The sequence below is a fragment of the Streptomyces sp. KM273126 genome (assembly GCF_004337435.2).
GTDB classification, from domain to species: domain Bacteria; phylum Actinomycetota; class Actinomycetes; order Streptomycetales; family Streptomycetaceae; genus Streptomyces; species Streptomyces acidicola.
The window spans coordinates 4,245,206-4,302,876 of record NZ_SJXB02000001.1 but is presented as its reverse complement, the minus strand read 5'-3'; the positions used below and the strand labels follow the sequence as shown (position 1 = coordinate 4,302,876).

General features: G+C 71.4%; 40 protein-coding genes and 3 pseudogenes (2 of these 43 running past the window's edge). 15 read left to right on the top strand and 28 right to left on the bottom strand.

Features of this window, described 5'->3' with window-relative positions; genetic code table 11:
* The 4 genes from E0500_RS18525 to E0500_RS18510 all read right to left on the bottom strand — a co-directional run.
* A protein-coding gene (locus E0500_RS18525) for a beta-galactosidase (RefSeq protein ID WP_131568628.1) crosses the window boundary here: on the bottom strand, window positions 1–435 show its beginning. The gene continues 1,581 nt to the left of window position 1, outside the view; 435 of the gene's 2,016 nt are visible here — the first part of the coding sequence; it begins with the start codon at window positions 433–435; its stop codon lies beyond the left edge, outside the window.
* Window positions 436–789: 354 nt separating this feature from the next.
* Complete coding sequence (locus E0500_RS18520) at window positions 790–1,752, bottom strand: carbohydrate ABC transporter permease (RefSeq protein ID WP_131568626.1); 963 nt, start codon at window positions 1,750–1,752, stop codon at window positions 790–792.
* Window positions 1,749–2,840 (bottom strand): sugar ABC transporter permease, encoded by a 1,092-nt coding sequence (locus E0500_RS18515; RefSeq protein ID WP_131568624.1) that lies wholly within the window; start codon window positions 2,838–2,840, stop codon window positions 1,749–1,751. The genes E0500_RS18520 and E0500_RS18515 overlap by 4 nt, the downstream gene beginning before the upstream one ends.
* Before the next feature lie 26 nt (window positions 2,841–2,866).
* Window positions 2,867–4,549 (bottom strand): Tat pathway signal sequence domain protein, encoded by a 1,683-nt coding sequence (locus tag E0500_RS18510; protein WP_131568622.1) that lies wholly within the window; start codon window positions 4,547–4,549, stop codon window positions 2,867–2,869.
* A gap of 375 nt (window positions 4,550–4,924) precedes the next feature.
* Between E0500_RS18510 and E0500_RS18505 the strand changes: the two genes are divergently transcribed.
* On the top strand, window positions 4,925–7,771 hold the full coding sequence (locus E0500_RS18505; protein WP_131568620.1) for a glycoside hydrolase family 3 C-terminal domain-containing protein: 2,847 nt from the start codon (window positions 4,925–4,927) through the stop codon (window positions 7,769–7,771).
* Between the two features lie 133 nt (window positions 7,772–7,904).
* On the opposite strand, the gene E0500_RS18500 is transcribed toward E0500_RS18505, so the two are convergent.
* The 7 genes and pseudogenes from E0500_RS18500 to E0500_RS18470 all read right to left on the bottom strand — a co-directional run bounded on the left by E0500_RS18500 (window position 7,905) and on the right by E0500_RS18470 (window position 18,321).
* Window positions 7,905–9,350, bottom strand: coding sequence for an aldehyde dehydrogenase family protein (locus E0500_RS18500; RefSeq protein WP_131568619.1), 1,446 nt, complete (start codon window positions 9,348–9,350; stop codon window positions 7,905–7,907).
* A gap of 727 nt (window positions 9,351–10,077) precedes the next feature.
* Window positions 10,078–11,733, bottom strand: a pseudogene (locus E0500_RS18495) (PucR family transcriptional regulator).
* A gap of 141 nt (window positions 11,734–11,874) precedes the next feature.
* Window positions 11,875–14,006, bottom strand: a pseudogene (locus E0500_RS18490) (ATP-binding protein).
* A 147-nt stretch (window positions 14,007–14,153) separates the two neighbouring features.
* Window positions 14,154–14,798: an aspartate/glutamate racemase family protein gene (locus E0500_RS18485; RefSeq protein WP_181587043.1), complete on the bottom strand. Its 645-nt coding sequence runs from the start codon at window positions 14,796–14,798 to the stop codon at window positions 14,154–14,156.
* Window positions 14,795–15,550 (bottom strand): AroM family protein, encoded by a 756-nt coding sequence (locus tag E0500_RS18480; protein WP_131569818.1) that lies wholly within the window; start codon window positions 15,548–15,550, stop codon window positions 14,795–14,797. Before E0500_RS18480 ends, E0500_RS18485 begins: the two co-directional genes overlap by 4 nt.
* Before the next feature lie 109 nt (window positions 15,551–15,659).
* Complete coding sequence (locus tag E0500_RS18475; protein WP_131569816.1) at window positions 15,660–17,336, bottom strand: OPT family oligopeptide transporter; 1,677 nt, start codon at window positions 17,334–17,336, stop codon at window positions 15,660–15,662.
* A 22-nt stretch (window positions 17,337–17,358) separates the two neighbouring features.
* The gene (locus tag E0500_RS18470) at window positions 17,359–18,321 is read right to left on the bottom strand and encodes a DUF1177 domain-containing protein (RefSeq protein WP_131569814.1); all 963 of its coding nucleotides are present in this window, start codon (window positions 18,319–18,321) and stop codon (window positions 17,359–17,361) included.
* 263 nt (window positions 18,322–18,584) lie between these two features.
* On the opposite strand from E0500_RS18470, the gene E0500_RS18465 reads away from it, so the two are divergent.
* The 4 genes from E0500_RS18465 (at window position 18,585) to E0500_RS18450 (ending at window position 22,977) form a co-directional block, all read left to right on the top strand.
* Complete coding sequence (locus tag E0500_RS18465) at window positions 18,585–19,400, top strand: IclR family transcriptional regulator (RefSeq protein ID WP_131569812.1); 816 nt, start codon at window positions 18,585–18,587, stop codon at window positions 19,398–19,400.
* A gap of 113 nt (window positions 19,401–19,513) precedes the next feature.
* Window positions 19,514–20,242: a dipeptidase PepE gene (pepE, locus tag E0500_RS18460; RefSeq protein ID WP_131569810.1), complete on the top strand. Its 729-nt coding sequence runs from the start codon at window positions 19,514–19,516 to the stop codon at window positions 20,240–20,242.
* Between the two features lie 283 nt (window positions 20,243–20,525).
* Complete coding sequence (gene gabT / locus E0500_RS18455; protein WP_131569808.1) at window positions 20,526–21,860, top strand: 4-aminobutyrate--2-oxoglutarate transaminase; 1,335 nt, start codon at window positions 20,526–20,528, stop codon at window positions 21,858–21,860.
* A gap of 280 nt (window positions 21,861–22,140) precedes the next feature.
* Window positions 22,141–22,977: a phosphatase PAP2 family protein gene (locus E0500_RS18450; protein ID WP_399119425.1), complete on the top strand. Its 837-nt coding sequence runs from the start codon at window positions 22,141–22,143 to the stop codon at window positions 22,975–22,977.
* Window positions 22,978–22,980: 3 nt separating this feature from the next.
* Here the strand turns inward: E0500_RS18450 and E0500_RS18445 are convergent, their stop codons facing one another.
* The 7 genes from E0500_RS18445 to E0500_RS18415 form a co-directional block, all read right to left on the bottom strand.
* Window positions 22,981–23,433 (bottom strand): hypothetical protein, encoded by a 453-nt coding sequence (locus tag E0500_RS18445; RefSeq protein WP_131569805.1) that lies wholly within the window; start codon window positions 23,431–23,433, stop codon window positions 22,981–22,983.
* Window positions 23,434–23,645: 212 nt separating this feature from the next.
* Window positions 23,646–25,073, bottom strand: a complete 1,428-nt coding sequence (locus E0500_RS18440) for an FAD-binding oxidoreductase (RefSeq protein ID WP_131569803.1) — start codon at window positions 25,071–25,073, stop codon at window positions 23,646–23,648.
* Between the two features lie 44 nt (window positions 25,074–25,117).
* On the bottom strand, window positions 25,118–25,918 hold the full coding sequence (locus E0500_RS18435) for an ABC transporter permease (RefSeq protein ID WP_131569801.1): 801 nt from the start codon (window positions 25,916–25,918) through the stop codon (window positions 25,118–25,120).
* A complete protein-coding gene (locus E0500_RS18430) occupies window positions 25,919–26,866 on the bottom strand; it encodes an ABC transporter permease (protein ID WP_131569800.1) in 948 nt (315 codons plus the stop codon).
* The gene (locus E0500_RS18425; protein ID WP_131569798.1) at window positions 26,866–28,038 is read right to left on the bottom strand and encodes an ABC transporter ATP-binding protein; all 1,173 of its coding nucleotides are present in this window, start codon (window positions 28,036–28,038) and stop codon (window positions 26,866–26,868) included. The genes E0500_RS18430 and E0500_RS18425 overlap by 1 nt, the downstream gene beginning before the upstream one ends.
* A 219-nt stretch (window positions 28,039–28,257) precedes the next feature.
* Window positions 28,258–29,505, bottom strand: coding sequence for a spermidine/putrescine ABC transporter substrate-binding protein (locus E0500_RS18420; RefSeq protein ID WP_131572158.1), 1,248 nt, complete (start codon window positions 29,503–29,505; stop codon window positions 28,258–28,260).
* Between the two features lie 55 nt (window positions 29,506–29,560).
* Entirely contained in the window at window positions 29,561–31,099 is a 1,539-nt protein-coding gene (locus E0500_RS18415; protein WP_131572159.1) for a gamma-aminobutyraldehyde dehydrogenase, read from the bottom strand.
* Between the two features lie 201 nt (window positions 31,100–31,300).
* Between E0500_RS18415 and E0500_RS18410 the strand changes: the two genes are divergently transcribed.
* Complete coding sequence (locus E0500_RS18410) at window positions 31,301–31,852, top strand: NADAR family protein (RefSeq protein WP_131572160.1); 552 nt, start codon at window positions 31,301–31,303, stop codon at window positions 31,850–31,852.
* A 32-nt stretch (window positions 31,853–31,884) separates the two neighbouring features.
* On the opposite strand, the gene E0500_RS18405 is transcribed toward E0500_RS18410, so the two are convergent.
* Complete coding sequence (locus tag E0500_RS18405) at window positions 31,885–32,337, bottom strand: DUF4190 domain-containing protein (protein ID WP_181587041.1); 453 nt, start codon at window positions 32,335–32,337, stop codon at window positions 31,885–31,887.
* A gap of 726 nt (window positions 32,338–33,063) precedes the next feature.
* Here E0500_RS18405 and E0500_RS18400 point away from each other — a divergent pair.
* The 3 genes and pseudogenes from E0500_RS18400 (at window position 33,064) to E0500_RS18390 (ending at window position 36,218) form a co-directional block, all read left to right on the top strand.
* Window positions 33,064–34,201: pseudogene (locus E0500_RS18400) on the top strand (adenosine deaminase).
* Window positions 34,202–34,256: 55 nt separating this feature from the next.
* A complete protein-coding gene (locus E0500_RS18395; RefSeq protein WP_131559697.1) occupies window positions 34,257–34,940 on the top strand; it encodes a glycerophosphodiester phosphodiesterase in 684 nt (227 codons plus the stop codon).
* 129 nt (window positions 34,941–35,069) lie between these two features.
* Window positions 35,070–36,218 carry a serine hydrolase gene (locus tag E0500_RS18390; RefSeq protein WP_131559699.1) on the top strand — a complete coding sequence of 383 codons (1,149 nt, stop codon included), beginning with the start codon at window positions 35,070–35,072 and terminating at the stop codon, window positions 36,216–36,218.
* 63 nt (window positions 36,219–36,281) lie between these two features.
* Here E0500_RS18390 and E0500_RS18385 read toward each other — a convergent pair whose 3' ends face one another.
* Window positions 36,282–42,227 carry a TIR domain-containing protein gene (locus tag E0500_RS18385; protein ID WP_131559701.1) on the bottom strand — a complete coding sequence of 1,982 codons (5,946 nt, stop codon included), beginning with the start codon at window positions 42,225–42,227 and terminating at the stop codon, window positions 36,282–36,284.
* Between the two features lie 161 nt (window positions 42,228–42,388).
* On the opposite strand from E0500_RS18385, the gene E0500_RS18380 reads away from it, so the two are divergent.
* Window positions 42,389–43,723, top strand: coding sequence for an SLC13 family permease (locus tag E0500_RS18380; protein WP_309505093.1), 1,335 nt, complete (start codon window positions 42,389–42,391; stop codon window positions 43,721–43,723).
* A gap of 6 nt (window positions 43,724–43,729) precedes the next feature.
* Here E0500_RS18380 and E0500_RS18375 read toward each other — a convergent pair whose 3' ends face one another.
* The 7 genes from E0500_RS18375 to E0500_RS18345 form a co-directional block, all read right to left on the bottom strand.
* The gene (locus tag E0500_RS18375; RefSeq protein ID WP_131559705.1) at window positions 43,730–44,644 is read right to left on the bottom strand and encodes an inositol monophosphatase; all 915 of its coding nucleotides are present in this window, start codon (window positions 44,642–44,644) and stop codon (window positions 43,730–43,732) included.
* Window positions 44,616–45,281: a hypothetical protein gene (locus tag E0500_RS18370; RefSeq protein WP_131559707.1), complete on the bottom strand. Its 666-nt coding sequence runs from the start codon at window positions 45,279–45,281 to the stop codon at window positions 44,616–44,618. Before E0500_RS18370 ends, E0500_RS18375 begins: the two co-directional genes overlap by 29 nt.
* A gap of 28 nt (window positions 45,282–45,309) precedes the next feature.
* Window positions 45,310–46,275, bottom strand: coding sequence for a hypothetical protein (locus E0500_RS18365; protein ID WP_309505092.1), 966 nt, complete (start codon window positions 46,273–46,275; stop codon window positions 45,310–45,312).
* A 155-nt stretch (window positions 46,276–46,430) separates the two neighbouring features.
* On the bottom strand, window positions 46,431–47,366 hold the full coding sequence (locus E0500_RS18360) for a carbohydrate ABC transporter permease (protein WP_131559711.1): 936 nt from the start codon (window positions 47,364–47,366) through the stop codon (window positions 46,431–46,433).
* Window positions 47,363–48,349, bottom strand: a complete 987-nt coding sequence (locus tag E0500_RS18355) for a carbohydrate ABC transporter permease (RefSeq protein ID WP_131559788.1) — start codon at window positions 48,347–48,349, stop codon at window positions 47,363–47,365. The genes E0500_RS18360 and E0500_RS18355 overlap by 4 nt, the downstream gene beginning before the upstream one ends.
* 201 nt (window positions 48,350–48,550) lie before the next feature.
* A complete protein-coding gene (locus E0500_RS18350) occupies window positions 48,551–49,795 on the bottom strand; it encodes an extracellular solute-binding protein (protein WP_131559713.1) in 1,245 nt (414 codons plus the stop codon).
* Between the two features lie 148 nt (window positions 49,796–49,943).
* Window positions 49,944–51,002, bottom strand: a complete 1,059-nt coding sequence (locus E0500_RS18345; RefSeq protein WP_131559715.1) for a LacI family DNA-binding transcriptional regulator — start codon at window positions 51,000–51,002, stop codon at window positions 49,944–49,946.
* Between the two features lie 122 nt (window positions 51,003–51,124).
* On the opposite strand from E0500_RS18345, the gene E0500_RS18340 reads away from it, so the two are divergent.
* The 3 genes from E0500_RS18340 to E0500_RS18330 all read left to right on the top strand — a co-directional run bounded on the left by E0500_RS18340 (window position 51,125) and on the right by E0500_RS18330 (window position 55,069).
* Complete coding sequence (locus tag E0500_RS18340) at window positions 51,125–53,251, top strand: glycogen debranching N-terminal domain-containing protein (RefSeq protein WP_131559717.1); 2,127 nt, start codon at window positions 51,125–51,127, stop codon at window positions 53,249–53,251.
* A gap of 310 nt (window positions 53,252–53,561) precedes the next feature.
* Complete coding sequence (locus E0500_RS18335) at window positions 53,562–54,500, top strand: phosphotransferase (protein WP_131559719.1); 939 nt, start codon at window positions 53,562–53,564, stop codon at window positions 54,498–54,500.
* Window positions 54,501–54,574: 74 nt separating this feature from the next.
* Window positions 54,575–55,069, top strand: coding sequence for an HIT family protein (locus tag E0500_RS18330; RefSeq protein ID WP_131559721.1), 495 nt, complete (start codon window positions 54,575–54,577; stop codon window positions 55,067–55,069).
* Between the two features lie 90 nt (window positions 55,070–55,159).
* On the opposite strand, the gene E0500_RS18325 is transcribed toward E0500_RS18330, so the two are convergent.
* Window positions 55,160–56,596: a gamma-aminobutyraldehyde dehydrogenase gene (locus E0500_RS18325; RefSeq protein WP_131559723.1), complete on the bottom strand. Its 1,437-nt coding sequence runs from the start codon at window positions 56,594–56,596 to the stop codon at window positions 55,160–55,162.
* A gap of 198 nt (window positions 56,597–56,794) precedes the next feature.
* Here E0500_RS18325 and E0500_RS18320 point away from each other — a divergent pair, with 198 nt between their 5' ends.
* Together E0500_RS18320 and E0500_RS18315 are read left to right on the top strand one after the other, a co-directional pair.
* Window positions 56,795–57,319 (top strand): Lrp/AsnC family transcriptional regulator, encoded by a 525-nt coding sequence (locus tag E0500_RS18320; RefSeq protein WP_131559725.1) that lies wholly within the window; start codon window positions 56,795–56,797, stop codon window positions 57,317–57,319.
* Window positions 57,320–57,338: 19 nt separating this feature from the next.
* Window positions 57,339–57,671: the beginning of an aspartate aminotransferase family protein gene (locus E0500_RS18315; protein WP_131559727.1), read on the top strand. The gene runs 1,041 nt beyond the window's last position; 333 of the gene's 1,374 nt are visible here — the first part of the coding sequence; it begins with the start codon at window positions 57,339–57,341; the stop codon falls past the right edge of the window.

Below are 57,671 nucleotides of genomic sequence, written 5' to 3'. Positions count from 1 at the left end.
GGCGGCGCAACGGCGGTAGGTGGCGCTGGAGTGGGAGAAGTGCTGGCGGGAGCCCCACCACTCGGTCTGCCCGTTCTCGTCGCGCGGGAGCGTCTCGGGGTGGAGGCGGCCCATCCACGGTGGGGGCGAGGAGGTCGGGGTGGCGAGGACGACGCCGATGCCGCCCGCGTGCATCAGGTCCATGACCGTGTCCAGCCAGCCGAACTCGCGTGCGCCCGGGCGTGGTTCGAGCTTCGCCCAGGAGAAGACGCCGAGCGTGACGGAGTTGACGCCGGCCTCCTTCATGAGGCGTACGTCCTCGTGCCAGATCTCCTCGGGCCACTGTTCGGGGTTGTAGTCGCCGCCGAAGAGGATGCGGCCGCGGGTGGCGGCGGAGAGTCCCGGCCTCGGGGTCCGCGCTCGGGCCGCGTCCTGCGCATTGCTGCCGGGGGTCATGGGGCGAGCTCCCCGTACGCGATGCCGCGGCTCGGCCGGGTGGGGCGCATGACATACCTCGTTCCACGGGGAGGGAGCGGCGGGGCGGGCCGCGGCGCTCCGGCGGGCGATGCTGTGTGTGCGGCTTGAACTGCTCGCGAGCAGCTCGGTTCGGTGCGGTGAATCGTGCGGTTGCGGCTCGTGTGGCTGGTCGCTCCCACACGGCGGAGCCGTATACCGGCACGGCCCGCGTCCCGGACGGGGCAGCCACATCCGGAGTGCACCCAGCGGAGCGTCCCCGTTGGGTTCCGCCGTGTCCGGCCGGGTGACGGGCACGGCCGGACACAGCGGAGTTCCGGGGGCGCGGCCGGGGTGTCAGCCCTTGACCCCGCCGGTGAGCATGCCCTTCTTGAAGTGCTTCTGGACGAAGGGCGAGAGGACGGCGACGGGGAGCAGGGCCATCACCATGACCGCCATTTGGATGGCGAGCGGGGAGAGCTGTCCGGTGTTGATCTGGGCGGTCAGGCCCACCGGGCGTTCCTGCTTCTGGACGAGCTGGATCATGACGTTCTGCAGCGGCATCATGTCCTGGTCGGTGAGGTAGATCGACGCGTTGAACCAGGCGCTCCAGTAGCCCACCGCGTAGAAGAGGGCGATCACCGCGAGGACGGCGCGCGAGAGCGGCATGACGATCTTCCACAGGATGCGCCAGTCGCCGGCGCCGTCGATGCGGGCGCTGTCGATCAGCTCCTGGGAGATGCCCATGAAGAACGAGCGCAGGACCAGGATGTTGAAGACGCTCACTGCGCTCGGGAGGATCAGCGCCAGGTAGGTGTCGGTGAGACCCAGGGCCTGCACCAGCAGATAGGTCGGGATCAGGCCCGCGCCGAAGAACATGGTCGCGAGCAGCGTCATCAGGATCCAGCGGTGGCCGAGCGAGCCGCTGCGGGAGAGGCCGTACGCGCTCAGCACCGACACGGCCATGCTGAACAGCGTGCCGACGACCGTCACGCCGATGCTGACAAGAGCGGCCCTCTGCACCTGGCCGCCGCTGAGGAGTTCCTGGTAGGCGACGAAGGTGATGCCCTTGGGGACGACCACCAGACCGCCGGCCTCGTCGATGGTCTTCTTCGACTGGAGGCTGGTGACGATGACGACCCACAGGGGGAAGAGGATCGCCAGGCAGGCGATGCCGAGGACGAGGCCCTTGCTCGCCAGGCCGGCCCTGGACGGCTCCTCCTCCCAGACGGGGCGGGGCGGTGCGGCCCAAGGGCTCGGCTTCTTCGGAGCGGACTGTGCCGGCTGCTCGCCGGCCGGCTGGTCGAGGACGGCGGTCACTTCTTGTACACCCCCTGCTCACCCATGAGATGGGCGACCTTGTTGGCGGTCAGCACCAGTGCCAGGCCGACCACGCCCTTGATGAGGCCCGCGGCGGCCGCGTAACTGAAGTCCTGGTTGCGGATGCCGTTCCACCACACATAGGTGTCGAGGACGTCGGAGGCGTCGACGCCCACGGCCTGCCGTTGCAGCAGCAGTTGCTCGAACCCGACGGTGAGGGCGTCGCCGACGCGCAGCACCAGCAGGAGGGCGATCACCGGGCGCAGGGCGGGCAGCGTGATGTGCCACATGCGCCGCCAGCGGCCGGCGCCGTCCATGGCGGCAGCCTCGTACAGGTCGTTGGAGACGGACGACAGCGCGGCGAGGAAGACGATGATGCCCCAGCCCGCGTCCTTCCAGATGGTCTCGACCGTGACCAGGTACTTGAAGATCTCCGGGTTGGTCATCAGGTCGAAGCCCTCGTAGCCGTGCCGGCGGAGGGTCTGCGCGATGATGCCCGCGCCGCCGAAGATCTGCATGAACACGGTGACGACGAGGACCCAGGAGAAGAAGTGCGGCAGGTACATGACCGCCTGGGCGAACGCCCGGACCCGGGGCCTGACCACGCTGTTGATGAGCAGCGCGAGCAGGATGGGGACCGGGAAGAACAGCACCAGTTGCAGGAAGAACAGCACGAACGTGTTCTGCACCGCGTGCCAGAAGCCCGAGTCCGCGAAGATCCGCTCGAACTGCTCGAAGCCCACCCAGGGGCTCTGGAAGATGGCGACGAAGCCGTTCTCGCTGAGGTACGGGTCGTACTCCTGGAAGGCGACCACATTGCCGAGGATCGGTATGTAGTTGAAGACCAGGATCAGCAGCACCGCCGGCAGCACCATCAGGAGCAGCGTGCGGTCGCGCCTGAATCTGAGCCGGAGGCTCAGCTTTCCCGACTTTCCCGAGCGTTTCCTGTCCCGGGACCGGAACCGGAACCGGAACCGGAACCAGGACTGGAACCGGGACCGGGGTCCGGCGGCTCCGCCGGACCCCGCCGGAGTCTTCGCGGGGGTCTCCGCCTCGGCCGCGGACCGAGGCACCGTGCTGCGGGACACGGCCTTCTCCTTGCCTCGGCCCCGGATCAGTTCGCCGAACCGGTGTCGTCGAGCAGCTTCTTGTACCAGTCGCGGAGTTCGTCGCCGCCCTTGCTCTTCCAGTCGGAGACGGCCTGCTGCACATCGCTGATCTTCTTGCGGCCGCGCACGACGTCGTCCTCGAGCTGCTCGAAGCTGTCGGCGAGGTTGGCCCAGCGGTTCGGCTCGGTGACGGTCAGTCCGAAGAAGGAGGACTTCGTGGTGAAGGCGCCCATGCGCTGCTGCCACTCGACCATGCCCTTGGTGACGTCGGGGAAGTCGGGGTAGGCGATGTACGGGGCGGGGTTGCCGGTGTAGTCGAAGGCGCCGTTGACCTCGTTGACGCCCTGGGTGGTCTTGACCGGCAGGCCCTTCTCGGTCTCGTAGTCCGTGCCCTCGACGCCGTAGGCGGTGAGCATGAACTCCTTGGTGCCGTACGGCGCGGCACAGAAGTTGCAGACGGCGAGGAAGTCCTTGATCTGCTGCTCGGACGCCTTCTTGCTGATGAAGGTGAAGATGTTGGCGGGCTGGACGGCCCACAGCTTCGGGTCGCCGCCGTCGGGGCCGAAGATGTCGAACGCGGCGATCTCGAAGTCCGGGTTCTGGGTGCGCTGTTCGGCCGTCTTGCCCCACCAGTCGGAGATGTTCTGGCTGTAGACCAGCACCTGTCCGGCGGTGAGGCGGTTGCCCGGGTTGCCGCCCGCCTTGCCGGAGACCGCGTCCGGGTGCACCACCTTGGCCGCGTAGAGCTTGCGCGTCCACTCCAGGGCTTCGAGGTACTCCTCGGTCTCGATGCGGTTGACGAGCTTGCCGCCGTCCATGTTCCACCACAGCGCCTTGTCGCTGCCCGACAGGACGCCGAAGACGTTGAACGCCGTCCACTTCATGTCGTCGCAGGCCCAGAGCTTCGACCTGGCGTCGGTGGCCTCCTTCGCCCAGGACAGGAAGTCGTCGGGGCTCGTCGGGACGCTGTACCCCTTCTTGTCGAAGAGGTCCTTGCGGTACAGGGGCGCGATGTCGGTGACGTACGGGGCGGGGAACGGGATCGCACGGAGTTGCCCGCCGAAGATGCCGCGCTGCCAGGCCTCGGTGGGGACGGCGGCGAGGTTCGGGTAGTCCCTGACCTTGTCGCCGGACAGGTAGGGGCCGAGGTCGGCGAACTTGGCGTTGATGGCGCCGGGGATCTTGCCGTTGAGGTTCCAGCCGGGCACGACCACGACGTCGGGGATGTCGCTGGAGGCGAGGACCGCGCCGAGCTTCTCGTCGTAGGTGACGCCGTCCTGGTTCTGCCAGGTGGCCTCGACGCCAATGGCTTCGTTCATGGCCGTGTAGTACGGGTTGTCGTCCTTCGGCGGGGTCCCCCAGAACGGGGACATGATCTTGAGCTTGCCGCCGCTGCCGAGCTTCTTCGTCACCGAGGTCTTCAGGTCCGCGGTGGCGATCGCCTTGCTGAAGCCGGCCGCCGATCCGTTCTTCGCCGGGATGTCGGGCGCCACGACGGTCGAGGCCACGTACGCCGGGAGGATCTTCGCCGCGTCCTTCCCCGAGGTGGTGCCGTCCTTGCTGCCCGGCTGCGAGCCGCCGCAGGCGGACAGCAGCGGCACGCCTCCGGCCACCGCGGCTGCGGCGACCGCCGTGGAGGCGAGGAAGCTTCTCCGGCTCGGAGCGGAAGTGGCGGAGTTCGGCGTCATTGCGTCAACCCTTCATGCCTTCATGGCGCACACCAGGACACACGGCGAGAAAGCCGTCGGCTGCGGTGTCTTGAGTAGAACTGGCTGTGCTGAAGCGGCGAACGTCGGAGGGGTGTGAGCACGCGAGGCGCATCCTCCGCAGTCGAAGCGCTTCGATGTTGCTGCGAGGTTAAGTGAACCCGTGGGGGTGCACAAGAGTCGATTCCACAATTCCTCGGAGGTGTAAGGGAGCGGAGCGATCAGTTCCAACCCCGCATATGACGGCGAGGAAACGAACCTGTTGCGCCTTGGTCTCTTGACACCCACCCTCGGGTCGAATGAGCATCGAAGCGCTTCGAAAGCGCCTCGCCGCTCCACCGCAAGGGGACCCACATCGTGACCGCACAGACGCCGCCCACGCCGCCTTTCCGCGATCCGCAGCTGCCTCTCGCGAAGCGCATCGACGACCTTCTCGGACGGCTCACCCTCGACGAACGGATCGCGCTCCTGCACCAGTTCGCACCAGCCGTCGAGCGCCTGGGCATCGCCGCGTTCCGCACCGGTCAGGAGGCGCTGCACGGTGTGGCGTGGATGGGCCCGGCCACCGTCTTCCCCCAGGCGGTCGGGCTGGGCACGACCTGGAACGAGGACCTCGTACGACGCGTCGGCGAGGCGGTGTCGACGGAAGTCCGCGCCATGCGGGCCCACGACGACCGCGTCGGCCTCAACGTGTGGGCACCCACGGTGAACCTGCTGCGCCACCCCCTGTGGGGCCGGAACGAGGAGGGCTACTCCGAGGACCCGAAGCTGACCTCGGCCATCGCGACGGCGTACACGCGGGGCCTGCGCGGCGACCACCCGGCGTACTGGCGCACGGCCCCGGTCCTCAAGCACTGGCTGGCGCACAACAACGAGACGAACCGGGACACCACCTCTTCCTCGGTCCGCCCGCGCGTCCTGCACGAGTACGACCTGCGCGCCTTCCGCGAGACCGTGCGGGCGGGGGCGGTGGCCGGGGTGATGCCCGCGTACAACCTGGTCAACGGCCGCCCCAACCACGTGTCGCCGTACCTGAAGGAGCACCTGCGCACCTGGACCGACGAGGACCTCCTCGTCTGCTCGGACGCCGGCGCGCCCTCGAACCTGGTCGACTCGGAGCACTACTTCGACACCCATGAGGAGGCCACGGCGGCCGCGATCCGCGCCGGCGTCGACAGCTTCACCGACCACGGCACGGACAGCTCGAAGACCGTCGAACGCGTCCAGGGCGCCCTGGACCAGGGCCTGCTGACCGAGGACGACATCGACCGGGCGGTCCGCCGCCAGCTCTCCGTCCGCTTCCGGCTCGGCGAGTTCGACCCCGGATCCGGTCCCCACGCCGGCGTCGGGGACTTCGACACCCCGGCCCACCGCGCCCTGGCCGAGGAAGCAGCCGGTCAGGCGATCGTCCTGCTCAAGAACGACGACAACCTGCTTCCGCTCCCCGAGGGCACCCGCATCGCGGTCGTCGGCCTCCTCGCCGACGAGAGCAAGCTCGACTGGTACAGCGGCACGCTCATCCACCGCTCCACCCCACTGGAGGGCCTGTACGACCGTTTCGGCGCCGAGCGCGTCACCTTCGCCGAGGGCGTGGACCGCATCCGCCTCAGGACGTCCTCGGGAACGTACCTCTCGGTGCCGGAGGCCGCCGACGCGTCCGACGAGGCACACGGCGCGGAGGGCGCCCTCGACCCCGCGCTCCTGGCGGGCCGCACGGACCTCCCCCCGCTGACCACCGACGCGACCGGCACCGTCCTCGCTCTCGTCGACTGGGGCGACGGCGTCCTCACCCTGCGCGCCCCGGACGGCCGCTACCTCTCGGTCGCCGACGACGGTTACGTACGCGCTTCCGCGGACCAGCCGGGCGGCTGGGTCGTACAGGAGACGTTCCGTCTGGAACGCCACGAATCCCATGAGGACGGCCACCTCCTCAGGCACATGGGGACGGGCCTGCACGTCTGTGTCGCCGCGGACGGCGTGAAGGTTGCCGAGGAGAACGGCGAGATCTTCACCCTGGCCGTGACCGAACGCGGTGAGGAATCCGTGGCGAGGGCCGCGTCCGAGGCGGACGCCGTCCTGGTGGTCACGGGCAACGACCCGCACATCAACGGCCGCGAAACGCAGGACCGCACCACCCTGCGCCTCCCGGAACACCAGGAGCGCCTGCTCCGCGCCGCCCGCGCCGCGAACCCGAACACGGCCCTGGTGCTCACCTCGTCCTACCCCTACGCCGTGGACCACGAGGACCTCCGGGCCGTCCTGTGGACCGCGCACGGCGGCCAGGCGGCGGGCACCGCCCTGGCCCGCGTCCTCGCCGGGGACGTCTCCCCTGCGGGCCGCCTCCCCCAGACCTGGTACGCCGCCGACTCGGACCTGCCCGACCTGCTCGACTACGACGTGATCGGCAGCCGCCAGACGTACCTGTACTTCGAGGGCGCGCCCCTGTTCCCCTTCGGCCACGGCCTGTCCTACGCGGAATTCGCGTACGAGAACCTCACCCACTGGGTGACCGGCGACGAGGTGAAGGTGACGTTCACGCTCACCAACACGAGCGAGCGCACAGCCGACGAAGTGGCCCAGCTCTACCTCAGGGCCGTGAACCCGTCGGTCCCGCGCCCGCGCCGCGAACTGGCCGCCCACCGCCGCGTCACGCTCGCCCCCGGCGCCTCGACGGACCTGACCTTCCACCTCCCCCTCTCCGCCTTCGAGTTCTGGGACGTGGCCCACAGCCGTCACCGCCGGGAGCCCGGCGCCTACGAGCTTCTCGTGGGGGCCTCCAGCGAGGACATCCGCCTGACCACCACGATCGACCTCGACGGCACCCCGGCGGCCCCTCGCCCGGTCGTCGAACTCGGCCTCGACGCCGCCGACTTCGACGACCAACGCGGCACGCAGATCGTCGACCGCACGAAGACGTCAGGCGACGCCGTGACACCCACCGCCGACGGTACGGGCGAACTCCTCTTCCATGACTGCGACTTCGAAGCCGGAGTCTCCGAAGTGACCATGGAGGCTGCGGGAGAGGGCGCCATCGAGTTCTCCCTGAACGGCGGCCCGGTCCTGGCCGTCCTGAACCTCTCGCCCACCGCGGGCCCGTACGACTACGCCACCCTGAGCGCCGGGATCGTGGCCACCGGCGTGCACGACGTCCACCTGAAGCTGCGCGGCCCGCTGCGGCTCGCGCACGTCGGCTTCTCCGGTTGAGGGTCCGGACAAGGCCGACACAACAAGGGGTCCGGCACCGGAAGGCATCGGTGCCGGACCCCTTCGTCCCGGGACACACCCGGAACTTACGTGAAAACGACTGTCACAAACCGAACCGATCCGTCGCGCCGGATCAGAGCTGAATCCCGGTCAGCACCATGACCCGCTCGTACGTGTAGTCGTCCATCGCGAACTTCACGCCCTCACGCCCGACACCGGACTGCTTCACACCGCCGTACGGCATCTGGTCGGCACGGTAGGACGGCACGTCCCCGATCACGACACCGCCCACCTCCAGGGCCCGGTGTGCCCGGAACGCGGTCTGCAGGTCATGCGTGAACACACCGGCCTGCAGCCCGTACTTGGACTCGTTGACGGCGGCGAAGGCGCTCGCCTCCCCCTCCACACGCTGCACGGCGAGAACGGGCCCGAAGACCTCCTCGCACGAGATCGTGACGTCCGCCGGCACCTCGGTGAGCACGGTCGGCGCGTACGAGGCCCCGTCCCGCTTCCCCCCGGTCAGCAGCCGGGCCCCGGCCCCGACGGCCTCCTCGACCCAGGCCTCCACCCGCCGCGCGGCGTCCTCACTCACCAGCGGCCCGACATCGGTCGCTCCGTCGGACGGGTCCCCCGTCACCTGAGCCTCGACGGCGGCGACGATCCGCGGCACCAGCCGCTCGTAGACCTCCGCGTCCGCGATCACCCGCTGCACGGAGATGCAGGACTGCCCGCCCTGGTAGTTGGAGAAGGTGGCGATACGCGTGGCCGCCCAGTCCAGATCCTCATCGCTCGCATAGTCCGCGAGGACGACAGCGGCGCCGTTGCCCCCCAGCTCCAGGGTGCAGTGCTTGCGCGGCACCGAGTCTATGATCGCGTAGCCGACCTTGTCGGACCCCGTGAACGAGATGACCGGCAGCCGCTCGTCCTGCACGAGCGAGGGCATCCGCTCGTTCTGCACGGGCAGCACGCTCCAGGACCCCGCCGGCAGCTCGGTCTCGGCGAGCAGTTCTCCGATGAGGAGCCCGGACAGCGGGGTCGCGGGCGCGGGCTTCAGAATGATCGGCGTACCGACCGCGAGGGCCGGCGCGATCTTGTGGGCGCACAGGTTGAGCGGGAAGTTGAAGGGCGCGATGCCGAGCACGACGCCCTTCGGGAACCGCCGCGTGAAGGCGAGGCGCCCCTGGCCGCCGAGATCGGTGTCCAGCCGCTGGGCCTCACCGCCGTTGAACCGCCGCGCCTCCTCGGCCGCGAACCGGAACACCGACACGGCGCGCCCGACCTCACCGCGGGCCCACTTGACCGGCTTGCCGTTCTCGGCCGAGATGAGCTGCGCGATCTCCTCGGTCCGCTCGACCAGCCGCCTGCTCACGTGGTCCAGGGCGGCGGCGCGTACGTGGGCCGGGGTGGCGGCGAACTCGTCCCGCACGGCGTACGCGGCGGCCACGGCCTCCTCCACCTGGGCGTCGGTCGGCACGCTGACCCGGCCGACGAGTCGGCCGTCCCACGGTGAGGTGACATCGAAGCCGGTGTCGCCGGTCGCCTGGCGACCGGCGAGCCAGAAGGCGTGGGTGGCAGTCATGGTCCGGCCCTTCCGCGTTCGAAACGTACGTTCATGACCACGGTAGGTCCGGCTGCCCGCCAGGTCGTTTGTCCGAGTCGTAAAACTCTTCGCTCCGGACGCGCCGATTTGTCGTGATCGCCGGTGGGTTTGTGAGTCTCGTGTGCTGGGTTCTGCCGTGGGCGGCTGCGGGTTTGTTGTGGCTTGTCGCGCAGTTCCCCGCGCCCCTTGAAAGCACGGGCGCACCCGGCACCTGAAACGCGCCGCAACCAGAACCCGCCCTTTCCGGCCGTGGGCGGCTGCGGGTCCGTTGTGGCTGGGCCCGCCCACCCGGCGGAGCCGCATATTCAACACAGCCCGCGCCCCTGAAAGCACGGGCGCACCCAACACCGGAAACGCGCCGCCACCAGGACCCGCCGTCCCGCGCCCCTAAAAGCGCGAGCGCGCCCGAGGTCTCGACCGGGCCGCCCACGCACCGATGGCCGCGTACGCGCGGCAGGGGGTGTGTCGGGAGGTGTCCGCCCGCAGCGGCCGGCGTCCGCCGCCGGGCATCCTCACCACACCCCGGAACCGCCGGACCGAGGACGGAGCACCCCCCGGCGCGCCTCCGACCCACGACACACGCCTAGGCGACGCGAACCCCCACGACGGAAAGCCACCCCGAACCCCGAACCCCGAACCCCGGCCACCCAGCCACCCGGCCCCGGCCCCGGCCCCGGCCCCGGCCCAACCGCCGGAGGCAACCCGCCTAGTCCGCCACCCCCGCCGTCGCCTTCAGGGCCAGCCACAGTTCCATCCGCACGTCCGGGTCGTCCAGCGACCGGCCCAGGATCTCCTCGACCCGCCGCATCCGGTACCGCAACGTATGCCGGTGCACCCCGAGATCCGCCGCGGCCGCGTCCCACTGCCCGTGCTTCGACAACCAGGCCCGCAGGGACGCCACAAGATCCCCCCGCCCGGTCGCGTCGTGCTCGCGCAGCGCCCGCAGCAGCCCGTCCGCGAACGCCCGTACCGCGTCGTCGGCCAGCAGCGGCACCACGGACCCGGCCGCCAGTTCCTCGTGCTCCACGAACGCCCGCCCCCGCCGCCGGGCCACCGACAACGCCTGCTCGGCCTGCTTGTACGCGGCGCCCGCGGCGATCGGCCCGGCAGGCGCCGACAGTCCGACGGCCAACTCGTCCTCCTCACCCGCCCCCGCGTCGCGCACCGCGGTGGCGGCCCGCGCCGCCTCCAGCCCCAGCGCGAACTCCCCGCACGCGGCGACCGCCGCACCCCGTCGCCGGCCAGCACGACCAGCCGCTCCCCGTCCGGCACGACCAGCACGGACTCCCCGCCCGCGCCGCCGCCCCTCCACCACTTCGGCCAACTGCCCGAGCGGGCCACTGTCGACATCGGCCTGCAAAGGCTTTCCGGTCACCAGGGACGCATCCGCCCCCAAGGGCTTGGACGCCGAGGACGACTCCGCGAGGATCATCCGGAACGGAGCGTCCAGCAGTTCCCCGTACAGATCCCCGGCCACGGCCCGCGCATGGTCCGGCTCCCCGGCCAGCAGCATGCGCAGCACCGCCGCCCCGAGCCGCTGCTCGGCCGCGTGCAACGACCGCGACCGCTCCGTCGTCAGCGTCAGCAGCGCTATGGCCGAGTGAACGGCGTACCGTTCGGCGGTCCCCAGTGCCGCGGCGGTGCCCACGGCGAGCGCGGCCCGGGGCCGCCGCCCGGTGCCGAGGGAGTGCAGCTCGACCCGGTCGCCACCGCCGTCCCCGTCCGGACTCCCGACCACCGCGCTCGCCGGCGCGGGCCGTTCCCGCAACCGCTCGACGTCCGCGGTGAGCCGGGCGGCCCGCCGTCCGGCCCAATCGGGCGCGGTCGCCACCAGGGCGCCGGAGGCGTCGTACAGGGCGGCCCACCCGTCGAGCTGTGTGGCGAGCGCGGCGAGCAGGCCCTCGGGCGCGTCGTTCAGCGCCTGCTTGGTGAGCTCGCGCTGGGCCGCGAACCCCGCGGTCACGGCCCGGTACTGGTCGGCGGCTATGGCGGCGGAGACCGCCTTGCTGATGGCGAGGAACGGCGTGCGCCGCGGCACCTCCAGCAGCGGCAGCCCCTCGCCCTCGGCCGCGTCGACGAGCGCCTCGGGCACGTCCTCGTAGTTCACCCCGACGGCGAACCCGAGTCCGACGACCCCGGCCCCCACCAGCCGCTTCACATACCGCCGCATCGTCTCGGGATCCTCCGCGTCCAGCTTGAGCGCGGTGATCAGCAGCAGTTCCCCGCCCTCCATGTACGGCACGGGGTCGGCGAGCTCGCTCGCATGCGCCCAGCGGACGGGCACATCCAGGCCGTCCGTGCCGGCGCGCACGGTCAGTTTGAGCGCGGAGTGGTGGACGAGCGAGGCGAGCGTCGGGGGCATATGGCCTTCTGGTGTTCACAGAATCTGCGTCGGACACGGACAGTTTCTGCAATGATCACAAACAGCGTGATCATTTGTCCGCGATGTATGAACACCCTATGCCGATTCGGCCGGACCGTAAGGTCCGTATGGCCCGTACCGTCAGCTCCGCAGATCCACCAGCAGCGGCGGCGCGTGTTCCCCCTGCACATTCGTCAGCGACAGCACCGCGTGCCCCGGCGGCACCCCGTGCGCCAGCTCGGACGCGGACCACCGCTCCCGTTCGACCTGCCGCACGGTCACGGCCCGTGCGGTCGGCGCGTTCCCGGTGATCACGCGCCGCAGCACGTACAGGGCCTTGCCGGCCGGCGTCTCCGCGATGATCTGCCGGTCGGTGACGTCCCGGGCCTCGGTCCACTCCTTGCCCCACACCTCGGCGAAGTCCTGCCCGTCCCAGGGGGTGAGCCCGGACAGCGCCATCCGGCAGCCGGTCGCCCCGAGCAGCGGCCCGCGCAACGGCCGGGGCACGTCGTCGAGCGTACGCAGCGTCAGGACGGCCCCGGCGTGGGCGGACCGCAGCCGCTGGATGCCGCGAACGGCCTCCGGGGTCACCACTCCGGTGGCGTCGTCGAGGACGAGACAGGCGAACAGCGACCGGTCCTCCCTGACGGCCACGCTGGCCGTGAACTGCGCGAGCACCAGCCGGGCCAGGATCCGCGAGGCGTCCGCGTGCCCGCGCTCGGGCAGGTCGATCCGCACCCGCACCGGATGGTCGAGCGCCTTCAGCGAGAAGGGCCGGGACTGCCCGGACGTGTCGAAGAAACCGGAGAAGGCGGGCCGGTCCAGCAGCGCCACCCGGTCCGCGAGGACCGCTCCCACATCCCCGGGGTGCCCCGACTGCCGCTCCCGCGCGTCGAGTTCACGGAGCAGGGACTCCTCTCCGGCCTCCTGGAGGGCCTTGCGGAGCGCGTCCCGCGGTCCGGGTGCGCCGTCCAGGAGCTGTCGCAGTTCGGGCACGGACGGGAACCGGCCATGGACGGCACGGAACGGCCCGAGAAGCTGGGCGAGCACGGTGGTGGAGCGGCGGCTGTCGCCTCCGGGGTGCGGGTCGGCGAGGTCCCCGACCAGCGCCTCGGCGAGTATGGCGGCCGCCTCGTCGGGGTCGGTGGTGCCGCCGTACAGGTCGAGGTCGTGCACCGATTCGGGGTTCCCGATCCGTACGACGACGTCGTACGCGTCCGCGGGCCCGAGCCCGGCGCCCGCGGCACCGACGACGACGACCGAGGCCCGTCCGGCGAGCGCGTGCAGACACAGCGACTCGGCGACGGGCCAGACGACGGAGCCGGTCTTGCCGGAGCCGACCGGGCCGACGGCGACGAGTGAGGTGCCGAGGAGCTCGGGCCCGAGGGCGAGCCCGGCCCCGCGGTAGGCGTACGGGTTACGGGCGTCCTCCACGGTGGTCCCGAGCCGTACCTGTCCGGTGACCAGATCGTGTCGGGCGAGCCGCGCCGGCAGGTCGCGCTCGCCGGAGGGGTGGAGGCAGGCGGCGGCGCCGTCCTGGAGGACGGCGGAGCTGAAGGTGGCGAGGCTGTGGCGTCCGCTGAGCACGCCCTGCCAGGCACGGAGGATCCGGGCGTGGTCGACGTCCCGCATGAGCCCGGAGCTTGCCTCGGCGGCGAGCCGCTCGGCGGCGTCGACGGCTCCGGCCGCGCGGAGCTGGTTCCACTGGGCGGGGTCGTCCTGGGGTGCGGGGGCGCCTCCTGGGGCTCCGGCCGTCGGAAGCGGGGGGCGACGAAGCGGCGCCACACCTCGCTCCAGCGGCCGAGCCGGGCCACCCCGACCATGATCGCGAGGGCGACGAGCAGCTCGTAGCCCCGGTACACGAGGAACGTGCCGGTCTCGCCGAGCTCGCTGTCGGCGCCGCGCCAGGAGTCCGGGGTGATCAGGTTGAGGGGCACCCACCACCAGCCGCCGAGGTACCCGTTCTGCAGCAGCGACCAGATCAGCCATCCCACCAGGAAGGCGATCAGCGCCCCGCTCAGCAGCTGCCGCGTCGGAATCTCCTCGGGCGCCTCCGCGGGCCGCGGCCGGTGTCCGAACCGCCACACGCCGGGTGCCGCGTCGGGTCGTGGTGCGCGCAGCCAGTTGACGAAGGCCGATCCGTCCGGCATCGGGGGTGCACCCGGTGCCTGCGGCGGCCGGGGAGGCATCGCGGGCACATCCGGAGGCCCCGCCGGACGCGGTACGGGGTTCGTGTGCGTACCCCGTGCGTCCTGCGTCCCGTCGCTGTTCATCGCCGTTGCCCCCAGACCAGCCGCTCCGTCCACCATCAGCGAGTCAATCTAACGCCCCCGCCTGGGGAGTTCACCGTTTACACGGCCGGGGTGCGTGTCCGATGCCCCCTGCGCCTCTGGTTCAGGGGGCGAGCCCGTCCCCCGTGGTCAGCGGCGACGCGCGTACGAGGCCAGCAGTCCCGCTGCGAGCACCGGGTCCACGACCGGCACGCCCAGCCGGTCCTCCAGCAGTGGGCGGACCCCGATCGTGTTCAGGCCGGTGCAGGCCAGCAGCAGGGTGTCCGCACCGGCCTCGACGAGACCGGCCCCGGCCTCCAGCACCGCTTCGGGGCCATCGGGGGCGAGCAGGTCCGTCGTACGGCGCACTCCCCGCGGCCGTGCCGCGCCGGCGAAGCGCTCGCCGAGGACCGCCGTTACGGCGGGCGGCGCCTCGTCCCTGATGCCCAGTACCCCGACGCGGGTGCCGAGGCCCAGCGCCACGGCGGCGGCCGCCGAACCCGCGCCGATGACCGGCACGTCGACGGCCTCGCGCGTCTGCTCCAGCGCCGGGTCGGCGGCGCAGCTGATGACCAGGGTCGCGGCCCCTTCGTCGGCCAGTTCGCGGGCCAGGGACACGATCTTCGGTTCGGCGCGGCGCTCGGACTCGTCGTCGTGGATGCCGTACGGCTGCCCGGGGATGCAGCGGGAGACGGCCGGAATGCCGTACCGCTCCTCGATGACCCTGCCGTGGGCCGCCACTGCCGCGGTGTCATCGCTGGTGAGGACGCGGATCACGCCGATGTGCGCGGTCATGAGCCGCTCCCCGGGTGGGTCGCGGGCGCCTGGGAGGGGCGGCCGAAGGCGGCCACCACCTCCCCCGCCATGCGGACGGCGATGGCCCTGGCCAGGAGGACGGGGCGGCCGGCGGCGCGGACGGCGGCCTGCCGCATCCGCTCGGTGTAGCCGATGCAGTCCAGGACGATCCAGGAACTGCCGGCCTCGGCGAGGGTGCGTGCGGCTGCCGCCACCTCCTGAAGTGCCTGCTCCGGCGGTGCGTACGGGTTGGCGGGGGCGGCCCGGACGCTGCCCGGTGCCACCTGGGACCAGCGGTGGACCGCGTCCTCGGCCTGGTCCGGGTGCGGGCAGACGATGCCCACCGGGTCGGGGCCGACGGTGGCCGCGACGCCGCGCAGCACCAGCGGTTCGGCGAACAGCAGCGGCCGGCTCGCCCGTACGGCGGGGAAGTGCCCGGTGCACAGCAGCAGCGTCGCGGCGGCGCCGTCCCCCTCCGCGCGGGCGACGGCCCGCTCGATGCGCGGGACGAGGGCCTTGTGGCCGAGCACCACCGAGCCGCCGTCGCGCAGCCGGGAGACCAGCGGCGCCTCGCCGGGCTCGGGGGCCAGCAGCCGGCGGGTCTCCGGCTCGGCGGGGCCGTCGAACCGTTCGCCGTCGAGCGCGCCGTGTTCCACCAGGCGCACCCCGGGGAGCAGCGGTTCGGCGTCGGGCCGCAGGTCGGCGCGCGGGGCCTGGCCGATGGTGACGAGGCCGAGGGCCGGGGTGGTCACGGGTGGCTCCTTCGGGTTTCGGGAACAGGACGTGCGGAGGGGGTCGCAGGACACGCGGAGGGAGTCACTGGGCCGCGGAGTGGGTCACAGGGCTCTTCGTGACAGGGGGTCACAGGGCCTTCGTGAGCTGGCCCACGTCGTTCAGCGAGCTTCCGGCCACCAGGCCCGCGCCCACCAGCGACAGATCGTTCTCGGACTGCTCGTCGGAGTCCTTGCGCGCCTCGGGGTCGGTCAGTCCGCGACGGCGCCACATCGTGTACGCCTGACGGACGGCCAGGGCGCCGAGCACCATCCACCCGGCGTCGGGCGTGGCCACCAGCAGACCGGTGGCCAGCAGGACGCCCATCTGCCGGGACGGGCCGCCGAGGAACTGGACGAGCGCTCCGGGGATCGCCCACAGCAGCATGGTGGTCATGGTGCCGGGTTCGAGGCCGCCCTTGATGGTGGCCACGTACACCTCGGACACCGGGGGCACCCGCCCGTCCGAGAAGAACGACTTCCAGGCGATGGCGACCACGACGAGTGCGACACCGAAGCCGACCAGCTGCGCGAGGTACTGCTGACGCCGTCCCTCGATCTCGAAGGGCTGCCACGGCACGGCGTTCCGGCGCAGCAGCCAGCCGGCCTTGAAGTCGTAGCCGAGGTCGGCGAAGGCGGGGCCGGTGGAGGCCGTGTAGCCCACCATGAGGGCGAGCGGAACGGTCGGGATGTGCAGGACCAGGCCGATGATCAGGAAGATCAGGGTGACGGCGAAGGCCGGGAACCACCCCGAGTGCATCGCCGCGAGGCCCACGATGAGCTGGTGCACGATGGCGGCGACGCCGGCCAGCGCCACCCAGCCGATCAGGGCGGGCAGGGACAGGCCACCGGCCACTCCGCCGGCGATCGCGACCACGACCGCGCCGCACAGGAAGAGGACCATGCCCTCCAGCAGGCCGCGGCGCAGCTGCGGTGCCTGGACGGTGCGCTCGTCGTCGTCGGAGGCGGTGGGTGCGGCGTCCGCCGCCGTGCCGTCGCCGCGCCCCTTGCGGTTGCGCATCAGCAGCAGCGCCTGGACCAGGGCGACGAGACCGGCGCCGATCATCAGGCCGTGCGGCACACGCTCGGCGCCGAGGTCGAAGCCGAAGTCAGGGGCGTACTGGCCGACGGCCAGCCCGATGCCGAACATCGCGAGCGCCCAGATGTTGCCCAGGAAGCCCACGCCGGCGGCGCTGGTGGGGAGCTTGAACAGCGCGCCGACCACACCGATGACCGCGCCCACGCCGAGAATCGCGGCCTTGCGCCCGCCGGTGTCCCCGGCCTTGATGGTCTCGGCGGCGGCGATGCCCGCGGGCCAGGAGCCGGTGGCGGGCAGCAGCTTGGAGTCGAACACCCGGTACAGCACCCAGCTGTCGACGGCCAGCCCGATGACGGCGCCGCCCAGCATGGGCCACACCAGGTCGGTACGGCCCAGGGCGAAGGGCACGGCTATGGGGGTGAGCAGGGAGTTGGCGGCGGCGAAGGTGGAGCCGGAGATCGCCGACTGCACCAGGTTCTGCCGGTGCTGGGAGCGCATCCGGGCCAGCACGCCGACCGGGATGCGCCCGATCAGCATCGCCACCAGGGCGCCGATCACGGCCGTGTTGGGAGAGACGCCGAGCGACGTGATCAGCACGATGCCGATCAGGGCGCCGAGGACCGACATCAGGACGGTGATGACGAGGGTGACCGGTTCGAAGGCTCTGGGGTGAGCTTCGACCTGCGCGGAGGTGGCCTCCGCGGCGGTCCGGGTGTTCGGGTTGTTCATGGGGACTCCTGGGCGCGTGGGCTCATTGCGCGGGGACGGGCGCCTGCAGATGGGTCATGGGGCCGTACAGCTCGACCAGGCGCGCGAACTCCTCGTCGTCGAGGAAGCGCGCGACTCCGCGGCCGAACTCCTTGGCGGTCTCGATCGCGAACCGGGCGGCGGCCGCGATGTCGGTCTCGTGGCTGGCGCCGGTGGCGCAGCCGGCCACGGCGGTGGCGGCGGTGATGGCGAGGCCGACGACGGGGGCCTTGGTGGCGACGGCGGGCTGGAGGATGGAGTTGAGGTGGTGCACCCCGTTGCCGTACGGGGTGATGTCCTGCGTGGTGATGGGCAGCACGCGCGCGGGCTCCCCGGTGACGGTCTCCAGGATGGACACCAGGTCCTCGCTCACCCGGAGGATCCAGCCCTCGCGGACGGTCGGCGACAGGGCGAGGCCGCGGTGGTTGAGCAGCCGGTTGCCCTTGGTGGTGTCGATGGAGACGACCGCGTCCATCTCGGGGGAGATCTCCTCGCGGTTGCACACCAGGGTGTCCACCGGGGAGTCCATGAAGGGCACCGGGTCGTGCGGCTGGGTGGGGGCCCACCCGCAGACGTGCGTGGAGAGGGTGACATCGCCGTCCAGGACATCGCCGCGGGCGTGCATGTCCAGCAGCTTGGCGGCGGCGGACAGCGCCGCGACCGCCCCGTCGGCGTCGGAGACCAGGCCGATGCGCTCCGGCCGGGCGCCGACTCCGCCGAGCCGGCCGAGGATGCCGAGGGTCGGCGCGTCGCCGCCGGCGAGCCGGCCGCGGCGGCCCGGGACGGTGACGGAGACGAAGTCCGTGCTGCCCTTGTCGCCCTCGACGGTGCGTACCTCGATCCGCGGCGCGGTCGCCGGGTCGGCGCCGGCCGCGGCCTGAACGGCCCGCAGGTGGTCGGCGAGCAGTTCCCCGCCGGTCTGCGGGCGGTCGAGGAGTTCGATGATCTCAAGGACGTGTTTGAGCACGGGGGCCTCTCAGGACGGGATAGCGGGTAACGCGGCCGACAGGCCCGGGCTGGGGCCCTTCTGATGGATCTCCGCGGAGGTAGGAGCGGCGTCCGGTGCGTGCGCTCGGCGTGCGTGCCGGGCGTCGCGACGCCGCGGAGATCCATCAGAAGGGCCCCTGCGGCGAATGAGGAGGTGCCCGGGGCCGGTGCGCCCCAGAGTCGGCCGACCGTTCCGCCGAGCGCAATGTTTTCTCGATATGCGGGAATGTTTACTCTTCCGTCATGGTCGAGCAGTCACCCGTAACCGGTCCGCCACCTCTCCAGACCGCGGACCGCGTCCTCAATGTCCTGCTGTCCTTCGACCGGGAGCGCCCGGAGTGGGGCGTCACCGAAGTGGCCGCGGAGTTCGGCCTGGACAAGTCGGTCGCGCAGCGGCTGCTGGCCGCGCTGGCGTACCGCGGCTTCCTGGTCTCCGACCAGCGCACCCGCCGCTACCGGCTGGGCCCGGCGGTGTGGCATCTGTCACGCGTGTGGGAGCGCGGCGGCGGCATGGCCAGTCTGGTCCGGCCCGCTCTGGAGGGGCTCGCCGAGACGGTCGGGATCGGCGCGCTCTTCGCGGTGCCGGACGGGGTCCACATGCGCTGTGTCACGGCCGCGGACGGGGCGACCGGGCCGCTGCGCTACTACGCCTTGGCGGGCGAGCTGTACCCGGCGCACGCCGGGGCCACCTCGCGGGCCTACTTCGGTATGCTGCCGCCCGGCGATCGGGCCGTCCTGCTGTACGGCCGTCCGATGGCGCGGTTCAGCGAGAACACGCTGACCGACCCGGTGCGGCTGGAGGAGCGCTTCGCCGAGGTGCGGCGCCTCGGTTACGCGTACTCCGAGGGCGAGTACGATCCGCAGACCGCGGCGCTCGCGGTCCCGGTGCTCGTCGGCAGGCGTCCGGTGGGCACGCTGTCCCTGGCCTCGGCTCTCGAGGACCTGCGGGGCCGCCAGGAGGAGCTGGTCGGCCCGCTGCAGAGTTGTGCCGCGGACCTGGGCAGGCTGCTGACGCCGACCCGCCCGCGGCATGTCCCCCCGCGCCGCGACGGGCGCTGAGCGGGCACCTGCCGGGCCCGGCGCCGGCGCACACACCGCCCGCCCCCCTCCAGAGATCTCTTCCGTCACCACATCCCGTCCAGCACGTCCCGTCCCAGAAAGGGCCATCCGTCATGCAGTTGCTGCTGCTGTCCAACTCCACCGCTCCCGGCCGCGGTTATCTGGAGCACGCACGGGAGGAGATCGGCGCGCTGCTCGACGGCGTACGCCGACTGGTGTTCGTCCCGTACGCCCTGGCCGACCGGGACGGCTACACCGCCCAGGTGGCAAAGGCCCTTGAGCCCCTGGGTCTTGAGGTGACCGGTGCGCACACCGCCGCCGACCCGGCCGCGCTCGTCAGCGACGCGGAGGCGGTGTTTGTGGGCGGCGGCAACAGCTTCCGGCTGCTGAAGGCGCTGCACGAGCACGGTCTGGTGCGGGCCGTCCGCGAGCGGGTGGCGGCCGGTGTGCCGTACATCGGGTCGAGCGCCGGTACCAACATGGCCTGTCCCACTCTGCGCACCACCAATGACATGCCGATCGTCCAGCCGCCCAGCTTCGAGGCACTGGGCCTGCTGCCCTTCCAGATCAACCCGCACTACCTGGACGCGCGGCCGGACCTCGGCCACATGGGCGAGACCCGCGCCGAGCGGCTGGAGCAGTTCCTGGAGGAGAACGACGTGCCGGTGGTGGGGCTGCGCGAGGGCACCTGGCTGCGCAGGGACGCGGACCGGCTGACGCTCGGCGGGATAGCGGCCGGAGCCGTCCTGTTCCGGCGCGGCGCGGAACCCGCGGAACTCGGCCCCGGCGCGGACCTGAGCACCCTGCTGAGCGGGCGCGCGCGGTTCGACGCGCCGGCCTGAGCAGGTCTCAGAGGCCGGGTGACGCGCGAGGTGGAGACCCCGGCTTAGTCCACCGCGGACAACCCAACACCCCGACAACGCCCACATGGAGCATGCCCACCCCTCCTCCCCCGCCCTAGCCTGCGAGAAAAGAAGGCAAGCGTCCGGAAACGCCCCGCGTCGGAGCGGACCGCAGGCGCCCGGCCGCCGGCACCCGGGCGTCGGCACCCGTACACCGACACCCGTACGCGCCGGCACACCCGGACGCCGACACACCCGTACGCAAGATCATCAGGGAGCCCTCATGACCGCAGTTCCGCAGGAGCGCCGCGTCGTCACCGCCATCCCCGGCCCGAAGTCGCAGGAGTTGCAGGCCCGTCGCACCGCCGCGGTCGCGCAGGGCGTGGGCTCCGTGCTGCCCGTGTTCACCGCGCGGGCGGGCGGCGGCATCATCGAGGACGTCGACGGCAACCGGCTCATCGACTTCGGCTCCGGCATCGCGGTGACGAGCGTCGGCGCCTCCGCCGAGGCCGTCGTACGCCGGGCCTCGGCCCAGCTCCAGGACTTCACCCACACCTGTTTCATGGTCACGCCGTACGAGGGGTACGTCGCCGTCGCCGAGGCGCTGGCCGAGCTCACCCCGGGCGACCACGCCAAGAAGTCGGCGCTGTTCAACAGCGGCGCCGAGGCCGTCGAGAACGCCGTCAAGATCGCGCGCTCCCACACCGGGCGCCAGGCGGTCGTCGTGTTCGACCACGGCTACCACGGCCGGACGAACCTGACCATGGCGCTGACGGCCAAGAACATGCCGTACAAGCAGGGCTTCGGCCCGTTCGCGCCCGAGGTGTACCGCATGCCGATGGCGTACGGCTACCGCTGGCCGACCGGCCCCGAGAACGCGGGCCCGGAGGCCGCCGCGCAGGCGATCGACCAGATCACCAAGCAGGTCGGCCCGGAGAACGTGGCCGCGATCATCATCGAGCCGGTGCTCGGCGAGGGCGGCTTCATCGAGCCGGCGAAGGGCTTCCTGCCGGCGCTCCGGGAGTTCGCCACCGACCACGGCATCGTGTTCGTCGCGGACGAGATCCAGTCCGGCTTCTGCCGTACGGGCCAGTGGTTCGCGTGCGAGGACGAGGGCATCGTCCCGGACCTGATCACCACGGCGAAGGGCATCGCGGGCGGTCTGCCGCTCGCCGCCGTGACCGGCCGCGCCGAGATCATGGACGCCGCGCACGCGGGCGGCCTCGGCGGCACGTACGGCGGCAACCCGGTCGCCTGTGCGGGTGCGCTGGGCTCGATCGAGACCATGAAGGAGCTGGACCTCAACGCGCGCGCGAAGGCGATCGAGGCGACGATGAAGGCGCGCCTGTCCGCCATGGCCGAGAAGTTCGAGATCATCGGGGACATCCGCGGCCGGGGCGCCATGATCGCGATCGAGCTGGTCAAGGACCGCACCACCAAGGAGCCGAACCCGGAGGCGACCGGCGCGCTCGCCAAGGCCTGCCACCAGCAGGGCCTGCTGGTCCTGACCTGTGGCACCTACGGGAACGTCCTCCGCTTCCTGCCCCCGCTGGTCATCGGCGAGGACCTGCTGGGCGAGGGCCTCGACATCATCGAGCAGGCGTTCTCGCGTATCTGAGTACGGGGTCGTCGAACCTGGGCACGGATGAGTCCTGTGCGTGCCCAGATGAGCCCGTGACCACCATCCGGAATCCCTCCGGCCACCCCCATTCACCCCTGACGTCCCACGCTCCCCGCAACCGGAATCCCGGCCGGATTCCGGTGCGCGACGACAAGAGGCAGAGGGAGTGAAGAACGTGTGCAAGGTGGCCGTGAGGACCCGATTCCGTCTGTCGCAGCCGTTTCTCCTGCCGTAGGTTCTTAGCCAGATGAGAGATACACCCCGCCCACAGGGGACTGTGGGTGACACCGGGTCGAGGCCTCCCCAGCTTCGCCCTGGTCGTGCCCTCGCGCACACACTCGGAGCTTCCGGCTCCGGATCTCCTCACCGATCGGATGGCCGCTCGCCCCAAACCCCCCGGGGCGTGCGGCACACCGGTCTGGACGGCGGCCTCGGAACCACCCCCCCTGTTCCGGGGTCGCCGACCTCCCTCCTCCTCTTCTTCCTTCTCTTCCTGGGCCTTCCGGTCCTCCTCTTCGCGCTGGTCACCTGGCAGATCGCCGTCCACGGCCCGCTCGCCCGCGCGGACGAACGCCTCAGCGGCGAGCTGGTCCACCGGGACAGCCTCTCGGTCTTCCTCGCCGACCTCGGCAACGTCACGGTCGCCGTCCCCGTCCTGGCCGTCGTGCTCGGGTACGTCGCTGTGCGCGCCCGCCGAGCCGGTACAGACCACTGGTGGACACCTCCCGTGGCGGCGGGCGTCCTGATGGCCCTCGTACCGGCGCTGGTGGTCCCCCTGAAGGAGCTGATCGACCGTCCGGGCCCACCGGTCATGGGCGGCGGCACCGGCTACTACCCCTCGGGCCACACAGCCACCGCCTCCATCGCGTACGGAGGCGCGGTCCTCGTGCTGTGGCCCTGGCTGCGCGGCCGGCGCACGCGCGGCCCGGTCCTCCTCGTCTGCGTCGCGCTGAACCTCGGGGTCGCCCTCGGTCTGGTCCGCAGCGGCTACCACTGGCCACTCGACGTGGTGGCCAGTTGGTGCCTGTGCGCGGTGCTGCTGCTGTCTCTCCGGCTGTTCCTCGGCCGGAGAGACCGTCGAAGGTCCGCAAGCCCGGCCGTGCAAGCCCCCTGACGGCTACCGTCCCCCGTCCCGCGCCAGACCGGCCGCCGCCTCGTGCATCGCCAGTTCCAGCAGCGCCGGATCGGTGAGTGTGCCGGTGCCGTCCGGCGGGACCAGCCAGCGGATGTCGCCGCTTGGCCGTCCCGGATACGGCACCACGATCCAGGTGCCGCGTCCCGCGGAGCGCACGCCCGTGCCGAGCCACCGGCTCGCCGTGCCCGGGGGCACGAAGAAACCCGTGCGGTCGTCGCCGAAGTCGCTGAGCACCGGCCCCGGACGGTCGAGGCAGCGGGTCAGCACGTCTAGCGTGGGACGGCCGAGCCCGGCCGGCAGGATCAGCACGTCCCAGGCCCTCCCGGCCGGGAGCAGCGTGACCCCGAGCGGGCTGCGCTCCCACTCCTGGCGGCAGGCGTCGGGATCCGGAGCAACGGATGCCAGCCAATCGACCGCTGTCTTGGCCCCAGTCATGGCGGGACTTCCTCTCTGTGGTGCTGCTCTGTGGCGCTGCTCTGTGGTTCCGCTGTGGACGCCGGTCGCGTCCACGGGCGGAGAGAGGGTTTCCGAAGCATCATTACGCGGGTTCCGGACGGCTCCGGTGGTGAACGGGGCATCACAGCGCAGCAGGATGTGCGCCGAGGGATCACGAACGCCGCCGCACGCCCCGTCGCCCGCCGTGCGCGTCAACTGTCGAAGCCCAGACCGAGCCGGTCCATCGCCTTCAGCCACAGGTTCCGCCGTCCGCCGTGCGCGTCCGCGCGGGCCAGCGACCACTTGGTGAGGGCGATACCGGTCCAGGCGAAGGGCTCGGGCGGGAAGGGCAGGGGCTTCGTGCGGACCATCTCCAGCTCCGTGCGCTCGGTGCGCTCCCCCGCCAGCAGGTCCAGCATCACGTCCGCGCCGAACCGGGTCGCGCCCACGCCCAGTCCCGTGTAGCCCGCCGCGTACGCCACCCGGCCCTGGTGGGCCGTGCCGAAGAACGCGGCGAAGCGCGAGCAGGTGTCGATCGCCCCGCCCCACGCGTGGGTGAAGCGGACGCCCTCCAACTGCGGGAAGCAGGTGAAGAAGTGCCCGGCGAGCTTGGCGTACGTCTCCGGCCGGTCGTCGTACTCGGCGCGCACCCGGCCGCCGTACGGGTAGATCGCGTCGTAACCGCCCCAGAGGACGCGGTTGTCGGCGCTGAGCCGGAAGTAGTGGAACTGGTTGGCGCTGTCGCCGAGTCCCTGCCGGTTCCTCCAGCCGATGGAGGCGAGCCGGCTCGCGGTGAGCGGCTCGGTCATCAGCGCGTAGTCGTAGACCGGGACGGTGTACGCGCGAACGCGTCGGACGAGGCTGGGGAAGACGTTCGTGCCGAGGGCGACCCTGCGGGCGCGGATCGTGCCGTACGGGGTGCGGACGGCCATGCCGGCACCGTACGGCTTCAGGGTGAGCGCGGGGGTGTGCTCGTAGACCCGGACGCCGAGGCCCAGGCACGCCCGTTTGAGGCCCCAGGCGAGCTTGGCCGGGTGGAGCATGGCCACGCCCCGGCGGTCATGGAGACCGGCCAGGAATGTCGGTGAGTCGACTTGTTCCCGTACGGCGTCGGCGTCCAGGAACTCGATGCCGTCCGCGAGGCCGTGGCGCTCCGTCTCGGCGTGCCAGTCGCGCAGTTCGGCGGCCTGGTGGGGTTCGGTGGCGACGTCGATCTCGCCGGTGCGCTCGAAGTCGCAGTCCAGGGAGTAGCGGGCGAGGGCCGCCTCGATCTCGTCGAGGTTGCGGGCGCCCAGCTCCTGGAGCTTGTGGATCTCGTCCGGCCAGCGGGCGAGGCCGTTGGCCAGGCCGTGGGTGAGCGAGGCGGCGCAGAAGCCGCCGTTCCGGCCGGAGGCGGCCCAGCCCGACTCGCGGCCCTCGACGAGGACGACGTCCCGCTCGGGGTCGCGCTCCTTCGCGAGGAGCGCCGTCCACAGCCCGCTGTAGCCGCCGCCGACGACCAGCAGGTCGCACGTCTCGGCGCCGGTGAGGGCAGGCTCGGGGCGGGGCCTGCCGGGGTCGTCCAGCCAGTACGGGACCGGCTGGGCCTCGGAAAGAGACCTCGTCCAGCGGTGTCCACGGCTCATGGCGCTCGGGGCCATGATTTTCAACTCCCTACGCGGGCTGGGGGATCAGGGGAAGCCCCCTACGGCTTCTGGCGCTTGCGGCGACCACCGATGACCATGCCGGCCAGCACGAACAGCACGGCGACGACGAACATGGCCGTACCGATGACATTGATCTGGACGGGCGTTCCGCGCTGTGCCGAGCCCCAGACGAACATGGGGAACGTGACGGTCGAGCCCGCGGTGAAATTGGTGATGATGAAATCGTCGAAGGAGAGCGCGAAGGCGAGCAGCGCGCCCGCGGCGATTCCCGGTGCCGCGATGGGCAGGGTGACCCGCACGAACGTCTGGACGGGACCCGCGTACAGATCCCGCGCGGCCTCCTCCAGCCTCGGGTCCATCGACATGACGCGCGCTTTGACGGCGACCACGACGAAGCTGAGGCAGAACATGATGTGCGCGATCAGGATCGTCCAGAATCCCAACTGAGCACCCAGGTTGAGGAACAGGGTCAGCAGGGACGCGGCCATCACGACCTCGGGCATCGCCATCGGCAGGAAGATCAGCGAGTTGACGGCCCCCCGCGCGCGGAAGCGGTACCGCACGAGGGCGAAGGCGATCATCGTGCCGAGGACGGTGGCCCCGAGCGTGGCCCAGGCCGCGAGTTGCAGGCTGATCGAGAGCGAGCCGCACAGGCCGGCGACCCCGCACGGATCGGTCCAGGCGTCCGTGGAGAACGTCTGCCACTCGTAGTTGAAGCGGCCCTTCGGTTCGTTGAAGGAGAAGACGGTGACGACGATGTTCGGCAGGAGGAGGTATCCGAGCGTCAGCAGACCGGCGATGACGACGAGATGGCGCTTTGTCCAGCGCAGCAAGGCCATTTAAACCAGATCCTCCGTCCCGGACTTCCGGATGTAGAGCGTGACCATGATGAGGATCGCGGCCATGAGAATGAAGGAAAGGGCGGCGGCCGTCGGATAGTCGAGGATCCGCAGGAACTGCGTCTGGATGACGTTGCCGACCATGCGGGTGTCCGCGGAGCCGAGCAGGTCGGCGTTCACGTAGTCGCCGCTCGCCGGGATGAAGGTGAGCAGCGTGCCGGAGACGACTCCGGGCATCGACAGCGGGAAGGTGACCTTGCGGAACGTCGTGAACGGTGTCGCGTACAGGTCGCCGGCCGCCTCGTGCAGCCGCCCGTCGATGCGCTCCAGGGACGTGTAGAGCGGCAGGATCATGAACGGCAGGAAGTTGTAGGTCAGACCGCAGACCACGGCCAGTGGTGTGGCGAGGACGCGGTCCCCGGCGGTGATGCCGAGCCAGCCGGTGACGTCCAGGACGTGCAGCGAGTTCAGGGCGCCGACGACCGGGCCGCCGTCGGCGAGGATCGTCTTCCAGGCGAGGGTGCGGATCAGGAAGCTGGTGAAGAACGGCGCGATCACCAGGATCAGGATCAGGTTGCGCCAGCGGCCCGCACGGAACGCGATCAGGTACGCCAGCGGATAGCCCAGCAGCAGGCACAGGACCGTCGCGGAGCCGGCGTACAGGACCGAGCGCAGGAACTGCGGCCAGTACTCGGACAGGGCGTGCCAGTAGGTCGCGAAGTGCCAGGTGACCTTGTAGCCCTCCTCCAGGGAGCCCGTCTGTACGGACGTGGAGGCCTGGTAGATCATCGGCAGCGCGAAGAAGACGAGCAGCCAGAGAATGCCGGGCAGGAGCAGCCAGTACGGGACGAGGCGGCCAGGTCCGCGCGGGGGCTTCCGTGTCGGGGCGACCGTTGTGGGAGGCGCTGAGGGAGGCGGTGGCGCCTCGGCTTCGGTGAGGGTCGCCATCAGACAGCCACCTCTTCCTCTACGGTTTCCACGCCCGCGGAGCCCGCTGTCCCAGCAAGCAGGGACTGGGCGGCGTCCAGGCCGAACGTGTGGGCCGGGCTCCAGTGCAGGACGACGTCGGCACCGGGGACGAGCCGGGGGTCGCGGTCGATGTTCTGGACGTAGACCGCGAACTCGGGGCAGACGGAACTGTCGACGACGTACTGCGTGGAGACGCCGATGAAACTGGTCGCGGTGATCTTCCCGGTGATGCGGTTGCGGCCCACGGGGACGTCGCCGGCGTCGTCCGCGTGAGTGAGGGATATCTTCTCGGGCCGTACACCGACCAGGACCCTGCCGCCGGTGGTGGCGGGCGCCGAACAGCGTGCCTCGGGCAGTGACAGCTTGCCGTCGCCCGCCTTGAGGACGATGGCGCCGCCGCTCTTCGAGTCGACCTCGGCCTCGATGAGGTTCGAGGTGCCGAGGAAGTTGGCGACGAACGTGGTCCGCGGGTTCTCGTAGAGGTCGGTGGGCGAGCCGAGTTGTTCGACGCGGCCCGCGTTCATCACGGCGACCGTGTCGGCCATCGTCATGGCCTCCTCCTGGTCGTGCGTGACATGGACGAAGGTGATGCCGACCTCGGTCTGGATGCGCTTGAGTTCCAGCTGCATCTGGCGCCGCAGCTTGAGGTCGAGGGCGCCGAGCGGCTCGTCGAGGAGGAGCACCTTGGGGCGGTTGATCAGCGCGCGGGCGACGGCCACGCGCTGCTGCTGGCCGCCGGAGAGCTGGTGCGGCTTCTTGCGGGCCTGTTCCCCGAGCTGTACGAGCTCCAGCATCTCGTCGACCTGCTTCTTCACGGACCTGATGCCGCGCCTGCGCAGCCCGAAGGCGACGTTCTCGAAGATGTCGAGGTGCGGGAAGAGCGCGTACGACTGGAAGACCGTGTTCACCGGCCGCTTGTACGGCGGCAGAAGGGTCACGTCCTGCTCGCCGAGCGAGACGGTGCCGGAGGAAGGTTCCTCCAGGCCGGCGATCATGCGCAGGGTGGTGGTCTTGCCGCAGCCGGAGGCGCCGAGCAGGGCGAAGAAGGAACCTTCCGGCACGGTGAGGTCGAGCGGGTGGACGGCGGTGAAGGTGCCGTAGGTCTTGCTGATGCCAGAGAGGCGGACGTCGCCGCCGTGGTCTTTCGTCATGGTGTGGTCCCTGGGTGTCGGGGTCGACTGTGGTTCCGGAGCGGGCCCGGACACCGCGCCGTCGGGCGTTCCGCGGGGCTTTCAGCCCGTCCGGCGTTTGAGGACGAGGCCGTTCAGGCCGACAGCGGGGGTCTGGGGGCGGCAGCCCCAGCGGAAGGGACGGGAATGGGTAGGGGCGGCGGGGGCGAGGAAAACCGCCCACACCCCACCGCCGGAGGCTCACGCGCCCGTCAGCTTCGCGAACTTCTCCTCGTACGCCGTCTCTTCCTCGCTGCTCAGCAGACGGAAGGCGCGGGACTTGGCGGCCATGGCCTTGTCCGGAAGGATCAACGGGTTGTCCGCCGCGTCCTTGTCGATCTTCTCCAGCTCCGTCTTCACCCCGTCGACCGGGCAGACGAAGTTGATGTAGGCGGCGACTTCGGCGGCCGGGCGAGGCTCGTAGTAGTAGTCGATGAGCCGCTCGGCGTTCGTCTTGTGACGTGCCTTGTTGGGGATCAGCAGGTTGTCGGTGGACGTCAGGTAGCCGCTGTCGGGGATGACGAAGTCGACGTCGGGGCTGTCCGCCTTGAGCTGGACGACGTCACCGGCCCAGGCGATGCAGGCCGCGAGGTCGCCCTTGGTGAGGTCGGACGTGTAGTCGTTGCCCGTGAAGCGGCGGATCTGGCCCTTGTCGACGGCCTTCTGGAGACGGGCGATCGCCGCGTCGTAGTCGTCGTCCGTGAACTTCGCCGGGTCCTTGCCCATGTCGAGCAGGGTCATGCCGATGCTGTCGCGCATCTCCGACAGGAAGCCGATGCGCCCCTTGAGCCGGGGGTTGTCGAGCATGTCGGAGACCGACCGGACCTCGATGCCGTCGAGCGCCTTCTTGTTGTACGCGATGACGGTCGAGATGCCCTGCCACGGGTACGAGTAGGCGCGGCCCGGGTCCCAGTCGGGGCTGCGGAACTGGGCGGACAGGTTGGCGTACGCGTGCGGCAGGTTCGCCGGGTCCAGTTTCTGGACCCACCCGAGCCGGATCAGCCGGCCCGCCAGCCAGTCGGTGAGGACGATGATGTCGCGGCCGGCGTCCTGGCCCGCGGCGAGCTGCGGCTTGATCTTGCCGAAGAACTCGTTGTTGTCGTTGATGTCCTCGGTGTACTTGACCTTGATGCCGGTCCGCCGGGTGAACCGGTCGAGCGTGGGATGACGCCTCTCGCTCTCGTCCACGTCCATGTACTCGGTCCAGTTGGAGAAGTTGACGACCTTCTCCTCGGCCGAGTGGTCCTCCGCGGAGACACCGCCCTGGCTCTTGCCCGCCGGGGGGATACCGCAGGCGCTCAGCGCTCCGACGCCACCGACCGCGAGAGCGCCTCCCGCGGAGGCGCGCAGCAGCGAACGGCGGGTCAGGGAGGCCCTGCCGCTCAGGAAACTGCGCCGCATCGCGGCCAGTTGGACCGGGGACAGCCGGTCGGGCTCGTACTGCTCCATACGCGTGGTGCCCTTTCGGGAGGTTTGGCCGTGGTCGGCGGCAGGTGGCGTCCCCCTACCGCCGCTCCCCGAAGATCGTCCGGTGCCAGGCCTTCCTGGCGACCGCCGTGTTGTCGAACATGACGTGCTTGATCTGCGTGTACTCCTCGAATGAGTACACGGACATGTCCTTGCCGAAGCCGGACGCCCGATACCCGCCGTGGGGCATCTCGCTGATGATCGGAATGTGGTCGTTGATCCAGACGCAGCCCGCCCTGATCTCGCGGGTGGCGCGGTTCGCCCGGTAGACGTCCCGGCTCCAGGCGGAGGCGGCGAGGCCGTACGGGGTGTCGTTGGCGAGCCGGATGCCCTCGTCGTCGGTGTCGAAGGGCAGGACGACGAGGACGGGCCCGAAGATCTCGGACTGGACGATCTCGCTGTCCTGGGCGGCGTCGGCGATGACCGTGGGCCGGTAGTAGGCACCGTTCTTGAGGTCTCCCCGGGGAGCCTCTCCACCGGTCACCACGCGCGCGTGGGCACGCGCCCGGTCGACGAAACCCGCCACCCGGTCGCGGTGGCTGTGCGAGATGAGCGGCCCGATGTCCGTGCCCGGCGCGAACGGGTCGCCGAGCCGGACGGTCTCCATCAGGGCGGCGGTCCGCGCGACGAACTCCTCGTAGAGGGGCCGTTGCACGTACGCGCGCGTGGCGGCCGTGCAGTCCTGCCCGGTGTTGATGAGCGCGCCCGCGACGGCGCCGTGCACGGCTGCTTCGAGATCGGCGTCGTCGAAGACCACGAAGGGCGCCTTGCCGCCGAGTTCCAGGTGGATCCGCTTGACGGTCGCCGTGGCGATCCCGGCGACACGCCTGCCGACGGCAGTGGACCCGGTGAACGAGGTCATGGCCACGTCCGGGTGCGCGACGAGGTGCTCGCCGGCCTCCTTGCCGGTGCCGGCGACGATGTTGACCACGCCGGGCGGGATGCCCGCGTCGGTGGCGGCCTCGGCGAAGAGGAGCGAGGTCAACGGGGTGAGCTCGGCGGGCTTCAGGACGATCGTGTTGCCCGCGGCGATCGCCGGGAGGATCTTCCAGGCGGCCATCTGGAGGGGGTAGTTCCAGGGCGCGATGGAGCCGACCACGCCGATGGGCTCACGGCGTACGTACGAGGTGTGGTCGCCGGAGTACTCGCCCGCGGACTGCCCCTGCAACTGCCGGGCGGCCCCCGCGAAGAAGGCGGTGTTGTCGATGGTCCCCGGGACGTCGAACTCACGGCTCAGCTTCAGCGGCTTCCCGCACTGGAGCGACTCGGCGCGTGCGAAGTCCTCGGCGCGGTCGGCGAGGACGGCGGCGAAGCGGTGCAGCGCGTCGGAACGCTCGCCGGGAGTGGCGGCGGCCCAGCCCGGGAAGGCCTCGCGGGCCGCGGCGACGGCTGCGTCCACGTCCTCGGTGCCGGCGAGCTCGTACGTGTACACCTCCGCGCCGGTGGCCGGGTCGACGACGGCGTGGGTACGGCCGGAGGTGCCCCTCCGTGGGCGGCCCGCGATGAACTGCGCGCCGTCCGGGAAACGGTCCTGGGCCGGGAAACGGTGGGGGGTGGCGGTGCCCGGGCTGTGCATATGGCTCTCCTCCGTGTCCCCTGTCCGAGGGCCGGCGTGGCTCAAGCTCGATTTGAGTGCCGATCCTGACAGAGCGACAAAACCTCAACAAGGGATTCCGTTGTTGCCTTTTGGTTACGCGACGGAATCTGTCGACCGGGCGCCGACCAGGCACGAAAATCAGGGGACGGACTGTCAGTGGTGCGTGCCAGACTCGTCGGCATGGGGAAGATCGATTCTTTGGACACCCTGGTCAGGGAGGTCCGTGCGGGGGCGAGAGTCAAGTACCTGCACTTCTGGGGGCACCGGCCGCGGCCCGACGGCCGGATCGGCGCGAGCTGCCTGAGCCAGTGGTGGCCGTCGCCGTTCACGGTGGACGGGGTGGAGTACGCGACGGCGGAGCACTGGATGATGGCGTCGAAGGCCCGGCTGTTCGGTGACGCGGAGGCGGAGCAGATGGCCGTCTCGGCCACGAGCCCCGCGGTCGCGAAGAAGGCCGGGCGGCTGGTGCGCGGCTTCGACGAGTCCATATGGGAGCGGGAGCGGTTCGGGATCGTCGTCGAGGGCAGCGTCCACAAGTTCGCCGCGCACGCGGACCTGCGGGAGTTCCTGCTGGGTACGGGTGACCGGGTGCTGGTGGAGGCCAGCCCGCTGGACCGGGTGTGGGGCATCGGACTGGCCGCGGACGACAAGCGGGCCGCGGATCCCGAGCGGTGGCGGGGGCCGAACCTGCTGGGCTTCGCGCTGATGGAGGCGCGTGAGCGGCTCGCCTAGATCATTCGTCTCAGCCAGTCAGATCATTCGTCTCAGCCGGTGTGGCGCACCACAAGTGACGTGGTGGCGGCCGGGGCGGCGGAGTAGCCGGCGTCGACGGGGGCGCCGTCGGCGCTGTCGTCCGAGACCGCGACGATGAGGACGAACACGAGCGCGCCCAGGACGATGCCGGCCGCCCCGCAGATGATCCCGGCCAGGGCCTGCCCAGGATTCGTCGCCTCGCCCCGGCCCGCCTTGGCGCGGCCGATCACACCGAAGATCACGCCCAGCACGCCCAGCACGATGGACAACGGCCACATACAGAACCCGACCGCCGCGATGATCCCCAGGGTGAGCGAGGCGATCCCCATTCCGTTACTCGGCGCGAGCGGCATCCCGGACCAGCCGTAGCCCGGGGCACCGTGGTGCGGGGCGAACTGGTGACCGTGGCCCGGGTGGCCCTGGTAGGCCGGCTGACCCGGGTACTGGAGGTATCCGTACGGCACGTGTCCCGGACCGTCGGGGCCGATGGGGGCGGGGGGACGGGTTCGCCGGGACCCGGTGGTGCGAAGGGGTCGTTGGCCGCGGGCGGCGCGACGGGCGCGGGGGCCGTCGGCGGCGGGAAGGAGGCGTGCGGCGGGGGCGGGGCGAAGGGGTCGGCCCACGACTGGGGTTGGGGCTGAGGGTGGGAGTGCGGGTTGTGGCTGGGGCTGGGATGGGGGTACGGGGCCGCCGGATTGCCGGAGGCCGGCGGTATCGGGAGCCCGCCGGGGGCCATACGTGTACGTCTGCGGGTCGTGCGCGGAGGGCGGTACCGGGGGCGTGCTCGCCGACGACACGGTGTCCGCGGGCGGCGCCCACGGGTTCGGCGCGGGGGCGGGCGGCTTGTCGAGCCGGACCCCGGGCGCCGGGACGGCGTCCTGCGGCTCGGGAGCGGGACCGGTGCCGGGACCGGGACCGGTGCCAGGAGCAGGACCGGTCCCAGGCGCGGAACCGGTGCCAGGCGCGGCGGGAGAAGCCGGCGCCGCGTTCTCCGGAGGCAGAGGTCCGGCCAGGGGACGGTTCTCCGGGGCAGCCCAGGGGTCCTGGCCGGGGGTGTCCGGCATCTGCGGCGTGCGCGCCTCGTCGGACATGCGCGGGATCCCCTCTGTCGTACGTTCCGTCATGCTACGGCCCACGTCTGTCGCGCACGGGCCGCCGCCTACGATGATCCCTGAGTCACCGATCAGCCGATCACCCGCGTCCCCGACCACGGTCCTGGGGCGCCGTTCCCGGGGAGGAACCTTGACCGACCGCCACGCCGTACCGCAGGGCCCCACCGGCGCCGTCGGCGCCGCCGCCCGCGATCTGCACGCCTTCATCGCCGGTCTCCCGAAGGCCGAACTGCACGTGCACCACGTCGGCTCCGCCTCCCCGCGCATCGTCTCGGAACTGGCCGCCCGGCACCCCGACTCCAAGGTCCCCACCGACCCCGAGGCCCTCGCGGACTACTTCACGTTCACGGACTTCGCCCACTTCATCGACGTGTACCTGTCCGTGGTGGACCTCATCCGCACCCCCGAGGACGTCCGGCTGCTCACGTACGAGGTCGCCCGGGACATGGCCCGGCAGCAGGTGCGCTACGCCGAGCTGACCATCACGCCGTACTCCTCCACCAGCCGCGGTATCGACGCGCGCGCCTTCATGGACGCGATCGAGGACGCCCGCAAGTCGGCCGAGGCCGACTTCGGGACCGTACTGCGCTGGTGCTTCGACATCCCCGGAGAGGCGGGCCTGACCTCCGCCGAGGAGACGACCCGGCTGGCCACGACCGACGGGCTGCGCCCGGAGGGCCTGGTCTCGTTCGGGCTCGGGGGGCCCGAGATCGGCGTACCGCGGCCGCAGTTCAAGCCCTACTTCGACCAGGCCATCGCCGCCGGACTGCGCTCCGTACCGCACGCCGGCGAGACCACCGGCCCCCAGACGATCTGGGACGCCCTGACCGAGCTGCGCGCGGAGCGCATCGGGCACGGCACCAGCGCCGCGAAGGACCCGAAGCTCCTCGCCCACCTCGCCGAGCGGCGCATCGCCCTGGAGGTCTGCCCGACCTCCAACATCGCCACCCGCGCGGTCCGCACGCTCGACGAACACCCGATCAAGGAGTTCGTGCGGGCCGGGGTCCTGGTCACCATCAACTCCGACGACCCGCCGATGTTCGGCACGGACCTCAACAGCGAGTACGCCGTCGCCGCCCGCCTCCTCGACCTCGACGAGCAGGGGCTGGCCGCCCTCGCCAAGAACGCGGTGGAGGCGTCCTTCCTGGACGAGGCGGGCAAGGCGCGGATCGCGGCCGAGATCGACACGTACACCTCCGCCTGGCTCACTCCCTGAGATCCCCGGGCTCCGGCACTGCTGCCGGGGCCCCCGGGCCAGCACAATGGAGCCCATGCGCACCGTGACCGCCGTGGCCCATCGCGGCCACCCCTACCGTGCCCGCGAGAACACGATCGCCTCCCTGCGCTCCGCGCTCCAGGCGGGCGCGGACGCGGTGGAGATCGACGTACGGCTGACCCGGGACGGCATGCCCGTCCTGCTGCACGACGCGACCCTGAAACGGCTGTGGGAGCAGGACCGGCCGCTGGCCTCGCTGTCCTCGGCGGAGGTGCGCGGGCTCACCGGCGGCGGCGTGCCGACGCTGGCGGACGCTCTGCACACCGCCGGGGACACCCGGCTGATGATCGACCTTCCAGGCGCGGCCGACCCCCGGGCGGTACGGCGGATCGTGGACGTCGTCCGGGAGTGCGGGGCCGAGGAGCGGGTCTACTACTGCGCGGGCGCCGACACGATGCTCGCCGTGCGCGCCGCCGCCCCCTCCGCCGAGATCGCCCTGACCTGGACGACACTCGCCCCACCACGCCCGGCACTCCTCGACGCCATCCGCCCTCGCTGGCTCAACTACCGCTTCGGGCTGGTGACCCGGGAGCTCGCCGCCCGCGTGCACCGGGACGGCTATCTGCTGTCGGTGTGGACCCCCGACACCCGCCGCTCGATGCGTCGGCTGCTGGACGCGGGAGTCGACTCGATCACGACGAACCGCATCGACATGTTGTGCGCACTGCGCGGGACGTAGGCGGCCGGTCCCCTAGGGGCAGCCCCGGGACCGACTCCGGGGACCACGCCCTCCTCGGTGACGATCCGCGAGAGGCACATCCCACAGCATGATCAGCGGCAACACCCGCCCCCTTCCCGGGAGTTGCCGATGCCCCCTCGTACGCGCCCAGCCGTCGCCCTCGCCTCCGTCCTCGCCCTGGGCTTGGCGGCCGGCCCCGCGGTGGCCGCCGCCTCCCCATTGCCCCGACCGCCGGCGCGCTGCGACACCACGGGCCCGAACCACACGGCGCTCTGCGACGCGATCTCCGAGCTGCCGGACGACGACGCGACGGCCGCGCTCGTCCGGGTCGGCGGCACCGGCGGCACCTGGCGGGGCAGCGCCGGGGTCCGCGACCTGACGACGAACCGCCCCGCCCTGGAGAACGGACGCTTCCGTGCGGGCTCCACGACCAAGGTGGTGACCGCGGCGATGGTGCTGCAGCTTGCCGCCGAGGGGCGCGTGGACCTTGACGAGGACGTGCGGACCTACCTCCCCGGTCTCCTCACCGACGCCTTCACGAAGCCCGTCACCGTACGGCACCTGCTGACCTTCACGAGCGGGCTGAAGCCGGGCAAGGACCTCGGCCCGGTCGACGGCGAGGGCTACGACAACCGCTACGTCACCCTGACCCCGGAGGAGGTCGTGGCCTCGTCGGTGGCTCAGGGGCCCGCCTTCGACCCCGGGGACCGGCAGAAGTACCAGAACATCGACTACACCGTTCTCGGCATGCTGATCGAGCGGGTCACGGGCGACTCGTACGAGCACCAGGCGTACGTGCGCGTGCTGAAGCCGGTCGGCATGCGGGACACCTCCTTCCCCGGCGGCCCGGACCCCCGTATCCACGGGCCGCACAACCGCGGCTACCAGCTCCTCGCGGACGGACGCCTGGTCGACGCCACGGAGTGGAACGTGTCCGACCGGTGGGCGGCGGGCGACATGATCTCGACCACGGCGGACCTGGAGCGGTTCCTGGTCGCGCTGTTCCGCGGAAAGGTCGTGCCCGAGCCGCAGTTGGAGGAGATGTTCACCGTGCCGGACATCCCTGGAGCGACCATGAGCGCGGGACTGAAACGGGAGAAGCTGCCCGACAACCGCCAGGTGTGGGCCAAGTCGGGCGCTCGTCCTGGCTACAACACGGTCATTGCCGCGACCCGCGACCTCTCCCTCACCCTCGTGTACTCGGTCAACGCCACCGACGCCAAGTCCGAGGACATGAACCCGGTGGCGGCCCGGATCATCCAGGCCGCGCTCGGCTAGGGCCTGTCGTCAAATTCCCGTCTGCCCCACGACGCGAATTTGACGACAGGCCCTAGCGGGCCCTCACCCCAGCGGCTCCTCCAGCGGTATGTGCCGCACGCCCGGCAGATTGCCGTCGAGTTCGCCGGGTTCGAAGCGGCACATGCCGAGCACGTGCCAGAACTCGCCCGTGACGTCGCCCTCGTACTTGTAGCCGCCGGACGGCGACAGCGCGGCCCAGCCGCCGGGCATCCCGACCAGGGTCGCGCGCAGGGTGGCGGGGGCGTCGGCGGGGACGTTCCAGAGCCGTACCGTGCCGTCTTCGCCGCCGCTGGCCAGCAGGGAGCCGTCGGGGCTGAAGGCCACCGCCAGCACCCGGCCGGTGTGGCCGGTCAGGGCGGCGGTCTCACGGCCGGTGTGCGCGTCCCACAGGCGTACGGTCCGGTCGTCGCCGGCCGTCGCCAGCAGGGGGCGCATGGGGTGGGCCGCGGCCGTCCACAGCTTGCCGGTGTGGCCGGTCAGCCGGTGCACGGCCGCGCCGTCCTGCCAGATCACGGCGTGCCCGTCCCAGGAGGCGCTGGCCAGCCAGGACCCGTCGGGCGCGAACGCCACGGCGTACACCCGGTCGGTGTGTCCGTCGAGGACGGCGGTGATCCGGCGGTCGGCCATGTCCCAGATCCGCACCTTGCGGTCGTCGCAGCCGGTGGCCAGGACCGCCCCGTCGGAGCGGAAGGCGATCGAGCGGACCCGGCCGAAGTGCTCGCCGATGGTGGTGACGTGTGCGCCGGTGGCCCGGTACCACAGGCGTACCGTGTCGTCGTCGTTGGCGGTGGCCAGCAGTTCGCCGTCGGGGCTGAACGCCTCCGCCCACACGTGGTCCGTCTCGACGTCCATCTCGCGCTGGTACTCGCCGGTGGCCGCGTTCCACAGGTACATGTCGCCGTCGCTGCTCGCGGTGCCCAGCAGCGTGCCGCCGGGGCTGAACACCGCCGAGACCAGGCGGTCGCCCTGGCCGGTGAGCTCGCGCAGCCGCCGCCCGGAGGTGGCGTGCCACACGCCGACGACGCCGTCGTTGCCGCCGGCCGCCAGCATCGAACCGTCGGCGCTGAACGACACGGTGCCGATGCGCCGTCCGTGGCCGCGCAGGATGCGTCTGCCCTGGCCGGTGGCCGGGTCCCAGATCCGTACGACGCCGTCGTTGCCGCCGGTCACCAGCAGCGAGCCGGACTCCAGGGCGGGCGCGTCGGCGCCCGGACGGAACTTGCACACCCAGACCGAGCCGCGGTGTTCCGAGGGCTGCCGGCTCAGCGGCACGGCGACGGGCGAGCCACCGGACACCGGGTCGGCCTCCGGGTCGATCCGCCACAGCCGGACCACTCCGGCGCTGTCCCCGGCGGCGAGGAGCGTCCCGTCGGGGTCGAACAGCACCTGGTACACGGCGCCGCGGCAGCCGCCGAGCAGCCCGGCTGGGCCGCCCGCGGCCAGGTCCCACAGCCGTACGTCCCCTTCGGTGTCGCCGCTCACCAGGAACCTGCCGCCGGGGTGGAAGTCCAGGGTGTAGACACGGCCCGGGTGGCCGGTGAACTCGTGCAGCACCCGCCGCTCGATGACGTCCCACACCCGGACCGTGCCGGCCCCCTGCCCGTCGCCCATGTCTCCGGTGGCGAGCAGGCGGCCGTCGGGACTGAACCGGGCCCGGAACACCGCGCCCCGGTGGCCCGGCAGTTCACCGAGCGGCCGTCCGGTGGTGATGTCCCACAGCCGTACGGTGGCGGAGGCGTCCCCGGTGACGAGGGTGGTGCCGTCCGGTCCGAAGGCCACCGTGTAGACGGGGGCCGCGTGGCCCGGCAGCCGGTGCAGCGGCATGCCGGAGGCGGTGTCCCACAGGGTGACCACGCCGTCGGCGTCGCCGGTGGCCAGCAGCGAGCCGTCGGCGTCGAGGACGACCGGCCAGACTCCGCCGGGGTGGATCCGCAAGCCGTGCCGGCACCGTCCGGAGACCGGGTCCCACAGGCGTACCGTGCCGTCGGCGCTGCCCGTGGCCAGCACCCGCTCACGGAACTTGACCGCGTAGACCCGGCCGGTGTGACCCTGCAGGGTGCGCAGGGCGGTGCCGGTGACGGCGTCGCACACCAGCACTCCGCCGTCCTCGCTGCCCACGGCGAGGAGTTCGCCGTCGGGACTGTACGAGATGGGCTCGGGCAGCCGGCTGGTGCGCATGTCGAAGCCGTACGGCACACCGACCGCGGAGGGCCGGAAGCCGGAGTCGACGGCCATGCCGGGGGCGATCGCGGCGGCGGCCAGTTCGGGGGTGTCCGGCAGGCCGGGCCCGGTGGTCGCCGAGACGAGTGCCGCCCGCCGCCACCGGCCGCCCTCCACCTGGGCGCCGGTCAGGTCGGTCCGGATCAGCCGGGCCCGCCGCAGATCCGCGCCGCGCAGATCGGCACCGGTCAGGTCGGCGCCGTCGAGCCACGCCCCGGTGAGCCGGGCATGGCGCAGTACGGCGCCGGAGAGGTTGGCGCCGACGAGCCGGGCGTCGGTGAGGTCGGCGCGGGTGAGGTCCACGCCGGAGAAGTCGCGGTAGGAGAGGTCCTCCCCGGCCAGGGCGGCGCCGCGCAGGTCGGTGTGGGAGGGGACCCGGAGCCGGGTGAGGATCTTCACGGCGTTGGCGCGGGCGGTCTCCCCGCCCCGCACGGTCAGCTCCGGATCGTCCCCCGCGGCGGTGCTCAGCGCGCCCTCGGCCCACTCCTGGCAGACCCGGTGGTCGGCGAGGTCGCACAGGAACTCGACGGCCAGCCGGCTCAGTTGGCGGCGTGCCAGCAGTGTGGTGTCGCCGGCGGCCAGCCGCCGGGCGCACTCCCGGGCGATCAGCCACTCCACCACCGAGCCGTGGATGAACCGGAACACGCCGTCCTCGCTGCGGACCAGCAGGCTCCCGGAGCCGACGGCGTGCGCGGCCTGCGGCACGGACAGCCGGCTGTCGGCGAGTCCGGTCAGGGTCTCGGCGACGTCGGTGAGCTCGTCGAGCCGCAGCGAGTCCTGGCCGCTCTCCCACAGCCGCAGGGCGAGCGCGGTGACCGCGTTCCACAGCTGGTCCAGGCTGAGTCCGGGCGCCCGGCCCGGGCCGCCGGTGCCGCGGTGCGCTTCGAAGCGCAGCCAGGCGGTGAGCACCTCCTGGTAGAGCCCGGCGGGGCTGAGCGCGCGGCCGGCTCCGGCGACGGCGCGCAGCTGGTCGTCGTCGAGGTCGGCGACGAAGCCGAGCAGCCGCGGGTTGCGGCACAGGGCCAGCAGATCGGGGATGGCGTCGAGGAGCCGTACGCGGCGGTCGGCGGCGCGTTCGTCGCCGTCGTAGCGGTTGACCAGGTAGGCGCGGATCTGCTGGGGGGTGAACTCCTGGACGGCCAGCACCCGGCGCTGCGGGAGCAGGCCGACGCGTTCGCCGAGCGCGGTCAGCACCTGCCCCTGGGAGCGGAAGTGCTGGGTGCGGCTGCTGACCACGATCTTGGCGTTGTCCACGGCGGAGTCCAGCAGCACCTGGAGGCGTTCGGCGGCGCGGTCGTAGCTGACCTGGGTGACCAGTTCGTCGAAGCCGTCGAAGAGCAGCACGATCCGGCCCTGCTGGAGCATGTAGCGGAAGGCTCGCAGGTCGATGTTGTCGACGCCGTGGGCGGCGAGGTGGGCGGCGACCAGTCCCTCGAAGGAGTAGGCGCGGTCCAGCGCGTTCAGTTCCACGAGCAGCGGGACCAGGTGCGGCAGTTCGGCCGGGACACGGCGGGCCAGCTCGCGCAGCGCGAAGGTCTTGCCGTGCCCGAAGTCGCCGAGCAGCAGCAGGAAGCGGCCCTGGTCGGAGTCGAGCAGCCGGAGCATGTCGTCGACCAGTCCGTCGCGGTCCTCGGCGCCGAGGCGTTCCACCTCCCGGTAGCGCTGCGGCAGGTACATGTCCGGGGGGTAGCGGGGGTCGGTGCGCAGCCGCTCGCTCTGTGCGCCGACGTAGCCGCGCAGGTCGAGCAGGCCCTGGAACTCGGTGAAGCTGCGTACTCGTACACCCCTGCGGCGGGCCAGGTCGCGCAGGTCGCGGGCGGGCGGCGGGCCGTCGTGGACGAGTTCGGCCTCGGTCTCGGAGTCCGCGGCGTGCACAAGGGCGACGAAACGCTCGACGTCCTGTGCGGTGGGGGTGCCGGTGTGCACGGCCACCCGCTGCTGCCGGACGAAGCCCGACTGGGTCCAGGTGACGAGCAGTTGGGGCACCGGTCCGGCCACCGGGCGGATCTGGGCGCCCTCGTGCCGGGTGCGGCAGACCTCCGCGACCCGTGCGAGCAGCGCCTCGGCCGGGGACTGCACGGCGCGGAGCTCCGGCTCCGCCGCGCCACCGCCGCCGTTCGGGCCGGCCGGGTTCCCGGCGGTGTCCGTCGTGGCGCTTCCCGGGCCCACGGCGGCCGCGGGCTCGTCCGGGTCGGGGCCGAACGCGCGGTGGGCGCGCCGCCACTCGACCGGGCGACGCTGCGGCCCCTGGTCCTGCCCCTGGTCCTGGCCCTGCCCATGGCCCTGGTCCTGCCAACTCGTCAGGCCGTCACGGCTGATGCGGAGCAACCGGTGCCGGCCCGGCCCGGCGGCGCCGAGCACCTGCACCTCACCGGACCCGGTGGCGAGGACCGGCTGCGCACCGGGGCCGCTCGGGCCGTGCAGCAGCAGGTGCAGCCGGGGAGCGGTCAGCCGGGTCAGCACGTCGGTGTCGCGCAGCGGGCCGGCGCCGTCCGGGGCTCCGGCGCGGGCCGCAACGGTCCGGGCGGTGCCGGGCGGATGGCGCAGGACGCCGATCCGCAGCCACCCCTCGTCCTCGTACGGGCGCAGCGCCTGGGCGAACCAGGCAGCCTGCTCGGGGCCGACCAGGCCGTACTGGTCGTCGAGGCGGTGGCTGTAGGCCATCGAGGAGTTCAGGCCCGCGACGACGGTGTGCAGTTCGGGCACGGGGAAGAGCGTCCACGGCTGGTCGCTGTCGAAGACGGCGTCGAGGCCCTGGTAGAGCTCCTGGAAGAGCCGGGCGAAGTGCCGCCACTTGGGCCAGTACGGCGGCCGGGGCGGCATCTCGTCGGCCTCGCAGGTGCTGAAGTAGGCCCGGCAGGCGGCCTGGTTGACGTCCCGGCCGCCGGGCACGAGGGCGACCCGGTGCGGTTCGAGGCCGAGCAGCGCCCGCAGGCCGGTGAGGAAGGCCAGCGCCTGCTCGAACTCCCGCGGGCTGCCGGAGGCCGTCAGGTCGCCGGTGACCACCAGCAGGTCGGGGGCGGGGGCACCGGCGTCGGTGAGTTCGACGAGGTCGCCCCAGATCGCCGCCTGCAACTCGGCGGGGTCCTGCCCGCGGCCGAAGGCGGGCCCGGCCAGGTGGAGCACGGTGACCGCCTCGCGCGCCTGGACGTCCCCCCGGGTCAGCGGGTACGACGGCGGTGCCGCGGGCCTGCGCCGGCCGGCCCAGCCGAGGCCTCCGAGCGGCCGGGCGGGCGCCGGCGGAGCGGCCGGCTCCGGCGGAGACGCGGGCGCGGACGCAGGGAGGCCGTTCCCGCCCGGGTAGCCGGGACTCAGGCTGGGCCGGGCCCGGCCGTCGAGGGCCTGGCGGACCCGGGTGAGGAGCAGTTCCCGGGCGGCCGACGGGTCGGTGACGGGGACCAGGTCGACGTAGGTGATGGTGGCCAGCAGGCCCTCCACCGGAATGTCCTCGACGCGTACGGTGAGGAGCCGTCGCTCCGGGGCGTCGGGGTCGGCGCGTAACGCGGCCTGCCACTCCATCCGGCCGTACCGGGAGCGCTCGTAGTTGCGGGACAGTACGGCGATCACGGCCGCGGACTCGCTGACCCCGCGGTCCATGAAATCGACGAAGTTGGTGCCCGGAACGAAGTCCCAGGCCTGGAGGACCGTGCGGTATCCGGCCTCCTCCAGCGTCCATGCGATCCAGGACGCCCAGCGTTCGTCGGCCGGAGAGTAGCTGACGAAGAAGTCCAATGGTCCGGTTTCCCCCGTGGTGATCTGCCGCCCCATACATTCATGATGCAATGAGAGAGCCTCGGTATGAACCGTTTTCACGACGACTCATGTGGCGACTCCCGTGCCGACTCCTGTGGCTGAAAGGCCCGGCCGGGAAAGCGGCTCAAAAACAGCCCCTGGTCACAGCTGGGCGCAGATGTGCGACCCTTCCCACCGTGCGTGTCTTTCTGCGTCTGCATGTGCTGGACCGGGTGGCGATCGGCCTGCTGGTGGTCGGGCTGCTGTGCCTGGCCACGGGGTTGCTGCCCACCGCGTCGGCGGGCGACGCGATGACGCGGATCGCCCCGCTGCTGGCGTTCCTGGGCACGGTGATCGTGCTGGCCGAGCTGACCAGCGAGGCCGAGGTGTTCGACGTGGTGGCGGCGCGCGTCGCCCGAGCCGGGCGGGGCAGCTACGCGGCCCTGTTCCTGCTCTGTGTGGCCTTCGCCTCCGTCACCACGATCGCCCTGAACCTGGACACCACCGCCGTGCTGCTGACCCCGGTGATGCTGGCGCTCGCCTCGCGGGTCGGCATCGCCGCGGTGCCGCTGGCGATGACCACGGTGTGGCTGGCCAACACGGCGAGCCTGCTGCTGCCGGTCTCCAATCTGACGAACCTGCTGGCCGCGGACCGGGTCGCGCTGTCCCCGCTGGGCCTGGCCTCCCGGATGTGGGCTCCGCAGCTGGCGGCCATCGCGGTGACCATGGTCTGCCTGTGGCTGTTCTACTGGCGGCGCGGAAAGCGTGACGGAGCCGGGGCCGACACCGGGATCGAGCGAGCCCTGCCGGCCCTGCCGGAGCCCGGCGCCCCGGTCGCGGACCCCGGTGCGGCCCGCGCGGACGCCGTACGAGCGGGAAACGCGGGAGACGCGGGAGACGTACGGGGCGCGGGGAACACCGACCGCTACCGGCCGCCCGAGGTGCACCGGCCCGCCGACCCGGTGCTGTTCCGGGCCTGCGGGCTCGCCTGCGCCGGCTTCCTGATCGCGATCCTGGCCGACGTGGAGCTGTGGGTGGCGTCCGCCACGGCTGCGGCCGTCGCCGTGGCGGCCTTCGCGGTGCGCCGCCGCTCGGCGCTGCGGCTGTCGCTGGTCCCGTGGCGGCTGCTGGTGATGGTGCCCGGGATGTTCCTGGTGGTGGAGACGGTCAACGTCAACGGGCTGCACGACCTGCTGGCCTCGGCGGTCGGCCATGACGGCGGCCTCTTGGGCCTGTTCCGGGCGGCCGCGGTCGGCGGGGGCCTGTCGAACGTACTGAACAACCTCCCCGTCTACCTGGCCGGGGAGGCGGCCGTCCCGGTGGGCAACCACGACCAGCTGCTCGCGCTCCTCATCGGCACCAACGTGGGGCCGGTGGTGACGCCGTGGGCCTCGCTGGCGACGCTGCTGTGGTACGAGCGGTGCCATGCGTACGGGGTGCGGGTGCCGGTCGCGCGGCTGATGGGAACGGGTACGGTGCTGGCCGTCGCCGCGGTGCTGGCATCGGTGGCGGCACTGACGCTGACCTCGTAGGCGGGGTTACGGAACGGAGCGGCGCGGCACGTGCGAAGGCCCGCCACGCCCGACGGCCCCGGACATCGCCACCAGCTCCAGCAGATGCGGCAGCACCTCCGGCCGCCCCGCCACGAACGAGCGCTCGGTGTCGGGTCCGGTGAAGCCGCCGCCGAACTCACGGCCGTCCAGGTGCCGGACGGCCACTCCCGCCTCGCGGGCCAGCAGCGCCCCGGCCGGCAGATCGATCGCCTCCGCCCGGTAGCCCACGAACCCGTCGATGTCCCCGCGGGCCAGCATGGCCCAGGTCAGCAGCGGCGCCCACAGCTGGAGCAGCCGTCTGGACCGGTTCTCCAGGGTGTGCCTCAGGGCGCGGGCCGTAGGGTCGTCGCGGCCGACCGCGTGGCCCTGGGTCCAGGCGAGCAACGGTCCCGCCGACGAGAGCGGGCGGACGCCCGCGACGCCGGCGAGCCGACCGCGTGGCCCGTGCGCGCCGCCGCCGTGCAGCGCCGACCAGGTGCGTCCGGTCACCGGATCGTGCACGACGCCCACCACCGGTGCCTCGTCGACGCACAGGGCGATGCCGACCACGTAGGCGGGCAGCCCGATCACCACGTTGTTGCTGCCGTCGAGGGGATCGACCAGCCAGGTGCGGCCGCCGCCGTCGCCGCGCAGTTCCCCGGACTCCTCGGCGAGGATCCGGTCGTGCGGGAAGCGCTCCCGGATGCGGTCCACGACGAGGCGTTCGGCCATCAGGTCCAGATCGGTGACGACGTCGCCGTGTTCGCCCTTCGGGCGGGCGGCGAAGCCGTCCGGGAACCGGGACCGCAGCAACGCCCCGGCCTCCTCGGCCGCGGCCACTGCCGTACGGCACTCGGAGGCGAAGCCGGCCGACGGGTCACCGGCCGACGGGTCAGGAAAGGGATTCCGGTTCGGGCTCATGGATCCTCCTGAGGGCGGCTTGGGCGATCCGGGCGGTCTGGGCCGCGTCGCACGTCCTGCGGACCATGCGGTGGCCGGGGGCCGACAACGGGCCGAGGGACAGGTCCGCCCTGCCGGGCAGGGTGCGTCCCAGTACCAAGGTGGCGGCCGGACGGCCGCCCGGCAGCACGCTGGTGTGGAATTCACCCGCCGGAAGGGAGTAGGTCTGCCCTCGCGCGGTCGTCTGTTCGGCGCCGGGCAGACAGCGCACCAGCCGCTCGGTCGGCCGCAGGTCGTCGACCCCCGACGGATCGCTGTGCACCTCGAACACCCGGTGGGTGGGCTGCGCGGGCTCGTCGTGGACGCGCATGCGCCGGTTGCCGAGCCGCCCGTACAGCACGGTGCTCGTCAAGTCCCAGCTGTGCGAGTGCACCTGAGGGACGGTCGGCTCCGGTTGTGGCATGCCCCCGAAGACATGGACGCAGACACCCCGGGGACCGTCGCGGAGGACCGGCAGGCAGATGAAGCCCAGTGGATGGCGCACCGCGCGCAGGGCACGGTGGCCCGAAACGATCTGCTCCAGTTCCGTTGTGGCGTGCCGCAACAGCTCGGCTGCGGCCTCTTGTCGGCTGGCCCGTTCCAGGGCCCGGTAGTCCATCGTTCCCCCCTTGGCCGAAACACGGCGCTCACCTGCGGTAGGGGTCCTCCGCCCGCAGTGCCCTGTCGATGATGTCGCCGACGTCCGGGTCGGTGAGACTGGTCGGCAGCGGCAGACCGAGCCGGTCGAGCAGTCGTCTGGCCTCGTCCACGGTCGGCTCGTCGCTCAGCGGGGTGGCCTCCCGCAGATCGAGCTTGACCGCCTGCTCCCGGCTCTGGTGCAGCTCGGTGACGTAGTAGTCGTACAGCGGCCGGCCGCGCTCCACGTACAGGCTCACCCGGCGCGGGTCGTCCTGGGTGATGATCAGGCAGGTGTCGGACAGGTCGAAGCGCAGGGTCGGTGCCACCGAGGACAGGTGCACGTCGATCTCCAGGGTGTCCAGCCGCTGCCGGTGCCAGGCGGCGGCGAGCACGGTGGCGTACGACTCCTTGCGGGTGCGTTCGACGGTCCACTCCGGGTGCACTCCGGCGTCACCCTGGCGTCCGAAGGTGCGCCGGAACCGCGCGTAGGCGGCGCACACCCGGTCGTCGGCGGGGTTGACGATGTCGATCTTCATGCTGAGGGAGCGGCGCCGCCGTTTCGCCTCCTCGACGCACTCCGGCAGCGTCACGGCGCGCAGATAGGTGCCGGTGCCGCCCTTGAACACCCAACGGGTGGTGTTCCGGCGGGCCTTCTCGTGCGCCAGGCCGACCTCCGCGCCGGACAGTGTCCGCACCATGGCGAGGTCCTCGATCGCCCGGCTCGTCCCCTCGGTGGCGCCCCGGATGTCGGCCATCCGCCGTCGGCGCTCGGTGAGCGATCCGTACACCAGCGCCGCCAGGACCAGCAGGGTGGCGCCGGAGACGATGTTGTTGTCGAAGTTGTCGTCCAGGATGTCCAGCACACCGATGACCAGGGCCACAACGATGGCGACGACACCGTCCGCGTTCCTGACCGCCCATGCGATCCGGTCTTCCAGCCGACGCCCGGACGACTGTGATGTGTTGCGCGTCACGTCCCACCCTCCCCCGATGGTGCCCTCCATGGTAGGAGCAACGGCACTCCGGCGGCCACGGTGCGTGAATCGGCCTCGACTGCGGGTGTCCGGCGGAGGGGGGAGGGTGTGACCGCTGTTTCTTGACGGCTACGGCTCCCGCTGATCCTTGACGGCTATTCCTTGACGGCTCCCGCGTTGGCCCCCTGCACGAAGTACCGCTGGAAGCAGAAGAACAGCGCGGCGACGGGCAGGGTGGCCAGCAGGGCCGCGGCGAGCTTCAGGGGGTACTGGGTGCCGCCGCCCAGGCCGCCGGAGACCATGCGGGCGAGGCCGGTGGTCAGGGTTTCGTACTGGCTGGACTGGGTGGACACGAGGAAGTGGGTGAACTCGTTCCACGAGGACTGGAACGCCAGGATGGTCACGGTGATCAGGGCCGGGCGGGCCATGGGCAGGACGACCGACCAGTAGGTGCGGAAGACGCCGGCGCCGTCGACGCGGGCGGCCTCCTCCACTTCCCGGGGGATCGACTCGAAGAACTGTTTCATGATGAAGACCTGGGCCGCGTCCACCATCAGCGGCACGATCATGCCGGTGTAGGTGTCGAAGAGCCCGAAGGTGTTGAGGACCAGGAACTTGGGGATCAGCAGGGCCACCGGGGGGACCGCCATGAAGGCGAGGAGGAAGCCGAACAGCAGGGTGCGGCCCGGGAAGCGCAGCCGGGCGAGCGCGTAGCCGGCCATGGAGGCGAACAGGACCCGTGCGGCCGTGACCACGACAGCGATGACCGTCGAGTTGCCCAGCCAGCGCAGGAACGGCACCCCGTCACCGGCCTGGCTCAGCCCGAACAGGCGCTGGTAGGCGGCGGTCGTCGGGGTGACCGGCATCAGCCCGAGGGGGTGGGAGGCCGCGTCCGGGTCCGTTTTGAAACCGGTCACCAGCTGGATCACGAACGGCATGAGGTACAGCAGTCCGAGCACCGCCACCGCCGTGTAGCCGAGGGCCCGAAGGGGCACGGGGAAGCGGCGGAGCACCGGCCGTACGCGCACCCGTGAGGACGTGGGCTTCGCCCTCGTCCGGTTCTCCGGGATCCGGTTCTCCGAGAGTTTCATCGGGTCCTCCGGGGGCGGGGGGTGCGCTCGCGCAGCACGAAGCGTTGCAGGGCGGTCATGGTCAGGATCAGCGCGAGCAGGATGAAGGCGATGGCCATGCCCTGCCCGAAGTCGGCGTTGTCGAAGGCGGACGCGTACGACAGGAAGGCCGGCGTGAGGGTGGTGTTGCCCGGAGCACCCTGGCCCATGACGTACACCTGGTCGAAGACCTGCCAGGTGGCGATCAGCCCGAGGGTGAGGACCAGGAACAGCACGGGGCGCAGCGCGGGAAGGGTCACGTAGCGCAGCATCTGGAAGCGGCTGACGCCTTCGATGGCGGCGGATTCCTCCAGCTCGCGCGGGATGTCCTGGAGGGCCGCGAGGAAGATCAGCATGAAGGTGCCGGAGGTCGTCCACACGGCGAGCAGGATGATCGTGCACATCGCGACGGACGGTCCGGACAGCCACTCGAACCAGGACAGTCCCAGGAAGGAGTGGTCGGCGAGGAAGCCCGAGGGGTTGTCGGGGTCGACGATGCCGAGGCCGCCGAGCATGAGCGAGAGCACACCGCGGGGGTCGTTGAACCAGTTCGGGCCCTTCACTCCGATCCAGGACAGCGCGGTGTTGACCGCGCCGCTGCCCTGGAACAGGAAGAGGAAGACCGTGGAGACGGCGATCGAGCTGGTGACCGAGGGGAAGAAGAACGCGGTGCGCAGTGCGCCACGCCCGCGCAGCAGCTTCTGGTTGACGATGAGCGCCAGCGTCAACGCGAGGCCGGTCTGCAGGGGCACGGTGAGCAGCACGTAGTAGGCGTTGTTGCGCAGCGAGGTCGCGAACAGGGTGCGGTCGAGTCCGTCCTGCGTGAGCAGGTCCCGGTAGTTGTCCAGGCCGACGAACTGTGCGTCCGTGCTGAAGGGGTTGGACTGGCCGTCCCAGTGCAGCAGGCTCACCCACAGCGCCATCAGGATCGGCAGCACCATGAACAGGCCGAGGATGATCACCATGGGGCTGACGAACAGCCAGCCCCAGGCGCCTTCGCCGCGGCGCCCCACGCGCGGGGCGGGGTTGGCGCGGGGCGCCGCGGCCGGGCCGGGCCCGCCGGGCGCGTCAGGTGCGCCCGGCGAGTCGGCCGTACGGGGACCCCCGCCCGCGCGGGAACGCGCGGCCGGGCGGGGGTGTGATGACGTACGCGGGAACACGGAGACTCAGTTGCCCTTCGTGAGGGCCTGTTCGCCGTTGCGCTGGAGGTCGGCGAGGATCTTCTTCGGGTCGGTGTTGGGCAGCGCCGCGATGTCGGTGTTGAACTGGGTGAGCACCTTCTCGAAGCCCGCGACGGTCACCGGGCCCTGCGCGTAGTCGGAGGCGTCGACCCAGGCCTTGGCGGCAGGGTTCTTCGCCGCGTACTCGGCCAGGGCGGTGGTGCGGGAAGGCATCACGCCGAACGCGTCCGCGTTCTTCATCATCTGCTCGCTGGTGGTCAGGTACTTCACCAGGTCCACGGCCGCCGCCCGGTGGGCGCTCTCCGCGGCCACGCCCCAGCACTGGCTGAAGGCGAGCGTGCCCTTGCCGGCCGGTCCGGCGGGCAGCGGGACCGCCGTGTACTTCACGTCCGGGTAGTCGGCCTGCATCCCGCCGATGAGCCAGTTGCCCTCGATGGTCATGGCGGCCTTGCCCTTGCCGAGGGCTTCACCGCCCCAGTTGGTGTCGACCTGGTTGGCGTACTTCATGGAGCCGGACTTCAGCAGCGACCGCACGTAGTCGAGCGCCTCGGCGTTCTGCGCGCTGTCGGCGGTCATCTTCGTCTGGTCGGCGTTGGTGATCCAGCCGCCGGCCTGTCGCATGAAGGCACCGACCCGCGCGTACTCGGCGCCGGTGACCAGCCCGGTGACGTCGCCCTTGGTCAGCTTGCCGGCGACCGTCTTCAGCTGGTCCCAGGTGGTCGGGTAGTCCTTCTCGGTCAGCCCGGCCTTCTTCCACAGGTCGTCGTTGATCGCCAGGGCGAGCGTGGAGGTGTCCTTGGGCAGGCACACCAGCTTCCCGTCGTAGGTGAAGGAGGTGCGCAGCTGCTCGGAGAAGTCGTCCGCGTCCTTGACCTGGTCGCCGTAGGCGTAGAGGGAGCCGCCCTTGGCGTAGTTCGCGAACTGGTCGGAGTTGACGTAGAAGGCGTCCGGCGGCTTGTGCCCGGCGAACGACTGGGCGAGCTGCTGGTTGATGTCCTTGGCGACCTCCACGGTCACCGTGTTGCCGGACTGCTTGGCGTACGCGGCGGCCGCCTCCTTGACGGCCTTGGTCTCGGCGTCGCCCGAGGAGGCGATCAGCACCGTCAGGTTCTGCTTGGAACTGGTGTCCTGCTCGGTCTTCTTGTCGTCACCGAAATTCGACGAGCAGCCTGTGACGGCCAGCATGGCCGCACAGGTGACGAGGGCCGCGGTGGCCATACGGTTGGGCATGACTTCCTCCGAGGGTTACGGGTGGTAGCTGCGGCTCCGCCCTGGACACACGGGGACGTGGGCCCAGGGTGTGGGGGTGGAGGAGAAGAAACGATTCTGTGTGCGACGGGACCGGCCGGGCAGGGCCCGGTCCAGTCGCCGGTGGGACCTACCCGCCGGCGTTCAACGAGGCGGTGGCGCTGTCGCGCACGACCAGGGACGGCTCCAGCAGGATCCGTTCGGGCGGTGAGTCGGGGGCGGCCATCCGCGCCAGCAGCAGCCGTACGCACTCCCGGCCGACCGCCTCCAGCGGCTGGGCGATGGAGGACAGCGCGGGGAAAAGGAGCTCGGCGGTCGGCGAGTCGTCGAAGCCGATCACGGCGACGTCACGGCCCGGGGTCTGCCCGCGCTCGCGCAACGTCTGGTAGCAGCCGAGCGCCAGCATGTCGCTGGCCGCGACCACCGCGGTCGCGCCCCCGTCCAGGAGCGGTTTCACGGCGGCACGGGCCACGTCGCTGTCGTTCACGCTGCTCTGCCCGCGCCGCCCGCGGGTCGGCAGTCCGTGTCGTCGCATGGCGCGCTGCCAGCCCTCGGCACGGTCGTCACCGGCACTGGAGGAACCGCGCTCCCAGCCCAGGAAGGCGATCTTGCGGTGTCCCAGGGCGACCAGGTGCTCGACCGCGGCGTCCGTGCCCGAAGCGCCGTCGACGTCGACCCAGTCACCGATGGGCCGTCCCGACCACATCCGGCCGAACCCGACGAACGGCACGCCCCGCTTGGTCAGCCACGCCTGGCGCGGGTCGCCCCGCTCGGTGCCGCTGAGCACGAAGCCGTCGACCTCGTGCTGGTCCAGCAGTTCCTCGTAGCCGTCCAGGGTCGGGCCGCCGGGCGGGCAGGCGAACAGCAGGATCCGGTAACCGGCCTCCTCCGCGGCCTGGGACACGGCGTGCAGGAAGCGGTCCAGAACCGGATAACTGAAGGCGGCGGGCTGGATGCCGTAACCGATCAGCTTGCTGGAACGGGTACGCAGCGTCTGCGCGGCGCGGCTGGGCCGGTAACCCATCTCGTCGATCACACGGCGGACCCGCTCCAGGGTCTCGGGACGTAGCAGGTCCGGCGAGTTGATCGCGTTCGACACGGTCTGCGAGGAGACTCCGGCGCGCCGGGCGACCATGGCGAGGGTCACCGGGCCGCCTTTGGCCGAGGAGCTGTTGCTGGAGCGGGGCATGCGGGTCTCCGACGTGCAGAGAAAGCTACGGGCTTGGTTTTAGCGTTCCAAAAGCGTTGTCATCGCTCTGACGACTCGCTTAATGTCTTTTGAACGATCCAACGCTGAGAGGTTCTACTTCCTTGGACTCCACTGTCAAGCCCCAGGACACCAACGACTCGGTCACGGTCACGGCACCTTCTTCCGGGGGCCTGCAGCCGTTCCTGCACGACGCGGTGGTCACGCTGCACGCGCCGAGCCTCGTCATCTCGCGTGCGGACGGGCAGATCGGCGAGGGCGCCGACGGCGTCTACCACGGCGACCGCAGGGCGCTGTCACAGCTCACCGTCGCCGTCGAGGGCATCCCCCTGGCCCCGGTCGGCGGCGGGCTGCGGGGCGCCGACCGCGCGGAGTTCCGGTCCATCCTGCGTGGACTCGGCGAGGTCACACCGGACCCAGCCGTCGCCCTCCACCGCCGCCGCAGCACCGCGGCGGGCCGGTTCGAGGAGTGCTTCGACGTCACCAACGCGGGCGGCGAGCACGTCCGCTTCCGGCTGACGCTGACCGCCGGCACGGACCTCGCCGCCATGGACCAGGTCAAGTCGGGACGCTCCCGCGAGCAGGTACCGCCCGAGGTCGCGGACGCCGACGTCGTCGGCCTGTCCTGGACCGGCGACGACTTCACCGCCCACCTGGTCGCCGAACCCGCGCCGGACACGCTGGACGTGCCCGCGGGACGATTCTCCTACGACGTCGAACTGGCCCCCGGCGCAGCATGGTCGGTGACGCTGACCTGCACGGCGGGGTACGCGGACGGCGACCAGTTCCCTCCCCCGCCTGCGGGCCAGGTGCCCTGGAGCACCCCCGTCCTGCGCAGCGCGGACCGCGGCCTGGACCGCTGGCTGGAGCAGTCCCTCGCCGACCTGGAGCGTCTGCGTCTGACGGACCCTCAGTCGAGTGAGGCCCGCCCGGACCAGTTCCTGGCGGCGGGCGCCCCCTGGTTCCTGACCCTCTTCGGCCGCGACGCGCTCCTGGCCGCCCGCATGATGCTGCCCCTCGGCACGGACCTCGCGGCCGGCACCCTGCGCACGCTCGCCCGCCGTCAGGGCGCCGTCACCGACCCGGCCACGGAGGAGCAGCCCGGCAAGATCCTGCACGAAGTCCGCCGCGACACCCTCCAGTTCGCGGACAGGCTCTCCCTCCCCTCGGTGTACTACGGCACGGTCGACGCCACCCCCCTGTGGATCACCCTCCTCCACGACGCCTGGCGCTGGGGACTGGACCCGGCCGAGGTCGAACAGCTCCTGCCGCACGCGGAGGCCGCTCTCGCCTGGCTGCGCGACCAGGCGGACGTCGGCGGCGACGGCTTCCTCAAGTACATCGACCAGACCGGGCACGGCCTGTCCAACCAGGGCTGGAAGGACTCGGAGGACTCCATCCGCTACCGCGACGGCCGCCGCGCGCACGCGCCGATCGCCCTGTGCGAGGTCCAGGCGTACGCCTACGAGGCCGCCCGGGGCGGAGCCGCGCTGCTGCGCGCGTTCGGCCGGCACGGGGCCGACGAGTGGGAGGAGTGGGCGGAGCGGCTCGCCACCCGTTTCCGCGAGCGCTTCTGGGTGGAGGACGAGCGGGGCGCGTACCCGGCGGTGGCGCTGGACGGCGACGGCAAGCCGGTCGACTCGGTCACCTCCGGCTTCGGCCACCTCCTCGGCACGGGTCTGCTCAACGCGGAGGAGAGCGCGCTGCTCGCGGCCCGGATCGCCGGGCCCGGCCTCGACGCGGGCCACGGTCTGCGGACGTACAGCAGCGAAGCCGTGGGCTACAACCCGTACGGCTACCACGTGGGTTCGATCTGGCCGCACGACACGGCGATCGCCGTGGACGGCCTGGTCAAGGCCGGATTCCCGGACACCGCGGCCTCGCTGTCGGCCGGTCTGTTGACCGCGTCCGCGGCCTTCGACGCCCGCCTCCCGGAACTCTTCGCCGGTCACGGTGCCGAGGAGAACCCGTACCCCGTCGCCTACCCGGCGTCCTGCCGGCCCCAGGCCTGGGCGGCCACCTCCTCGGTCCAGGTCCTCCGCTCGGCCCTCGGCCTGGAGGCCGACGTTCCCGGCGGCACGATCACGCTGTCCCCCACCTTCGCGGGGGCCTACGGCCCGCTGACGGTGACCGGGCTCCAAGTCGGCGGAGGCCGGCTGGACGTCAAGCTCGCGGCGGACGGATCGGTGGAGGTGGTGGCGCCCGAGGGGCTGACCGTGGTCACCCCCTGACCGGCGAGCCGGGCACGGATCACCCGGGACACCACCACCGTGAACAGGCGTCGAAACGCCAGGAAGCAACGGAGGCGAGACCAGCAGTCCCCAGGCCGCGGAGTTCCCCCACGGGCGGCCGCGGCACTGCTGGCCGCCTCCGGGGCGCAAGCGGCATGAACTCAGGGACCTTTGAACCCTCCCCCAGCTGAAGCGGGGGCATTCCTGGCTCAGGAAGCCCCACAGACCAGCGGCCTGAAAGGTCGATTCCTCCCCCGCCTCCCGGCCGGGGCCTCCTCGAAGGAGACCAGGTGAACGGGATACTTCTCGGATGATCACGCCTCCGGAGTTCGCATCACCACGTGACTACGTAACTCACCTTGAGGACCTCGGCTTCTGGCGGCCGTACGTCGCCGACATCCTGAAACGCCATGGCCTGGCCGACCCGGACGAAGGGATGGTGGCCGGAACCGGCGGAACGTATCCGACGTACCTCTGCGGCGACGTCGTGATCAAGCTGTTCGGCCACCTGCCCTCCTGGCGCGGCGGCAGCGTCGCCGAGACCGCCGCGCACGAACTGCTGGCCGCTCACCCCGACATCGCCGCGCCGAGACTGCTCGGCCGAGGCCGGCTGTTCGATGATCCGGCCGAGCCCTGGCCCTACCTGATCACCACGCGCATGCCGGGTGCTTCGCTGGAGAGCAACGGCGCGGTCACCCCGGAACAACGACTCGCGCTCGCCGAGGACTTGGGCCGGCAGGTCCGCAAGGTCCACGCCCTCGATCCTCAGGGCATCGCCAGCGACCTCGGTCTGCCCCTCCTCGATGTGACGGCGGCCTGCGCGCGGAGTTCGCTCCCGGCACATCTGGTCGCACAGGTCCAGGACTACCTCGACGGGCTCGGGGACTTCGACCGGGTCGTGGTCCACGGTGACATCACCGCACGTCATTCGTTCATCGAGAACGGGCGGTTCACGGGAATCATCGACTGGGGAGACGCCATGGTGACCGACCGGCACTATGAGCTCTGTCAGATACACCGCGATGTCTTCCGCTGCGACAAGACCCTGCTCCGTGCGTTTCTGGACGCCAGTGCCTGGCCGGTCGGGAAGGACTTCGCGCGCCAGGCGATGGGGCACGCCCTTCACCGGCAGGCTCGCGGCGTCGCCCAGCACCACACGATGGACGTCTTCGAACCAGTGGCCGCGCTTCTCCCGCTCCAGGACATCGCGACGCTGGACGAGCTCGCCGCGGAACTCTTCGAGGTCTAGCACCGATACGCCGGCCGCTGAAACGCCGGGGGTCAGAGGACGGTGTACGGAGAACGAGAGGACGGAGGACGAGGATGGACGTGGAAGCCTACGAGACCAGAGCGCGGAGTGGGCCCTGCTTCGTGTGTGCCTTTCTGTCGGGTCACCCCGACTACTCGCACCACATGGTCTTCGAGGACGAGGATCACGTCGCCTTCCTCGACCGGTGGCCCACCCTGCCCGGCAAGGTCCTGGTCGCGCCGAGGAGACACATCGAGCACGTCGTCCGTGAGCTCGACCAGGACGCCTACGTCCGGCTCATGCTGGTCGTCCGGGAGGTCGCTCTCGCGGTGGAGGACTGTGTCGGAGCCGAGCGGACCTACCTGTACTCGCTGGGGAGCCAGCAGGGCAACGCGCATCTGCACTGGCACATCGCCGGTCTGCCGCCGGACGTGCCGTACGAGCGGCAGCAGTTCCACGCGCTGATGGCCGAGAACGGCGTACTGTCCAATCGCCCCGAGGAAGCCTCCGACATGGCCGCACGCATCCGTGAGCGCATCGCGGCCCGGGGCGGGCTCACGGCGCGGTAACCGCATCGCCTGGCCGTCCTTCGCGGCGTCCGACGCACACGGCCCCGGGCGGGATCGACTCCCGGCCGGGGCCGCGCACGTGCCCGGAGGTCAGTCCAGCGACGTCATCACGTGCTTGATCCGCGTGTAGTCGTCGAACCCGTACGCCGACAGGTCCTTGCCGTACCCGGACTGCTTGAAGCCGCCGTGGGGCATCTCCGCGACCAGCGCGATGTGCGTGTTGATCCACACGCAGCCGAAGTCGAGCGCCTTGGACAGCCGCATCGCGCGCGCGTGGTCCTTGGTCCAGACGGAGGAGGCGAGGGCGTACTCGACGCCGTTCGCCCACTGGATCGCCTGGGCCTCGTCCGCGAAGGACTGGACGGTGATGACCGGTCCGAAGACCTCCTTCTGGATGATCTCGTCGTCCTGCTTCAGGCCGGAGACGACGGTCGGCGCGTAGAAGTAGCCCTTCTCGCCGACCTGGTGGCCGCCGGTCTCGACCTTCGCGTGGGCGGGCAGCCGCTCGATGAAGCCGGAGACCTGCTTGAGCTGGTTGGGGTTGTTGAGCGGCCCGTACAGCACGTCCTCGTCGTCCGGCCGGCCGGTCTTGGTCTCGGCGGCGGCCTTGGCGAGCGCGGCCACGAACTCGTCGTGGATGGACTCGTGCACGAGGACGCGGGTGGCGGCCGTACAGTCCTGGCCCGCGTTGAAGAAGCCCGCGACCGAGATGTCCTCGACGGCCTTGGGGATGTCGGTGTCCTCGAAGACGACGACGGGGGCCTTGCCGCCCAGCTCCAGGTGGACACGCTTGAGGTCCTTGGACGCGGACTCGGCGACCTGCATACCGGCGCGCACGGAACCGGTGATGGACGCCATGGCCGGGGTGTCGTGCTCCACCATCAGACGGCCGGTCTCGCGGTCGCCGGTGACGACGTTGAAGACGCCCTTGGGCAGGATCGAGCCCAGGATCTCGGCGATCAGGACGGTGGAGGCCGGGGTGGTGTCCGACGGCTTCAGCACGACGGTGTTGCCCGCCGCGATCGCCGGGGCGAACTTCCACACGGCCATCATCATCGGGTAGTTCCACGGCGCGACCTGCGCGCAGACGCCGACCGGCTCGCGGCGGATCATCGAGGTCATGCCCTCCATGTACTCGCCGGCGCTCCGCCCCTCCAGCATGCGGGCCGCGCCCGCGAAGAAGCGGATCTGGTCGACCATCGGCGGGATCTCCTCGGTGCGGGTCAGCCCGATCGGCTTGCCCGTGTTCTCCACCTCGGCCGCGATGAGGTCCTCGGCCCGCTCCTCGAAGGCGTCCGCGATCCTCAGCAGCGCCTTCTGGCGCTCGGCGGGCGTCGTGTCGCGCCAGCCGGGGAAGGCCGCGGCGGCGGCCTCCATCGCGGCGTCGACGTCCGCGGGCCCGGACAGCGGAGCCGTCGCGTAGGCCTCACCGGTCGCGGGATTGACGACCTCGGTGGTCCGCCCGTCGGCGGCATCGCGGAATTCACCGTTGATGTAGTTGCGCAGACGACGCAGCTCGGTGCTCACTGCCGACCCTCCAAGTTCTGGTGTCCCGAGTCCGGATGTGCCCGGGTATCTGGGTGTCCAATCTCTGAGACACCCACACTAGTCCGCTCAGCCACGTTTTCAACAGCACCGATCCCAACAGAGCTACGGAATCCGCAAACCTAAGGCACCTAAACAACGAATTTCATCGATTGAGCCTTGCGAAACTGTTGACCCCTCGTGCACAGTGAGCCCGTGGCCAGTCGAAGCGCAGACCCCAGGGACTCCCGGGACACCCGCGAGTCCAGGAACGGCACCCCGCACCTGGATGCCGTCTCCCTCGCCATCATCGAGCAGCTCCAGGAGGACGGCCGCCGGCCGTACGCCGCGATCGGCAAGGCGGTGGGCCTCTCCGAGGCGGCCGTGCGCCAGCGCGTCCAGAAGCTGCTCGACCAGGGCGTGATGCAGATCGTCGCCGTCACGGACCCGCTCACCGTGGGCTTCCGCCGCCAGGCGATGGTCGGCGTCACCGTCGAGGGCGATGTGGAGTCCGTGGCCGACGCGCTGAGCTCCATGGGCGAGTGCGAGTACGTGGTGATGACCGCCGGCTCCTTCGATCTCATGGTGGAGATCGTCTGCGAGGACGACGACCACCTCCTGGAGGTCATCAACAAACGCATCAGGGCCGTCCCCGGAGTGCGCTCCACCGAGAGCTTCGTCTACCTGAAGCTCAAGAAGCAGACCTACATGTGGGGGACCCGATAACCGTGAGGACCCGATAACCGTGAGCACCGACAGTTCCAAGGACCTCAGCCGGACCGCGTACGACCACCTGTGGATGCACTTCACCCGCATGTCCTCGTACGAGAAGTCCCCCGTCCCCACCATCGTGCGGGGCGAGGGCACCTACATCTACGACGACAAGGGCAGGCGCTACCTCGACGGCCTCGCCGGCCTGTTCGTGGTCCAGGCGGGGCACGGCCGCACGGAGCTCGCCGAGACCGCGGCCAAGCAGGCGCAGGAGCTGGCCTTCTTCCCGGTGTGGTCCTACGCCCACCCGAAGGCGGTGGAGCTGGCGGAACGGCTGGCCCACTACGCGCCCGGCGACCTGAACAAG

Coding starts and splice junctions, on each gene's coding strand:
- pepE (WP_131569810.1), top strand. CDS start 19,514: ATGCAGTTGCTGCTGCTGTCCAACTCCACCGCTCCCGGCCGCGGTTAT.
- E0500_RS18465 (WP_131569812.1), top strand. CDS start 18,585: ATGGTCGAGCAGTCACCCGTAACCGGTCCGCCACCTCTCCAGACCGCG.
- E0500_RS18420 (WP_131572158.1), bottom strand. CDS start 29,505: ATGGAGCAGTACGAGCCCGACCGGCTGTCCCCGGTCCAACTGGCCGCG.
- E0500_RS18335 (WP_131559719.1), top strand. CDS start 53,562: ATGATCACGCCTCCGGAGTTCGCATCACCACGTGACTACGTAACTCAC.
- E0500_RS18360 (WP_131559711.1), bottom strand. CDS start 47,366: ATGAAACTCTCGGAGAACCGGATCCCGGAGAACCGGACGAGGGCGAAG.
- E0500_RS18440 (WP_131569803.1), bottom strand. CDS start 25,073: ATGGCCCCGAGCGCCATGAGCCGTGGACACCGCTGGACGAGGTCTCTT.
- E0500_RS18410 (WP_131572160.1), top strand. CDS start 31,301: ATGGGGAAGATCGATTCTTTGGACACCCTGGTCAGGGAGGTCCGTGCG.
- E0500_RS18435 (WP_131569801.1), bottom strand. CDS start 25,918: ATGGCCTTGCTGCGCTGGACAAAGCGCCATCTCGTCGTCATCGCCGGT.
- E0500_RS18510 (WP_131568622.1), bottom strand. CDS start 4,549: ATGACGCCGAACTCCGCCACTTCCGCTCCGAGCCGGAGAAGCTTCCTC.
- E0500_RS18385 (WP_131559701.1), bottom strand. CDS start 42,227: ATGGGGCGGCAGATCACCACGGGGGAAACCGGACCATTGGACTTCTTC.
- E0500_RS18430 (WP_131569800.1), bottom strand. CDS start 26,866: ATGGCGACCCTCACCGAAGCCGAGGCGCCACCGCCTCCCTCAGCGCCT.
- E0500_RS18345 (WP_131559715.1), bottom strand. CDS start 51,002: ATGCCCCGCTCCAGCAACAGCTCCTCGGCCAAAGGCGGCCCGGTGACC.
- E0500_RS18350 (WP_131559713.1), bottom strand. CDS start 49,795: ATGCCCAACCGTATGGCCACCGCGGCCCTCGTCACCTGTGCGGCCATG.
- E0500_RS18425 (WP_131569798.1), bottom strand. CDS start 28,038: ATGACGAAAGACCACGGCGGCGACGTCCGCCTCTCTGGCATCAGCAAG.
- E0500_RS18355 (WP_131559788.1), bottom strand. CDS start 48,349: ATGGTGATCATCCTCGGCCTGTTCATGGTGCTGCCGATCCTGATGGCG.
- E0500_RS18370 (WP_131559707.1), bottom strand. CDS start 45,281: ATGGACTACCGGGCCCTGGAACGGGCCAGCCGACAAGAGGCCGCAGCC.
- E0500_RS18485 (WP_181587043.1), bottom strand. CDS start 14,798: ATGACCGCGCACATCGGCGTGATCCGCGTCCTCACCAGCGATGACACC.
- E0500_RS18330 (WP_131559721.1), top strand. CDS start 54,575: ATGGACGTGGAAGCCTACGAGACCAGAGCGCGGAGTGGGCCCTGCTTC.
- E0500_RS18395 (WP_131559697.1), top strand. CDS start 34,257: ATGCGCACCGTGACCGCCGTGGCCCATCGCGGCCACCCCTACCGTGCC.
- E0500_RS18415 (WP_131572159.1), bottom strand. CDS start 31,099: ATGCACAGCCCGGGCACCGCCACCCCCCACCGTTTCCCGGCCCAGGAC.
- E0500_RS18375 (WP_131559705.1), bottom strand. CDS start 44,644: ATGAGCCCGAACCGGAATCCCTTTCCTGACCCGTCGGCCGGTGACCCG.
- E0500_RS18475 (WP_131569816.1), bottom strand. CDS start 17,336: ATGAACAACCCGAACACCCGGACCGCCGCGGAGGCCACCTCCGCGCAG.
- E0500_RS18390 (WP_131559699.1), top strand. CDS start 35,070: ATGCCCCCTCGTACGCGCCCAGCCGTCGCCCTCGCCTCCGTCCTCGCC.
- gabT (WP_131569808.1), top strand. CDS start 20,526: ATGACCGCAGTTCCGCAGGAGCGCCGCGTCGTCACCGCCATCCCCGGC.
- E0500_RS18445 (WP_131569805.1), bottom strand. CDS start 23,433: ATGACTGGGGCCAAGACAGCGGTCGATTGGCTGGCATCCGTTGCTCCG.
- E0500_RS18500 (WP_131568619.1), bottom strand. CDS start 9,350: ATGACTGCCACCCACGCCTTCTGGCTCGCCGGTCGCCAGGCGACCGGC.